This is a genomic window from Candidatus Tectomicrobia bacterium (assembly GCA_016192135.1).
Classification (GTDB): domain Bacteria; phylum UBA8248; class UBA8248; order UBA8248; family UBA8248; genus 2-12-FULL-69-37.
The window spans coordinates 1-52,595 of sequence record JACPUR010000018.1 but is presented as its reverse complement, the minus strand read 5'-3'; the positions used below and the strand labels follow the sequence as shown (position 1 = coordinate 52,595).

General features: G+C 68.6%; 65 protein-coding genes, 1 tRNA gene and 1 pseudogene. 20 read left to right on the top strand and 47 right to left on the bottom strand.

Annotated features, from left to right (window positions below):
* Nucleotides 1-94: 94 nt before the first annotated feature.
* Nucleotides 95-169 (bottom strand) — tRNA-Val (locus HYZ11_08475).
* A 159-nt stretch (nt 170-328) separates the two neighbouring features.
* Here HYZ11_08475 and HYZ11_08470 point away from each other — a divergent pair.
* Both HYZ11_08470 and HYZ11_08465 read left to right on the top strand, forming a co-directional pair.
* Nucleotides 329-556 (top strand): hypothetical protein, encoded by a 228-nt coding sequence (locus HYZ11_08470; protein MBI3127621.1) that lies wholly within the window; start codon nt 329-331, stop codon nt 554-556.
* A gap of 22 nt (nt 557-578) precedes the next feature.
* Complete coding sequence (locus tag HYZ11_08465; protein MBI3127620.1) at nt 579-971, top strand: hypothetical protein; 393 nt, start codon at nt 579-581, stop codon at nt 969-971.
* 296 nt (nt 972-1,267) lie between these two features.
* Here the strand turns inward: HYZ11_08465 and HYZ11_08460 are convergent, their stop codons facing one another.
* Nucleotides 1,268-1,834 (bottom strand): DsbA family protein, encoded by a 567-nt coding sequence (locus HYZ11_08460; protein MBI3127619.1) that lies wholly within the window; start codon nt 1,832-1,834, stop codon nt 1,268-1,270.
* Nucleotides 1,835-1,987: 153 nt separating this feature from the next.
* Nucleotides 1,988-3,424, bottom strand: a complete 1,437-nt coding sequence (locus HYZ11_08455) for a homoserine O-acetyltransferase (GenBank protein ID MBI3127618.1) — start codon at nt 3,422-3,424, stop codon at nt 1,988-1,990.
* A 465-nt stretch (nt 3,425-3,889) separates the two neighbouring features.
* Between HYZ11_08455 and HYZ11_08450 the strand changes: the two genes are divergently transcribed.
* Genes HYZ11_08450 through HYZ11_08440 form a run of 3 tightly spaced genes read left to right on the top strand, consistent with a single transcriptional unit; the run spans nt 3,890 to nt 8,243 of the window.
* The gene (locus HYZ11_08450) at nt 3,890-4,660 is read left to right on the top strand and encodes a DUF3891 family protein (protein MBI3127617.1); all 771 of its coding nucleotides are present in this window, start codon (nt 3,890-3,892) and stop codon (nt 4,658-4,660) included.
* Between the two features lie 29 nt (nt 4,661-4,689).
* Nucleotides 4,690-6,870: a squalene synthase HpnC gene (gene hpnC, locus HYZ11_08445; protein ID MBI3127616.1), complete on the top strand. Its 2,181-nt coding sequence runs from the start codon at nt 4,690-4,692 to the stop codon at nt 6,868-6,870.
* Entirely contained in the window at nt 6,867-8,243 is a 1,377-nt protein-coding gene (locus HYZ11_08440; protein ID MBI3127615.1) for an FAD-dependent oxidoreductase, read from the top strand. Before hpnC ends, HYZ11_08440 begins: the two co-directional genes overlap by 4 nt.
* Here the strand turns inward: HYZ11_08440 and HYZ11_08435 are convergent.
* Nucleotides 8,240-8,545, bottom strand: a complete 306-nt coding sequence (locus HYZ11_08435) for a hypothetical protein (GenBank protein ID MBI3127614.1) — start codon at nt 8,543-8,545, stop codon at nt 8,240-8,242. The two genes, HYZ11_08440 and HYZ11_08435, sit on opposite strands and share 4 nt — an antisense overlap.
* Nucleotides 8,546-8,964: 419 nt before the next feature.
* Between HYZ11_08435 and HYZ11_08430 the strand changes: the two genes are divergently transcribed.
* Entirely contained in the window at nt 8,965-9,807 is an 843-nt protein-coding gene (locus HYZ11_08430) for a hypothetical protein (protein ID MBI3127613.1), read from the top strand.
* Between the two features lie 41 nt (nt 9,808-9,848).
* Nucleotides 9,849-10,142 carry a hypothetical protein gene (locus HYZ11_08425; GenBank protein ID MBI3127612.1) on the top strand — a complete coding sequence of 98 codons (294 nt, stop codon included), beginning with the start codon at nt 9,849-9,851 and terminating at the stop codon, nt 10,140-10,142.
* A gap of 345 nt (nt 10,143-10,487) precedes the next feature.
* On the opposite strand, the gene ilvD is transcribed toward HYZ11_08425, so the two are convergent.
* Nucleotides 10,488-12,176 carry a dihydroxy-acid dehydratase gene (gene ilvD / locus HYZ11_08420; GenBank protein MBI3127611.1) on the bottom strand — a complete coding sequence of 563 codons (1,689 nt, stop codon included), beginning with the start codon at nt 12,174-12,176 and terminating at the stop codon, nt 10,488-10,490.
* A 47-nt stretch (nt 12,177-12,223) separates the two neighbouring features.
* Nucleotides 12,224-12,997 carry a hypothetical protein gene (locus HYZ11_08415; GenBank protein MBI3127610.1) on the bottom strand — a complete coding sequence of 258 codons (774 nt, stop codon included), beginning with the start codon at nt 12,995-12,997 and terminating at the stop codon, nt 12,224-12,226.
* 282 nt (nt 12,998-13,279) lie between these two features.
* Here HYZ11_08415 and HYZ11_08410 point away from each other — a divergent pair, with 282 nt between their 5' ends.
* The 6 genes from HYZ11_08410 to HYZ11_08385 all read left to right on the top strand — a co-directional run bounded on the left by HYZ11_08410 (nt 13,280) and on the right by HYZ11_08385 (nt 19,115).
* On the top strand, nt 13,280-14,044 hold the full coding sequence (locus HYZ11_08410; protein ID MBI3127609.1) for a Sir2 family NAD-dependent protein deacetylase: 765 nt from the start codon (nt 13,280-13,282) through the stop codon (nt 14,042-14,044).
* Between the two features lie 111 nt (nt 14,045-14,155).
* Nucleotides 14,156-15,091 carry an acetamidase/formamidase family protein gene (locus HYZ11_08405; GenBank protein MBI3127608.1) on the top strand — a complete coding sequence of 312 codons (936 nt, stop codon included), beginning with the start codon at nt 14,156-14,158 and terminating at the stop codon, nt 15,089-15,091.
* A 171-nt stretch (nt 15,092-15,262) separates the two neighbouring features.
* A complete protein-coding gene (locus tag HYZ11_08400) occupies nt 15,263-16,198 on the top strand; it encodes an acetamidase/formamidase family protein (GenBank protein MBI3127607.1) in 936 nt (311 codons plus the stop codon).
* 10 nt (nt 16,199-16,208) lie between these two features.
* On the top strand, nt 16,209-17,144 hold the full coding sequence (locus HYZ11_08395; protein ID MBI3127606.1) for an acetamidase/formamidase family protein: 936 nt from the start codon (nt 16,209-16,211) through the stop codon (nt 17,142-17,144).
* Between the two features lie 228 nt (nt 17,145-17,372).
* On the top strand, nt 17,373-18,497 hold the full coding sequence (locus HYZ11_08390; protein MBI3127605.1) for a Gfo/Idh/MocA family oxidoreductase: 1,125 nt from the start codon (nt 17,373-17,375) through the stop codon (nt 18,495-18,497).
* Between the two features lie 210 nt (nt 18,498-18,707).
* Nucleotides 18,708-19,115 carry a cupin domain-containing protein gene (locus HYZ11_08385; protein MBI3127604.1) on the top strand — a complete coding sequence of 136 codons (408 nt, stop codon included), beginning with the start codon at nt 18,708-18,710 and terminating at the stop codon, nt 19,113-19,115.
* 38 nt (nt 19,116-19,153) lie between these two features.
* Here the strand turns inward: HYZ11_08385 and HYZ11_08380 are convergent, their stop codons facing one another.
* From HYZ11_08380 to HYZ11_08340, 9 genes are all read right to left on the bottom strand, one after another.
* On the bottom strand, nt 19,154-19,417 hold the full coding sequence (locus HYZ11_08380) for a hypothetical protein (protein ID MBI3127603.1): 264 nt from the start codon (nt 19,415-19,417) through the stop codon (nt 19,154-19,156).
* Nucleotides 19,414-20,238, bottom strand: coding sequence for a Fic family protein (locus HYZ11_08375; GenBank protein ID MBI3127602.1), 825 nt, complete (start codon nt 20,236-20,238; stop codon nt 19,414-19,416). Before HYZ11_08375 ends, HYZ11_08380 begins: the two co-directional genes overlap by 4 nt.
* 203 nt (nt 20,239-20,441) lie before the next feature.
* The gene (locus HYZ11_08370; protein ID MBI3127601.1) at nt 20,442-20,687 is read right to left on the bottom strand and encodes a DUF2283 domain-containing protein; all 246 of its coding nucleotides are present in this window, start codon (nt 20,685-20,687) and stop codon (nt 20,442-20,444) included.
* Nucleotides 20,688-20,704: 17 nt separating this feature from the next.
* On the bottom strand, nt 20,705-20,926 hold the full coding sequence (locus tag HYZ11_08365; GenBank protein ID MBI3127600.1) for a helix-turn-helix domain-containing protein: 222 nt from the start codon (nt 20,924-20,926) through the stop codon (nt 20,705-20,707).
* Nucleotides 20,927-20,991: 65 nt separating this feature from the next.
* On the bottom strand, nt 20,992-21,309 hold the full coding sequence (locus tag HYZ11_08360) for a type II toxin-antitoxin system RelE/ParE family toxin (GenBank protein MBI3127599.1): 318 nt from the start codon (nt 21,307-21,309) through the stop codon (nt 20,992-20,994).
* A gap of 166 nt (nt 21,310-21,475) precedes the next feature.
* Nucleotides 21,476-21,877, bottom strand: a complete 402-nt coding sequence (locus tag HYZ11_08355) for a CbiX/SirB N-terminal domain-containing protein (protein ID MBI3127598.1) — start codon at nt 21,875-21,877, stop codon at nt 21,476-21,478.
* Between the two features lie 38 nt (nt 21,878-21,915).
* Nucleotides 21,916-23,736, bottom strand: a complete 1,821-nt coding sequence (locus tag HYZ11_08350; protein ID MBI3127597.1) for a nitrite/sulfite reductase — start codon at nt 23,734-23,736, stop codon at nt 21,916-21,918.
* Entirely contained in the window at nt 23,733-24,614 is an 882-nt protein-coding gene (gene cobA / locus HYZ11_08345; protein ID MBI3127596.1) for a uroporphyrinogen-III C-methyltransferase, read from the bottom strand. Before cobA ends, HYZ11_08350 begins: the two co-directional genes overlap by 4 nt.
* Nucleotides 24,615-24,616: 2 nt before the next feature.
* Entirely contained in the window at nt 24,617-25,441 is an 825-nt protein-coding gene (locus HYZ11_08340; GenBank protein MBI3127595.1) for a uroporphyrinogen-III synthase, read from the bottom strand.
* A 306-nt stretch (nt 25,442-25,747) separates the two neighbouring features.
* On the opposite strand from HYZ11_08340, the pseudogene HYZ11_08335 reads away from it, so the two are divergent.
* Both HYZ11_08335 and HYZ11_08330 read left to right on the top strand, forming a co-directional pair.
* A pseudogene (locus HYZ11_08335) lies at nt 25,748-26,365 on the top strand (DsbA family protein).
* A 42-nt stretch (nt 26,366-26,407) separates the two neighbouring features.
* Entirely contained in the window at nt 26,408-26,764 is a 357-nt protein-coding gene (locus HYZ11_08330) for a DUF971 domain-containing protein (GenBank protein ID MBI3127594.1), read from the top strand.
* Between the two features lie 84 nt (nt 26,765-26,848).
* Here HYZ11_08330 and HYZ11_08325 read toward each other — a convergent pair whose 3' ends face one another.
* From HYZ11_08325 to HYZ11_08295, 7 genes are all read right to left on the bottom strand, one after another.
* Nucleotides 26,849-28,003: a site-specific integrase gene (locus tag HYZ11_08325; protein ID MBI3127593.1), complete on the bottom strand. Its 1,155-nt coding sequence runs from the start codon at nt 28,001-28,003 to the stop codon at nt 26,849-26,851.
* A gap of 12 nt (nt 28,004-28,015) precedes the next feature.
* On the bottom strand, nt 28,016-28,372 hold the full coding sequence (locus HYZ11_08320; GenBank protein ID MBI3127592.1) for a hypothetical protein: 357 nt from the start codon (nt 28,370-28,372) through the stop codon (nt 28,016-28,018).
* Nucleotides 28,373-28,407: 35 nt separating this feature from the next.
* A complete protein-coding gene (locus HYZ11_08315) occupies nt 28,408-28,683 on the bottom strand; it encodes a helix-turn-helix domain-containing protein (GenBank protein MBI3127591.1) in 276 nt (91 codons plus the stop codon).
* Nucleotides 28,665-28,943 (bottom strand): hypothetical protein, encoded by a 279-nt coding sequence (locus HYZ11_08310; GenBank protein MBI3127590.1) that lies wholly within the window; start codon nt 28,941-28,943, stop codon nt 28,665-28,667. Before HYZ11_08310 ends, HYZ11_08315 begins: the two co-directional genes overlap by 19 nt.
* Before the next feature lie 118 nt (nt 28,944-29,061).
* Complete coding sequence (locus HYZ11_08305) at nt 29,062-29,253, bottom strand: hypothetical protein (GenBank protein MBI3127589.1); 192 nt, start codon at nt 29,251-29,253, stop codon at nt 29,062-29,064.
* Entirely contained in the window at nt 29,246-29,629 is a 384-nt protein-coding gene (locus HYZ11_08300) for a hypothetical protein (protein MBI3127588.1), read from the bottom strand. Before HYZ11_08300 ends, HYZ11_08305 begins: the two co-directional genes overlap by 8 nt.
* Before the next feature lie 311 nt (nt 29,630-29,940).
* Complete coding sequence (locus HYZ11_08295) at nt 29,941-30,210, bottom strand: hypothetical protein (protein MBI3127587.1); 270 nt, start codon at nt 30,208-30,210, stop codon at nt 29,941-29,943.
* A 462-nt stretch (nt 30,211-30,672) separates the two neighbouring features.
* On the opposite strand from HYZ11_08295, the gene HYZ11_08290 reads away from it, so the two are divergent.
* Entirely contained in the window at nt 30,673-30,930 is a 258-nt protein-coding gene (locus tag HYZ11_08290) for a hypothetical protein (GenBank protein MBI3127586.1), read from the top strand.
* On the opposite strand, the gene HYZ11_08285 is transcribed toward HYZ11_08290, so the two are convergent.
* The 17 genes from HYZ11_08285 to HYZ11_08205 all read right to left on the bottom strand — a co-directional run bounded on the left by HYZ11_08285 (nt 30,908) and on the right by HYZ11_08205 (nt 43,450).
* Nucleotides 30,908-31,084, bottom strand: a complete 177-nt coding sequence (locus tag HYZ11_08285) for a hypothetical protein (protein MBI3127585.1) — start codon at nt 31,082-31,084, stop codon at nt 30,908-30,910. The genes HYZ11_08290 and HYZ11_08285 overlap by 23 nt on opposite strands.
* Nucleotides 31,081-31,347 (bottom strand): hypothetical protein, encoded by a 267-nt coding sequence (locus HYZ11_08280; protein MBI3127584.1) that lies wholly within the window; start codon nt 31,345-31,347, stop codon nt 31,081-31,083. Before HYZ11_08280 ends, HYZ11_08285 begins: the two co-directional genes overlap by 4 nt.
* On the bottom strand, nt 31,316-31,690 hold the full coding sequence (locus HYZ11_08275) for a sigma-70 family RNA polymerase sigma factor (protein ID MBI3127583.1): 375 nt from the start codon (nt 31,688-31,690) through the stop codon (nt 31,316-31,318). Before HYZ11_08275 ends, HYZ11_08280 begins: the two co-directional genes overlap by 32 nt.
* Nucleotides 31,677-31,850 (bottom strand): hypothetical protein, encoded by a 174-nt coding sequence (locus HYZ11_08270; GenBank protein ID MBI3127582.1) that lies wholly within the window; start codon nt 31,848-31,850, stop codon nt 31,677-31,679. The genes HYZ11_08275 and HYZ11_08270 overlap by 14 nt, the downstream gene beginning before the upstream one ends.
* 126 nt (nt 31,851-31,976) lie before the next feature.
* Complete coding sequence (locus HYZ11_08265) at nt 31,977-32,342, bottom strand: hypothetical protein (protein MBI3127581.1); 366 nt, start codon at nt 32,340-32,342, stop codon at nt 31,977-31,979.
* Nucleotides 32,339-32,599, bottom strand: a complete 261-nt coding sequence (locus HYZ11_08260; GenBank protein ID MBI3127580.1) for a hypothetical protein — start codon at nt 32,597-32,599, stop codon at nt 32,339-32,341. Before HYZ11_08260 ends, HYZ11_08265 begins: the two co-directional genes overlap by 4 nt.
* A gap of 302 nt (nt 32,600-32,901) precedes the next feature.
* A complete protein-coding gene (locus tag HYZ11_08255) occupies nt 32,902-33,633 on the bottom strand; it encodes a hypothetical protein (GenBank protein ID MBI3127579.1) in 732 nt (243 codons plus the stop codon).
* A 10-nt stretch (nt 33,634-33,643) separates the two neighbouring features.
* Nucleotides 33,644-34,162: an HK97 gp10 family phage protein gene (locus HYZ11_08250; protein ID MBI3127578.1), complete on the bottom strand. Its 519-nt coding sequence runs from the start codon at nt 34,160-34,162 to the stop codon at nt 33,644-33,646.
* Nucleotides 34,163-34,446: 284 nt separating this feature from the next.
* Complete coding sequence (locus tag HYZ11_08245; protein MBI3127577.1) at nt 34,447-34,803, bottom strand: hypothetical protein; 357 nt, start codon at nt 34,801-34,803, stop codon at nt 34,447-34,449.
* Between the two features lie 33 nt (nt 34,804-34,836).
* Nucleotides 34,837-35,118 (bottom strand): hypothetical protein, encoded by a 282-nt coding sequence (locus HYZ11_08240; GenBank protein MBI3127576.1) that lies wholly within the window; start codon nt 35,116-35,118, stop codon nt 34,837-34,839.
* A 31-nt stretch (nt 35,119-35,149) separates the two neighbouring features.
* Entirely contained in the window at nt 35,150-35,548 is a 399-nt protein-coding gene (locus tag HYZ11_08235) for a hypothetical protein (GenBank protein MBI3127575.1), read from the bottom strand.
* Between the two features lie 18 nt (nt 35,549-35,566).
* Complete coding sequence (locus tag HYZ11_08230; GenBank protein MBI3127574.1) at nt 35,567-38,488, bottom strand: hypothetical protein; 2,922 nt, start codon at nt 38,486-38,488, stop codon at nt 35,567-35,569.
* A 187-nt stretch (nt 38,489-38,675) separates the two neighbouring features.
* The gene (locus HYZ11_08225) at nt 38,676-40,295 is read right to left on the bottom strand and encodes a hypothetical protein (GenBank protein MBI3127573.1); all 1,620 of its coding nucleotides are present in this window, start codon (nt 40,293-40,295) and stop codon (nt 38,676-38,678) included.
* A gap of 91 nt (nt 40,296-40,386) precedes the next feature.
* Nucleotides 40,387-40,665, bottom strand: a complete 279-nt coding sequence (locus tag HYZ11_08220; protein ID MBI3127572.1) for a helix-turn-helix domain-containing protein — start codon at nt 40,663-40,665, stop codon at nt 40,387-40,389.
* On the bottom strand, nt 40,662-41,009 hold the full coding sequence (locus HYZ11_08215) for a hypothetical protein (GenBank protein MBI3127571.1): 348 nt from the start codon (nt 41,007-41,009) through the stop codon (nt 40,662-40,664). Before HYZ11_08215 ends, HYZ11_08220 begins: the two co-directional genes overlap by 4 nt.
* A gap of 643 nt (nt 41,010-41,652) precedes the next feature.
* Entirely contained in the window at nt 41,653-41,883 is a 231-nt protein-coding gene (locus HYZ11_08210; protein ID MBI3127570.1) for a helix-turn-helix domain-containing protein, read from the bottom strand.
* Nucleotides 41,884-43,087: 1,204 nt separating this feature from the next.
* Nucleotides 43,088-43,450 carry a sulfite exporter TauE/SafE family protein gene (locus HYZ11_08205; protein ID MBI3127569.1) on the bottom strand — a complete coding sequence of 121 codons (363 nt, stop codon included), beginning with the start codon at nt 43,448-43,450 and terminating at the stop codon, nt 43,088-43,090.
* A 239-nt stretch (nt 43,451-43,689) separates the two neighbouring features.
* On the opposite strand from HYZ11_08205, the gene HYZ11_08200 reads away from it, so the two are divergent.
* The 4 genes from HYZ11_08200 to HYZ11_08185 all read left to right on the top strand — a co-directional run bounded on the left by HYZ11_08200 (nt 43,690) and on the right by HYZ11_08185 (nt 45,848).
* Entirely contained in the window at nt 43,690-44,076 is a 387-nt protein-coding gene (locus HYZ11_08200; protein ID MBI3127568.1) for a RidA family protein, read from the top strand.
* Between the two features lie 62 nt (nt 44,077-44,138).
* Nucleotides 44,139-44,510, top strand: coding sequence for a cupin domain-containing protein (locus tag HYZ11_08195; protein ID MBI3127567.1), 372 nt, complete (start codon nt 44,139-44,141; stop codon nt 44,508-44,510).
* A 74-nt stretch (nt 44,511-44,584) separates the two neighbouring features.
* A complete protein-coding gene (locus HYZ11_08190; GenBank protein MBI3127566.1) occupies nt 44,585-45,154 on the top strand; it encodes a peroxiredoxin in 570 nt (189 codons plus the stop codon).
* A 433-nt stretch (nt 45,155-45,587) separates the two neighbouring features.
* Nucleotides 45,588-45,848 (top strand): hypothetical protein, encoded by a 261-nt coding sequence (locus tag HYZ11_08185; GenBank protein MBI3127565.1) that lies wholly within the window; start codon nt 45,588-45,590, stop codon nt 45,846-45,848.
* A gap of 3 nt (nt 45,849-45,851) precedes the next feature.
* On the opposite strand, the gene HYZ11_08180 is transcribed toward HYZ11_08185, so the two are convergent.
* The 8 genes from HYZ11_08180 to HYZ11_08145 form a co-directional block, all read right to left on the bottom strand.
* Nucleotides 45,852-46,502, bottom strand: coding sequence for a hypothetical protein (locus HYZ11_08180; GenBank protein ID MBI3127564.1), 651 nt, complete (start codon nt 46,500-46,502; stop codon nt 45,852-45,854).
* Nucleotides 46,503-46,657: 155 nt separating this feature from the next.
* A complete protein-coding gene (locus HYZ11_08175) occupies nt 46,658-47,074 on the bottom strand; it encodes a gamma-glutamylcyclotransferase (GenBank protein MBI3127563.1) in 417 nt (138 codons plus the stop codon).
* A 49-nt stretch (nt 47,075-47,123) separates the two neighbouring features.
* Nucleotides 47,124-47,531, bottom strand: a complete 408-nt coding sequence (locus HYZ11_08170; GenBank protein ID MBI3127562.1) for a cupin domain-containing protein — start codon at nt 47,529-47,531, stop codon at nt 47,124-47,126.
* Nucleotides 47,524-47,973 carry a GatB/YqeY domain-containing protein gene (locus HYZ11_08165; GenBank protein ID MBI3127561.1) on the bottom strand — a complete coding sequence of 150 codons (450 nt, stop codon included), beginning with the start codon at nt 47,971-47,973 and terminating at the stop codon, nt 47,524-47,526. Before HYZ11_08165 ends, HYZ11_08170 begins: the two co-directional genes overlap by 8 nt.
* Before the next feature lie 60 nt (nt 47,974-48,033).
* Nucleotides 48,034-48,429, bottom strand: coding sequence for a RidA family protein (locus HYZ11_08160; protein MBI3127560.1), 396 nt, complete (start codon nt 48,427-48,429; stop codon nt 48,034-48,036).
* 43 nt (nt 48,430-48,472) lie between these two features.
* A complete protein-coding gene (locus HYZ11_08155; protein ID MBI3127559.1) occupies nt 48,473-49,819 on the bottom strand; it encodes an insulinase family protein in 1,347 nt (448 codons plus the stop codon).
* Nucleotides 49,820-49,822: 3 nt separating this feature from the next.
* Nucleotides 49,823-51,232, bottom strand: coding sequence for an insulinase family protein (locus HYZ11_08150; GenBank protein MBI3127558.1), 1,410 nt, complete (start codon nt 51,230-51,232; stop codon nt 49,823-49,825).
* Nucleotides 51,233-51,438: 206 nt separating this feature from the next.
* Nucleotides 51,439-52,595 (bottom strand): hypothetical protein (locus HYZ11_08145; protein ID MBI3127557.1); only part of this gene is annotated, 1,157 nt, incomplete at its 5' end.

Genomic DNA, 52,595 nt, shown 5'->3' with positions numbered 1-52,595 from the left:
CCCCTCAAACACGCGCCGCGCGCAAAACGCTCCTCGAATCCGGGGGCCGGCCGGGGGAGGCGTGGATTTCCGGATGCCGCGAGGGAGGAAGGCGTGGTGGGCCGTGCTGGATTCGAACCAGCGACTTCCACCGTGTGAGGATGGCACTCTTCCGCTGAGTTAACGGCCCAAGCTCCAAGCGCTTTATCATAACGCCCGGCGGGGTTCAAGCCGGGAAGGGGGGGGCGGGGCCTGGGTTTACGGGGGAACGGCCTTTCGTTATATTGCCCCCGCTCCCGGGGCGGTTCATCCGCCCGTTCATGGCCTTTCGCGGAGGAAGAAGCGCGACATGCCCGAGTTGACGCACAACGGGGTGAGATACATCCTGGAGCCCCGCCGGCACGACCTGTACGGCCCCGGCGGGGACCTCTACATGACCGAGCCGGACGGGAGCCGGCCGCCCGAGCCCATCGCCTTCATCCCCGGCAAGGACGCGGACACCGCGGCCCTGTTCGCCCAGCAGTGGCTCAAGGTCGCCTTCCCGGCCGAGGCTCCGGCCAAGGCGAAGAAGAAATAGCCTCTCCGCCCCGGACGCGCGCTTGACGCATCCCGAGACCGTCTCCACCCCCCGGGCGCCGGCACCCACGGGGCCCTTCGCCCAGGCCCGCCGGGCCGGGAACCTCCTCTTCATCGCCGGGCAGCGGGGCATCGTCCCGGCCACCGGGGAACTCACCGAACCACGCATCGAGGCCCGCGCGCGGCAGGCGCTCGAGAATCTCAAGGCCATCGCCGAGGCGGCCGGGGCCTCGATGGCCGGCTTCCTCACCACCACGGTCTACGTCACCGACATGAAGGCCCACCGGCCGGCCGTGAACCGCCTGTTCGAGGAATATTTCGGGAAGGATCTTCCCGCCCGCACCATCGTCGAGGTCCGCGCCCTCAACCAGGACGACATCGTCGAGATCGAGGCGGTGGTGCTGATTCCTGGATAGCGGTTCGCCAATCTCAAGGCGCATTTGAATTTTCTCCTCCCTTCCGGGAGGGGGTAGGGGGAGGGAGATGCCCCTGGCGGTGCTCCCCCACTGTGCAACCTGCCACATGGGTGACAGATCAGACCGGGCACATGGGTGGCACTTTACTCCACCGGTTCTTGGGTCCTCCCCGGAGGGGGAGGGAGAAGAGATTCCATTCCCGATAGGCAAAGCGGTGTCCGCCGCGCCATTGCGTCCGTAGATCACGAAAAAAAGGGCCCCGTCTCCGGGGCCCCTTTGGTTTCTAACGCCGCGGCTCAGGCGCTCTGCTTCTGCTTCTCCAGGAGCTCCCGCTTGAGGCGGGCCACCTCCTGGCGCACCTCCTCGATCACGTCCTGCCCCCAGAAGATCTTCCCCCGCACGGCGAAGGAGGGGATGCCGAAGATGCCGAGGCTCTTCCCCTGGGCGCGCTGGCTGTGCAGGAGGGCGAGGTAGCGCTGCCCGGCCACCACCTTCTTGATCTCCGCCCCGTCCAGCCCGACCTCCTCGCCCAGCTTGGCGAGAACGTCCGGGCTCTCCAGGTCCAGATCCTCCACCCAGCGCGCCTTGTACACCCGGTCGCGGAACTCGCGGAGCTTCCCCCGCTCCCGGGCGTAGTAGGTGGCGAGGTGGGCGCTGGTGGTGCGGAGGTTCTTCCCGGCGGGGCCGATGGGCACCCCGTACTTCTGCGCCAGGGGCTTGTGGACCTTCTCGTAGTTCTCGAGCCGCTTTTCGGGGGTATAGGGCGCGAACGGGGCGCCGGGGGGCCGCCCTTCCCAGCTCACCCACTCCACCTTCACGTCGGGATCCTTCTCCAGGATCGGGGAGCCACCCACGGTGGCCACGTAGCAGTAGGGTCAGGTGAAGTCGGAGTACTTGACGACGATGATGGGTTCTTCCAGCTGGCTCATCCGCTCCTCCTCGAAGGGGCTCCAAAGGCGGGCAGGGGCCTTCCCGCCGCCGGGTGGGGCCGCCGCGCGCCTGTCCGGATTCCCGGTTTATACCACCTCGGCCCGGTCGTGGTCGATGGGGTCGATGCCCCCCGGGTCCACCCAGATGCCGCGCTCGCGCATGTAGGCGGCCGCCCGGGCGATGTCCGCCTCCGAGCCGTCGATCTCGCAGACCTGCCAGCCGGACTCGGTACTCACGTCCCCCTGGATGATGTTGATGGCGATGGGGAACTTCCGCCCCAGCTCCCAGAGGACGGGCTTGCGCACCTCGTCCCTCGGGAAGGTGAAGACGAACCGGCGGGTCCCGGCGGGGACGGGGAGGGCGCCCAGGCCGACGGGGCCGCCCCGCTCCACGCGGCGGAGGAAGTCGCCGACGATGCGGGTGAGCTGATCGTACTGCACCAGAAAGGCGTCGTGCCCGTAGGTGGACTCCACCGTGTGGAGCTCGACCTCGCGCCCCAGGCGCTGCAGCGCCTCGGCGATCTGGATGCTGCACTGGGGCGGGTAGAGCCAGTCCGAGATGAAGCACACGAGCATGCACTTCGTCCGGAGGCGCTCCAGCGAGGCCTCCAGGCTCGGCCAGCCCGCGGCGGAGTCGTAGAGGTCCATCATGCGCGAGAGGTAGATGTAGGAGTTGGCGTCGAAGCGGTCGACGAACTTCCCCCCCTGGTGCTCCAGGTAGCTCTCCACCTCGAAGCGCGCGTTCACGTCCTCGAGGAGCCGCCCCTCGTCCCGCACCCGCCGGCCGAACTTGTGCCCCATGATGACGCCGCTCAGGTAGGTGATGTGGCCGATCATGCGCGCCACGCTCAGGCCTTGCTTGGGTCCCGCGCCGGGGGGGTAGTCGCCGCCCATCCAGTTGTTGTCGGCCATGATGGCCGAGCGGCCGATCTTGTCCCAGGCGATCCCCATCGGGGTGAGCCGCGCCGCCCCCGCCACGGGGATGATGGAGTCGCAGAAGGCGCTGTAGCGCAGCCCCCACTCCAGGGTCTGCATCCCCGCGAGGGAGCCCCCCACCACCGTCCGCAGCCGCTTCACCCCCAGCGCGTCCAGGAGGAGCTTCTGGAGGCGGACGGTGTCCTCCACCGTCACGACCGGAAAACGCATCCCGAAGGGCCGGCCCGTGGCCGGGTCGGTGGAGGCGGGGCCGGTGGTGCCCGAGCAGCCGCCCAGGTTGTTCGTGCAGACGACGAAGTACCGGGCCGTGTCGAGGGCCTTGCCCGGGCCGATCATGGGGTCCCACCAGCCGGGGCGGGGATCGTCCGGGGCGTGGCAGCCGGCCGCGTGGGCGTCGCCCGTCAGGGCATGGATGATCAGGACGGCGTTGTCGCCCGCGGCGTTCAGGCGGCCGTAGGTCTCATAGGCTACGGTCACCTCGCCGAGCGTCCGCCCCGACTCGGTGCGGAAGGGCCCGGGGAGCGTATAGCGCTTCGTCTCCACCAGGCCGACGGAGCCCGGCTGGAGATGGGGGGCGGGCGTGCTCATGCGCGTGGTCTTCCTCTCGCGGGGCAGGCGAGCTTCGCAAAGTTCGGCTTCTAGCACAGGGGTCCGGCAGGGACAAGGCCCGGGGGGAGGGAGGGGCTCGGGCCGGCCTCTACGCGAACGGACGACAGAGGGTGATTTTCGTAGGGGCGGTTCGCGAACCGCCCCTACGCCGGCCTGACCTGCACCGGCTCGGCAGGGGAGCGGCCTTCGGCCGCGCCGCCCGTCCTCCACCGCGGCGGCGTTCCCGGGCCCCGCGGCCGTGGAGGAGGGTTGTTGCTGGTGCGGGAATGGATCCGCGCCGGGCGCCTTGTCCCCGCCGGGGGCCCTTGCTAAAGTGGCCCGGCGCCGGCTCCAGGGGCGCGTGAACCTCCATCCGTCGGTTTTTCTTCCCGGCCCGGCCCGGGTATCCCTTGGCACCCTCCATCCCGTCGCCCCGGCCCCGGCCGCGGCGAGCGAGGCGGCTCCATGATCATCCGGCCCGTGCGCGAAGGCGTGCAGCTCATCCATCAGCACGATCACGCGCGCGCGGCGGGCACCCTGGTCCGCCGCTGGCAGGGCACCCCCTCCCTCCCCGCCCTTCCAACGGCCCTGCTCGACTCCCTGTTTTTCGCCGCCGACAACCACGACGTCGGCTGGTGCCGCCTCGACAGCGCCCCCCGCATCGACCTGGCGACGGGCCTGCCCCAGAGCTTCTTCGCCGCGACGGCGGAGGAGGCGGTCTCCACCTGGACCGAGGGCATCCGTTTCTGCGAGGCGCACAGCCCCTTTTCGGGCTACCTCGTGAGCCTCCATTTCACCTCGCTGGCGGAGGCGGCGCTCCCCGGCGCGCCCGAGGAGGACCTGGCCCTGCTGGACCGCTTCGCCGAGGAGGAGCGCGAGCGCCGGAAGGCGTTGCTCAGGGAAAGCAGCCCCCAAGAGGCCTCCCTGAAGGACGAGGCGGCACGGCTCCTCCGGGTGTGTGATACCCTTTCCCTGATCGCGTGCCGGGCGCCCGAGATATCGCCCCCCCCGGGGGAGGTCCAGTTCCTGACGCGGGGCGGGATGAAGATCTGCCTGACCCGCGAGGGAGCCCTGGAGATCGCCCCCTGGCCGTTCCAGGCCGCGGCGATGCAGCTCTTGTTCCCGGGCTTCACCCTTCCTCCGGCCCGCTACGAGAGCCAGATCGAGCTGGACGAGGCGCTCCGCCAGGCCGAGCCGGCCATATTCGAAACCCGGCTGGCGCCGCTGGCTGAATAGGCGGAAGGTTCAACCCTTTTGGGAATCCGATGAAGATCGAACCCGAAGCCCTCGAAGTGGTCGCGGCCGTCGTCCGCAGGGGGGAGGAGATCCTCATCTGCCGGCGCCCCGAGGGGAAACACCTGGCGGGCCTCTGGGAGTTCCCGGGCGGGAAGGTCGAGAACGGCGAGTCCCCCGAAGAGGCCCTGGCGCGGGAGCTGCGCGAGGAACTGGAGGTGGAGGTCGAGGTGGGCTCCCTGCGCTGGGAGACCCGCCACGCCTACCCGGACCGGACGGTCCACCTCCGCTTCTACGACTGCGCGTGGAAGGCGGGCGAGGGAAAGGACCACGGCGTGGCCGGCCATGCCTGGGTCCGCCCGGCCCGGCTCGGCCAGTTCGAGTTCCTCCCGGCGGACGCCCCGCTCATCCAGGCGCTGCGCGAGGAAGGCGCCCGCGGGGATGGGGCGGCCAACGGGAGCGCCTCCTTCGCCGGGAAGGCGCGGCGGGCGGAGGCCGGGGGAGAGGAGCGGGCGGAGGCCTTCCGGCGCTGCATGGAGCAGGCGGCCTTCCACTACGAGAACTTCCCCGTCGCCTCCTGGCTCCTTCCCGTCCGGATGCGCCCGCACGTCGCGGCGGTCTACGCCTTCGCCCGGGCCGCCGACGACATCGCCGACGGCGCCGCCCCCGCCGGGGAGCGTCTCGCGCTCCTGGAGGAGATGGAGCGGAGGCTCGAGGCGGCGGCCGAGGGGAAGGGGGAGGGCCTCTTCGCCGCCCTCGCCGAAACCCTCCGGGCGGGCCGCCTCTCCCTCCGGCCCTTCCGCGATCTTCTCTCGGCCTTCCGGCAGGACGTGGAGGTCGCGCGCTACCCGGACTACGCCTCCCTCCTCGACTACTGCCGCCGCTCCGCCGATCCGGTGGGGCGGATCATCCTGGAGATGTGGGGGCTCAAGGACGACGAGACGCTCCGCGCCTCGGACGCCGTCTGCACCGCCCTCCAGCTCGCCAACCATCTGCAGGACGTGAAGGCCGATTACCTCCGGGGCGTCGTCTATCTCCCCCAGGAGGACCTCCGGGCCTTCGGCGTGGACGAGGAGGAGCTGGGCGGGGAGTCGGCGGGCCCGGCCCTCCGGGCGCTCATGGTCTTCGAGGCGGGGCGGGTCCGCGCCCTGCTGATCCGGGGGCTCCCCCCGCTCGCCAGGGTTCGGGGGCGGCTGGGCCGGGAGCTCCGGGCCATCTGGCGGGGCGGGGCGGCGGCGCTCGACGCCATCGAGCGGGCCTCCTTCGATGTGCTGCGCGGGGCGCCCCGCCTCGGCCCCGGGGACAGGGCGGCCTGCCTCGCGGCGGCCTTCCTGCCCGCGGGCCGCCTGGCCCGCCGCGCGGACGCCGCCCGGCAGGAGCGGGCCGAGGCGCGCCACTGCCGCTGGGTGGTGCGGCGGAGCCGCTCGAACTTCCGCCTCGCCTTCTTCGCCCTGCCGCGCGACCGCCGCCGCGCCCTGAACGCCATCTACGCCTTCTGCCGGGTGGTGGACGACATCGCCGATTCGCCGGGGGCGCCCGAGGCGAAGCGCCGCCGCCTCGCCTGCTGGCAGGAGGACCTCGCGCGCTTCCACGAGGGGGGGCGCCGCCACCCCATCCTCCGGGAGCTCGCCCGCGCCGACGCCGCCTTCGGCATCCCCCTCCGCCACCTGCGCGCGGTGTGCGAGGGGGTGGAGATGGACCTCGAAGGAAGGCCCTTCGCGGACTTCGCGGCCCTGGAGGCCTATTGCGAGAAGGTGGCCTCGGCGGTGGGGCTGGCCTGCCTGGGCGTCTTCGGGGTGCGCACCGGGGCGGCGGAGCGCTACGCCCGCGCCCTGGGGGTCGCCCTCCAGCTTACCAACATCCTGCGCGACGTGTGGCGGGACGCCCAGGCGGGGCGGCTCTACCTCCCGCGGGAGGACCTGGAGCGCTTCGGGGTGGACGCCGGCGCCTTCCGCCGCGGGGATTACGACGAGCGCGTCGTGGCGCTCCTCCGCTTCCAGGCGGATCGCGCCCGCGCGTTCTACCGGGAGGCGGACGGGCATCTTCCCGCCGACGCGAAGGACAAGCTCTTCCCCGCCCGGCTCATGGGCCGCATCTACCGCCGGCTGCTCGAGGAGATGGACGCCGCCGGCTTCCCACCGGCTCCCTGGCGCCCGCCCCTCTCGACCGCGTCCAAGCTCCTCGAAGCCTTCCACTGCTACTGGGAACGGTGACTCGGGGCGTTCCTCCCCCGCGCGGGGCCGCCGTCGTCGTGGGCGCCGGGTTCGCCGGCCTCTCGGCGGCCCTCCGCCTGGCGGAGCGCGGCGTCCCGGTGCGGCTGTTCGAGGCGGGCCGGCGCCTGGGCGGCCGGGCATCGAGCTTCCGCGATCCCGGATCCGGCCTCGACCTCGACTGGGGGCCCCACCTCGTCATGGCGGCCAACCCCGCCCTGCGCGCCTTCCTGGGGCGGGCGGGGGCGGAGCTGCGTTTCCCTCCCGCGCTGGACATCCCGTTCCGCGCGGCGGACCGGGGAGGAGTGCGCCTGCCGCGCCTCGCCTTCCCGCCGGAGGGGGGGAGGTTGCGCCAGGCGCTGGCGCTGCTGCGCTGGCGGGGCCCCGGGCTCGGGGCGAGGCTCGAGATCGCGCGCGGCCTCCGCCGGCTCCTCGCGGGAGGCGGGGCGGGAGGCTCCGTCGCCGCCATGCTGGACGGGCTCGGCCAGGGAAGGGAGGCCCGCGCCTGGTTCTGGGAGCCCTTCGCGCGCGCCGTGCTGAACCTCCCGCTGGACGCGGGGAGCGCCGCCCTCTTCGCCCGGGTGGCGCGGGAGGCCTTCCGCGAGGGTCCGGGCGGGGCGTCGCTGGCCGTGCCGCCCTCGCCCCTCGGCGCCTTCTGGGCGGACCGGGCCGGGGCCGCCCTCGAGCGCCTGGGCGGGCGGGTGGACCGGGGGAGGCCGGTGCGGGAAGTCGAGATCGGCGGAGGCTCGGTGCGCGGGGTGAGGCTCATGGACGGGGAATTCGTGGAAGCGGCGGCGGTCGTGGCCGCCGTCCCCCCCCCGGCGCTGGGCCCCCTGCTGCCCGAGGCCTGGCGGGGAGAGCGCCCATTCCGGGACCTCCGGCGCCTGCGGCCCTCACCCATCGCGAGCGCCTACCTGTGGCTGGACGGGCCCTGCCCGGGGCCTGCCTTCGAGGCCCTGGCCGGGGAGCCCTGGCACTGGCTGTTCCGCCCCTACGGGAGCGAAGGCCCGGTCTGCCTTCTGGCCGGGGGAGAGGACTCGGTGGCGGCGCTCCCGCGCGGGGAGGCCGAGGCCTCGGCGCGCGAGGCGGCGGGGAGGCTCCTGCCCGGGCGGCGGGTGGTGCGCGCGAGGGTGGTGCGGGAGCGGGCGGCGACCTGGGCGAACGGCTGGGAGGAGCAGGAATTCCGCCCCGGGCCGGTGACCCCGGCGCGGGGGCTCCTCCTCGCCGGGGACTGGACGGCCACGGGTCTCCCGGCCACGGCGGAGGGGGCGGTGCGGAGCGGAGAGCGGGCGGCCGAGGAGGCCCTGGGCCTCCTCGGCCGTGAAGCGGGCCGGCCCGTCTCCGAGGGCAGAGCCGATTCTGGGCTCGCGCGCTAGTTCGCGCTCTGCTCCTCGTACAATTTCTTGATCGTGCCCGCGAGCGCGTTCTTCCGGCCCCAGGAGGCGTACTTCGCGACGTTCACCGCCTTCTGGATCTCGTCCAGCTTCTTCCCCTGGCGCATCAGGGCCCGGACCTGGCCCCGCAGGTCGTTGAAGTAGGCGTCCAGCGCGTCGATCGCCTTGTGGACGTTCTCCCTGCCCCGGACCACCGGGCCGTGCCCCGGCACGAGCGCCTCGACCTCCCAGGTGCGCAGCGTGGCGAGAATCTTCTGCCAATTGGCGGTGTCCCCGTCGGTCACCGTGGCTGCCGGGGACGCCGAAGACGAACTCGATTCCGGCCTGGGCCAGCGCCCTGGCGGCCACGTCGGCGTAGGTGGGCACGCGTGCCTCCTGCCGGATGGCGGGTAAGGGTTTAACCCGATCTTCCGGATTCGATTTTCCCCGCTTACACACGACAAAACCGCCGCCGCAGCCCCAAACGCGCCCGGGATTCGGGCTGCGTCAATAGGCGGCTTTCTCTCCTCCGCCCGCTTGGATCATGTGAAATCCGCCGGAGGTGGCTCCTGGCGTGAAAAAAGCGGGAGCGGGCGCGGCAAGCCATGAATGAAACTTGTCAATCGCCCCCACCGGGAATGCCAAAAATTTCAACTTGGGAATGGCCGCGGGTGATCTTATCATAGGGAAGGAGTTCCCCGGTCGCCTGGGAAGGGAGGCCCCCATGCCCTTGACCGACGCCCAGCTCGGCGCCCTCTGCCTGCTGCTGGAGGATGAGCGCCCCTCCATCACCGCCGTCCTGGATCGCCAGCTCGCCGGCTTCTCCGAGGAGGACCGGGACCGGCTTCTCCTCCGGCTGCGCGGGGAGGGGCGGGGGCCGGCGGTCCTTCCGCCCGCCCTGGAGGACCACCACCACCGGATGCTGGAGCGCGCTTTCGCCGATTGGGCCGTCGCGGCTCCCGAGGAGGGGGACCTGGAGCGGGGCGTCTTCCTGCTGGCCTCCTACGGCTATCCGCTCGAGGACATGGGACGGTGGGAGGCGGAGCTCGATCGGATGGCGGAGGCGCTGCGGTTGCGGCTGGGGAAGGGGGCGGCGCCGGCGGAGATCGTCGAGAGGACGGCCGAGTACCTGCACGGCGAGCTGCGTTTCGACGGCGACCGGGACAACTATTATGATCCCAAGAACAGCTACATGAACCGCGTGCTCGACCGGCGGCGGGGGATTCCCATCTCCCTCGCGTCCGTCTACCTGATGCTGGGGCGGCGGCTGGACCTCCCCTTCCGGGGGGTGGGGATGCCGGGCCACTTCATCGTCAAGTACGAGGCGCCCGAGGGGCCCATCTTCCTCGACCCCTTCGAGGGGGGCCGCCGGCTCAGCGTGCAGGACTGCGACGCCATCGTGCGCGGGCTGGGGTATCATTTCGACCTGCGCTTCCTGCAGGAGACCCCGCCGCGCCGCATCGTGGAGCGGATGCTCAACAACCTCATCGGCATCTGCCAGCGAGAGGGCAGCGAGGACAGGATCAAGCGCCTCATGCGCTACCGGGAGATCGTGCAACGGGGATGACGCTCCCCCATTCGGCCCTGCGTCCGTCGGAGGAACCATCCATGGCCATGCAATACCGTGACCTATCGGACAAGCTGTCGTTCGGCGGCCAGCCCACGGCGGAGGAGCTGCAGGAGCTGGCCAAGAAGGGCGTGAAGACGATCATCAACGTCCGGGACGCCAACGAGGAGGAGGTGCACCTTCCCCCCGGGCAGGAGAAGGACCTGATCGAGTCCCTCGGAATGAACTACGTCAACATTCCCCTGACGGCTCAGACCATCGCCGAGGAATCCGCCGCCCAGGTGAACCGGGCCATCGCCGATGCCAAGCGGGAAGGGCCCGTGTTCGTCCACTGAAGGGTCCTCGGGCGGGCCGGGGTTTGCTCGCTGATGCACGAGGCCGAGGCGCAGGACTGGACGGCGGAAGAGACGCTCGAGGTGGCCAAGAGGCTCAACTTCGACTGGACCACCAACCCGCTCACCAAGTACTTCGAGAAGTTCCTCGCGGCGAGGCGGAAGAAATAGGCGGGGGCGCGTGGCCGAAGAAAGCAAGCGGGGGAGCCGGAAGGCTCCCCCGTTTCGTTGTGGAGCTAGCGGGTTCGCGCGATTGCAGGGGCGTATTGCAATACGCCCCTACATACCGTCCCTTCCGTCCGTAGGGGGAGGCATGCCTCGCCCCTATGCATTTCAGCGGCAGCTCCCTCACTCGTCCGTGACGCAGCCCTCCGAGGCCGAGGAGACGAGCTTGGCGTACTTGTAGAGGGTGCCGCGCTTGAACTTGAGGGCGGGCGCCTTCCACTTCTTCCGCCGCGCCCGGATCTCGGCGGCGGGCACCTCCAGCGTCAGGGCGCGCTTCCGGGCGTCGATGACGATCTTGTCCCCGTTCTCGATCAGGGCGAGGAGGCCGCCCATCTGGGCCTCCGGGGTGACGTGGCCCACCACGAAGCCGTGGGTGCCGCCCGAGAAGCGCCCGTCGGTGATGAGGGCCAGGTCGTTGCCCAGGCCCGCGCCCATGATGGCGGCGGTGACGGTGAGCATCTCGCGCATGCCGGGGCCGCCCTTGGGCCCCTCGTAGCGGATGACGACCACGTCCCCCTTCTTGATCTTCTTCCGCTCGAGGCCCTTGAGCGCGGCTTCCTCGGAGTCGAAGACGCGCGCCGGGCCCTCGAAGCGCTCCCCCTCCTTGCCGGTGATCTTGGCGACGGCGCCCTCGGTGGCGAGGTTGCCGTAGAGGATCTGCAGGTGGCCGGTCTTCTTGAGGGGCCGGGAGGGCGGGGAGATGATCTTCTGATCGCTCTTGAGGCCGGGGAGGGCCTCGATGTTCTCGCCGAGGGTGCGGCCGGTGACGGTGAGGCAGTCCCCGTGCAGCAGGCCCTCCTTGAGGAGCATCTTGAGCACGGCGGGGAGCCCGCCCACGCCGTGGAGGTCCTCCATCACGTACTTCCCGCTCGGCTTGAGGTCGGCGAGGTAGGGCGTGCGGTTGCTGATGCGCTGGAAGTCGTCCAGGGAGAGCCGCACCCCCACCGACTTGGCGATGGCGATGTAGTGCATGACGGCGTTGGTCGAGCCGCCGAGCGCCATGACGACGGTGATGGCGTTCTCGAAGGCCTTCTTCGTCATGATGTCGCGCGGGCGGATGTCCTTCTCCATCAGGTTGTAGATGGCCTTCCCGGCGCTCAGGCACTCCTTGCGCTTCTCCTTGCTCGTGGCCGGGTTGGTGGAGCTGTAGGGGAGGCTCATGCCCAGGGCCTCGATGGAGGAGGACATGGTGTTGGCCGTGTACATGCCCCCGCAGGCCCCCGCGCCGGGGCAGGAGTGCCGGATGACGTCCTTGAGCTCCTTCTCCCCGATCTGCCCGGCGATGTACTCGCCGTAGGCCTGGAAGGCGGAGACGACGTCGAGCTTCCGCCCGTCCAGGAAGCCCGGGCTGATGGTGCCCCCATAGACCATGAGGCCGGGGCGGTTCAGCCGGCCCATGGCGATGACCGAGCCGGGCATGTTCTTGTCGCAGCCGGGGACGGTGATGACCGCGTCGTACCACTGGGCGGCCACCACCGTCTCGATGGAGTCGGCGATGATGTCGCGCGACTGGAGGGAGTACTTCATGCCCTCGGTCCCCATCGAGATGCCGTCGCTCACCCCGATGGTGTTGAAGCACAGGCCCACCATCTTCTTGCCTTCGTTCACGCTCTCCTTGATGAGCCTGGCCAGGTCGTTCAGGTGGAAGTTGCAGGAGTTGCCCTCCCACCACATGCTCACGATGCCCACCTGGGGCAGCTTCATGTCTTGCTCGTCCAGGCCCGCCCCGTGCAGCATGGCCTGGGAGGCCGCCTGGGAGAGGGGTTCCGTCACCCGGCTGCTGTATTGGTTGAGCCGCACCCGCTGTGCCATTTCCGCCTCCGAATGAGTCCGCTGAGATGTGTCCGGTTCCCCGCGCATCATCGCACGGATGAAGGCGGGGCGGGAAGGCCGCCCGGCGCCCGCGGCGCGGGCTTCGGCGCGAAGGGCCGGGGGGGCGGCGCGGCGCCCGGGGGCCTCGGGCGGCACTGGGTGTAGGGCCCGGGGAGCCGCTTGTCCTCCTGCCCCTTGGGGAGGGAGCAGGGGTCGAGGGGATCGCTCCCGAGGAAGACCTCCAGGCCGTCGGGGTAGCCGTCCCCGTCCGAGTCCGCGCGCAGGGGCGAGGTCTTGTAGAAGAGCGCCTCCTCGCCGTCCCCCAGCAGGTCGCCGTCGGTGTCGAGCTTGAGGGGGTCGGTGCGGTGGCGGCGCACCTCGTCCCCGTCCTGGAGGCCGTCCCCGTCCGTGTCGGCCTTGCCGGGGTGGGTCTTATGGACCCGGACCTCCTCCAGGTCGGTCAGCCCGTCCCCGTCGCTGTCCACGCACTGCTTGTCCCGCAGGGCCTGCTGGGGGAAGCGCAGCGCCCGGCGCGCCCGCGTGATGAGCCGCGTGAGCTGGGTCAGGTCGGAGGCCCGCCTCTCCTCGATTACCTGGTAGACCGCGAAGCGGGCCACGGCGAACTGGACGGGCTGGCAGAGCTCGAGGTCGCCCCGGGCGTCGAGGGCGTCGAACTCCTGGACGAGGAGGTCGAACTCCTTCTGGATGGAGTCGGAGAGCGCCTTCCAGGCCTCGTCGCTGACGGTGGAGCCGGGCGCGCAGCCGGCGAGGAGGGCCCCGAGGAGGCAGGCGGCGAGGGAGAGGCGGGGGAGGGAGGGCATGAGGGGTCCTCGGAAAGCGACAGGCGTAGTTTCCATTGGCCCTTGAGCTCGTCATTCCGAGGGAGCACGGCGACCGAGGAATCTACGCAGGTGGCAACTCACGAAGATTCCTCGCGGAGTTTACCCTGAGCGCAAGCGCAGGGCTCGGAATGACAATCAGAGAAAGTCGCGTCAAATCCGCCACCTTTCCTTGCTTGGCTTCGCGCCAGGGGCTCGCGTACCATATCACCCGCCGCGCGCCCGCTTCCAACGGGGCGCGTCCTTTCCCTAAAGGAGCCCCGGATGGAGACGCGGGCGTTCGAGCTTGCGGCGGGCTGGCTCCGGGAGTCCTCCGCGACGGTCTGCCTGACCGGGGCCGGGATCAGCACCGAGAGCGGCATCCCGGACTTCCGCTCCCGGAACGGCATCTGGAGCCGCTTCGATCCCAAGGACTTCGACATCCGCCGCTGGCTGGGATCGGAGGAGGTCCGCCGCCGCTACTGGGCCGCCGCCCGGGAGGGCTGGCGGCTCGTGAGCGGGGCCGAGCCCTCGCCCGGCCACGGGGCCCTGGCCCGCCTGGACGGGGCGGGCCGCCTCTCCCTCCTCGTCACCCAGAACACGGACGGCCTCCACCAGAAGGCGGGCCACGCGCCCGGACGAATCGTCGAGATGCACGGGACGAGCCACGCCTGCGTGTGCGTGGGCTGCGGGGGGAAGGTGCCGCGCCCGGAGGTGCAGGCCCGGGTCGAGGCGGGGGAGGAGATCCCCCGCTGCCGGGGGTGCGGGGAGCCCCTCAAGCCGGACGCCGTCTTCTTCGGCCAGCCCATCCCCCCCGAGCGCCTGGAGCGGGCGGTGGCGGGGGCGGACGCGGCCGAGGTCTTCCTGGTGGTGGGCTCCTCCCTCGCGGTGCGCCCGGCGGGGGCCCTGCCGGAGCGGGCCCTCCTGCGCGGGGGCCGCCTCATCATCGTGAACGAGGGCCCCACCCGCCTCGACGCCCATGCCCACGCCCTGCTGCGCGGGCGGGCTGGGGATATCCTCCCCACCCTGGCCGGGGCGGCTCTGGGCTGAGGGGCCCCCCGCTTTTTGATCCCTTCCGCCCCGGATGGTAGAGTCCTCTGTCCTGTTTCGGCCCGATACCGATTCCCGCGGCTCCCTTTCCGGTTCCCGAGGAGGCAACCGTTGGCCATCCATGAACTGATCACCCGGCCGGACAACGTGCACTGGGGTTTCTATTCGGCGGCGCTGAAGCCCGTGCTGAGCATCGACCCGGGCGACACCCTCGTCATCCACACCGAGTCGGGCCGCAAGGACCTCCTCCAAAAGATGGCGGGGCGCATCTCCCCCGCGCTCAAGACGATCCTCGAAACCCAGGCCCCGGCGGGAGGGGCCCACATCATGACGGGGCCGGTGGCCATCCGGGGCGCAAGGCCGGGGGACGTGCTCGAGGTGCGCTTCCGGGACATCCAGCCGCGCTACGACTGGGGCTACAACGGCTTCCGCCCCCTGGTGGGCGGGCTGCCCGAGGATTTCCCCTACGTCCACCTCTCCATCGTCGAGGTGGACAAGGGGTCCTGGACGGGGGACTGGGGGGCGGGGGTGAAGGTGCCGCTCTCCCCCTTCTTCGGGAACTTCGGCGTCGCCCCCCCCGCCCAGCTCGGGGTGATCCCCACCTCCCCCCCGGGGGCCTGGGGCGGCAACACCGACAACAAGGAGTTCGGCGCGGGCTCGATCGTCTACCTCCCCGTCTTCAACGAGGAGGCGCTCTTCTCGGCGGGGGACGGCCACGGCTGCCAGGGGGACGGCGAGGCCAACATCAACGGCATCGAGATGGGCCTGACCGGCACCATCGAGTTCATCCTCCGCAAGGACCTGAAGCTCGCCCTCCCGCGCGCCGAGACGGCCACCCACTGGATCCTCATGGGCTTCGACCCCATCCTCGACAACGCGGCCAAGACGGCCCTGCGCGAGACGATCAAGTTTTTGGGCGAGTGGAAGGGCATGAGCCGGGACGACGCCTATACGCTGTGCAGCCTGGCGGTGGACCTGCGGGTGACCCAGATCGTGAACGGCGTGAAGGGCGTCCACGCCATGCTGCCCAAGGCGCTGTTCGAGTAGGGGGACAGGCTGGCTCGATTTTGGTGTCATTCCGAGCGCAGCGAGGAATCTTCGTGAGTGGCCGCACGCGAAGATTCTTCACTCCGCTTCGCTCCGTTCAGAATGACAGGCGGGGTGGTCCTTTGGAAAGGATGAGCCCCTGATCGGTGTAATTCATCTCCAGGAGATCCCATGGCCCGGCACGAGCTGACCGCGACCGCCAAGACGGTGAACTGGGGCTATTACTGTCCGAAGAAAAAGCCGGTTCTCACCGCCGCTTCGGGGGACACGGTGGTCATCCACGCCGAGCCCGGGGTCCGAACGCTGGAGGGCCCCATCGAGAAATTGGCCTCCCCGGAGCTCCGGGACATCGTCGAGAACGGGGAGCGCGACCTGGGCGGGCACATCCTGACCGGGCCGGTCGCCGTCCAGGGAGCCATGCCCGGGGACGTGCTCGAGGTCCGCATCCGGGACGTCCGCCTGCGCTACGACTGGGGCTTCAACGTGGTGCGGCCCCTCCTGGGAGGGCTCCCGGAGGACTTCCCCCACACCCGGCTCGTGATCGTGAAGCTCGACGCCAAGGCCGGGACGGGGGACTGGGGCGCCGGGGTGAAGGTGCCGCTCGCGCCCTTCTTCGGGAACTTCGGCGTCGCGCCCCCTCCCTCGATGGGGCGGGTGCCCTCCATGCCGCCCGGCGTCTGGGGCGGGAACCTCGACAACAAGGAGCTCGGGGCCGGGGCGACGGTCTATTTCCCGGTCTTCGTCGAGGGGGCGCTCTTCGCGGCGGGGGACGGCCACGGCTGCCAGGGGGACGGCGAGAGCTGCCTCTCGGCCATCGAGACGGCCATGACGGGCGAGTTCGAGCTCATCGTGCGCAAGGACATGAAGCTCTCCACCCCCCGCGCCGAGACGGCCGCGCACTGGATATTCATGGGCTTCGATCCCCTGCTCGACAACGCCGCCAAGATGGCGCTCCGGGAGACGATCAGCTTCCTCGGGGAACTCAAGGGGATGAGCCGGGACGACGCCTATACGCTCTGCAGCCTGGCGGTGGACCTGCGGGTGACCCAGATCGTAAACGGGGTCAAGGGCGTCCACGCCATGCTGCCCAAGGCGCTGTTTGGATAGGGGAGACACCATGGCGCGCCACGAACTGATCGCCGGACCCGACACCGTCCACTGGGGCTACTACGACGCCGGGCTCCCGCCCCTCATGACCATCGACTCGGGCGACACCTTGGTCGTGGGCACCGAGTCCGGGCGCAAGGAGCACGTGGAGAAGGTGGGGAGCCGCGCCTCGGAGGCCCTGCGCGCCATCCTGGAGAAGATCCCGCAGGGCCCGGGCCCCCACATGATGACGGGGCCGGTGGCCGTGCGGGGCGCCCGTCCCGGGGACGCGCTGGAGATCCGAATCAAGGACATCCAGCCGCGTTACGACTGGGGCTACAACCAGTTCCACCCCCTGGCCGGAGGCCTGCCGGCCGACTTCCCCTACACCGTCAAGCGCATCGTGGACATCGACCTCGGGCGGCGCACCTGCGGTTGGGGCGCGGGGGTGAACGTGCCGCTCGCCCCCTTCTTCGGGAACATCGGGGTGGCGCCCCTCCCCGCGATGGGGCAGGTCCCCTCCATGCCCCCCGGGGCCTGGGGCGGGAACCTCGACAACAAGGAGCTGGTGGCCGGGACGGTGCTCTATCTCCCGGTCTTCAACGAGGGCGCGCGGCTCTCGGTCGGAGACGGCCACGGCTGCCAGGGGGACGGCGAATGCTGCCTCACGGCGGTCGAGACGGGCCTGATGGGCACCTTCGAGGTCCGCCTCCGCAAGGACCTGAAGCTGAAATCTCCCCGTGCCGAGACGCCCACGCACCACATCCTCATGGGCTTCGACCCCATCCTCGACAACGCGGCCAAGATGGCGCTCCGGGAGACGATCAGCTTCCTCGGGGAGCTCAGGGGCATGGGCCGGGACGACGCCTACACGCTCTGCAGCCTCGCGGTGGACCTGCGGGTGACCCAGATCGTGAACGGGTACAAGGGCGTCCACGCCATGCTGCCCAAGGCGGTGGTGGGGTAGGGGGAGAGGAGAGCGATACCGGGACGGCGAAAGGCCGTCATTCTGAGCCCTGCGCTTGCGCTCAGGGTAAACTCCGCGAAGAATCTGCTTTTGGAATCTGTAGGGGCGGCCCACTGTGGCCGCCCCGGCGGGGGGCAGGCACGGGGGCCTGCCCCTACGGTTCCTCCCGCATGACGGGCTTGACGATTTTCTTTCGGAAGGTCGGAATTCATCGATAGGGAGCATCGGATGAGCGCGCAAAGGAATGGAAAAAAGCCCATCGGCCTGGCCATGGTCGGCTGCGGCAAGGTGGGCCGCATCCGGGGGGAGTTCGCCCGGGACTACCCCGGCGTCGAGTGGCTGGGGCTCTGCGACATCGACGAGAAGGCGGGCCGCAGGCTGGCCGAGGACGTGAAGGCCGACTTCTTCACCAAGGACTACAAGGAGCTCCTCGCCCGGCCCGAGGTGAACGCCTCCATCATCGCCACCGAGGAGAACGAGCACGTCGGCCCCATCCTCGCCTCCGTCGAGCGCGGGCACCAGATGATGATCGAGAAGCCCCTCGCCACGAACGTGAAGGACTCGGCCCGGGTGCTCAAGGCCATCCAGGACGCCGGGATCGACGCCGTGGTGGGCTACACCCAGCGCTTCCGCCGCCGCTTCCTCGTGGCGAAGGAGAGGGTGCGCACCGGCCAGCTGGGCGACGTGACCTCGGTCACCACCCGCGCCTTCATGAACCGCCTCGTCCCCATCGCCACCGTGGCCAAGACCGAGAACCGCTCCGTCCTCACCCCCATGGTGGTCTCGGGCACCCACAGCCTCGACATCTGCATGTGGCTCCTCGAGGGCAAGAAGCCCGTCGAGATCTACGCCCGCTCGGTGGACAAGGCCATCGGCGTCTCCTGCGGCACCAAGGACGCCACCTTCGGCCTCTTCACGTTCGAAGACGGCACCATCTGGAGCATGTCCATCAACTGGGCGCTCCCGGTCGTGTGGCCGGGCTCGGTCTACAGCCTCGAGATCGGCATCGTGGGCACCGAGGGCGTCCTCACCATCGACGACACCCACCGCGACTTGGTGCTCGCCTCCGAGAAGGGCCAGCCCGCGGGCTACAGCCCCGAGGTGAAGCGCAACGTGGACTTCCTGACCAGCTACCCGCCCGGGGACATCGCCCTGGGCCAGCTCTGGGGCCCCATGCGCGAGGAGACGAACGCCTGGTTCGCCCGGGTCCACACCGGCCTCGACACCCCCCACGCCACCGCCGCGGAGGGCCACCGCAACCTCGTCCTCACCAAGGCGATGGACCTCTCGGCCCGGCGCGGCAAGGCGGTGGCCCTGCCCCCCGACGCGGCCACGTTCGAGGATTTGAACTAGGGGGGGAGGTTCAATAGGCGTTGTCTCGGGAGGGGTGGCGCCTTGCTCCCTCTCCCCATGGGAGAGGGTTGGGGTGAGGGTCCGTAGGGGCGAACCTCGTGTTCGCCCCGGGCGGCGCCCTTCCAAGGCGGGCGATGACAAGCATCGCCCCTACGGAAGCGTCAAGGCCCGAATCTGATCCCTGACCCCCGCCGGCAGAGGAGACCCGCGGTGCCCTTCTACGAGATCGCCGGGATGAAGGAGAAGCACAGCAACGTGAACCCCGCCATCACCGCCAAGACCGTGACCGGGGAGTTCATGAAGGCGGGGGTCGTCACCAAGCCCGCCGGGGAGGGCCCCCCGCTCCACATGCACCCGAACGAGGAGCAGTTCACCCTCATCCTGGAAGGCAGACTCCACTACATCCTGGGCGGCGAGGAGAAGATCGTCGGGCCCGGCGACCTCATCCACATCCCCCGCTTCACCCACCACCGCAGCCGCGCCCTCGAGGGCGGGGCCACCTTCTTCACCGTCAAGTTCCCCGCCGGGGACGGCAACCTCGACCAGGACTACAACCTCGCCGCGGGGGCCGAGGAGGCCGAGAAGCGGTATCCGGGGGGGGAAGGGGTAGGGGATTGAGAAAATGTAGGGGCGGGTTTCAAACCCGCCCCTGCTGGCTAAGCGGCATCCGTCTTGCGCGCCTTTCGCTTGGGGCGCGCGGTCAGGCGGCGGGTCGAATCGGACACCTGAAGCAGCGACCGCAGGGCGTCGTTGACAGCGGCGGAATCGCGGAATTTCTCCGCCGCGTCCGGTTCCAGCACGGCCACGTTCGCCCCTTCCCGCAGCAGGCGGCGGTGGTACTTCCCGCGCACCGCCTTGGCGTAGTCGAACGCGTACTCGGCCCGCAGGTCGTCCGCCCGGGCGCGGCCTTTACGCTTCATGACGCCTCCTTTCCCGCGCGGTCGCTCGGCGCTCCGTCCGCTGGGAGCCGATGTTGGACCGCGTCGTCCATTTTTATTTTTACGTAACGAAGGAGATCATCATAATTTCCTTGGCTGGCTTGACGTAAGGCGCGGAAATAGGCGGCGTCACGCCTTGGAAGCATGACTCTAATGCCCAGATGTTCTTCCGTGTGGACTGCTAAAAGTACGCGAGCGAGAAGTCCATTGCCGTCAAAAAATGGATGTACCTGTAGTAATCCGATATGGAAACGCAAAATGTGATCGAGGCGTTCCTTGGGCGGCAAAGCAGATGCCACCATAACTGCCTGTGCCCAAGCTTCTAGTACCGCGGCAAGTTGCTGCCGTACCTGATCTGGCTCAGGCACAGATGCGAGGCCGTCAGTTTCTAGCGACGATCCACCAACCCTTACGAGGATGTCACGAAATTGCCCTGCGTAGTCAAGTTCTCGTCCCAGTAGCAAGCTATGAAGCTCTTTGAGTGTACGTTCGTCCAGCGAAAAATTACTTGCAAGCAGGCCTCGCGCCAGATCGACATGATCGCGCCGCACCGTCTCGCCCGAATCGAGAGCAGTCGTTACTTGACGACGAAGAATGGAGACGTCGCGCTCCAGTCTTTCGGTAGACCCTACCGCTTGTAGGGAAGTAGCTGCCGCGAAGCCTAGGACTTCACCGTGTTCGGCAAGACGTTGAAGAAGTGCAGCCTCCGCCTGGAGTGACTCACGGCGCTGTTTGCGATAGACGACGTAGGCAACAACAGCAGATGAGGTGACTCCCATCAGGAAAGCTAATAGTAATTCCATGTGTTCGGCTCCCACGACAGAACCTTTATCGTTTTTTCATTGTTTCATGTTGTGTAGAAAAAAGAAAAGGCCGCCCGTGCGGCCAAGTTACTAAGGGAAAAGACGTCATTCTGAACGGAGCGCAATGGAGTGAAGAATCTACGCGCGTAGCGAGGCGCGAAGATTTCTCGCTGCGCTCGGAATGACACTGGGTGGAACCCTTTTCAGCCCCCGTCCTTTCCCGGCAGCCGGAGGTCGGCCGCGACGGGGAGCTCGAAGGCGTCCTTGCGCAGGAGCCGCGTCGAGAAGAAGAGGATTTCGAGGTTCTCGACCTCGCCCGCCTCGGGGTTGAGGCGCGCGACGATCTCGTCCCCCAGCTCCTCCGACTCCTGCGCCGCGTATGGGGAGTGCTTGTCGATGTGGAGGATGTCGGCGTCGCGGTCGTATGTGAACTTCAGGCTCGCCGCCATTCGACCTCTCCGCCAGCCTACGCGCTCAGCGCCCGCTCGACCGCCTTGGGGTTCTCCGCCGCCACCTTGAGGAGGGCGCGGGCCGGGCCCTCGGGCTGGCGGCGGCCCTGCTCCCAGTTCTGGAGCGTCGCGACGCTCACCCCGATCATCAGGGCGAACTCAGCCTGGGATTTCTTGAGCCCGGTCCGGATGGCCTTCACGTCGGCGGGCCGGAAGGAGAAGGTGCGCCCGGCCTTCATCTTGCCGCGCCGGATTTTCCCCGCCTGCTTGACGCTCTTGACCAGTTGGTTGAACTCCTGGGTCCTCACTTGAACTCCTCCCGCACCAGGCGGCTCAGGATTTTTAGTTGAGCGGGCGTCAGGTCTTCCTGGTCGCGCTTCGAGTAGGCGAGGAGCATGTAAATCGTCTCCTCCCCTTTGTGCCAGAAATAGATGACGCGAGCCCCGCCCCGCTTTCCTTCGTCCCGCGCGCCCCACCGGATCTTCCGGAGCCCGCCGCCGCCCCGGATGAGGGCGCCCTGCTCGGGCCTGAATAGCAAGGCCAATTGGAGCCGACGGTAATCCTCGTCGTCCATGAGATCGAGGATGATCTTCGTGAAGACCGGCGTCTCGATGAAGCGCATGTGTCAGCATACGCCATTGGCGGATAGGCCGCAAGGCCCAAAAGAAAAGGCCGCTCGCGCGGCCCGTGGTGGTTATGCAGGGGCGGGTTTGAAACCCGCCCCTAGGGATGAATGGCAGGCTTGGGCCGGGGCGTATGCCACACGCCCCTACGGCGTGAAATGGCCCCTACCTCTTGGCGTGGACCCCCTCCATCGCCTCCCGCAGCCGCTCCTCGGCGATCTCGGCGAGCTTGGGGTGGTAGCCGAGGTGAGGCCCCAGGGTGATCTCGAGGCCGGGGTGGCGGGCCTGGCCCTCGGCCATGAGGCGGGGGAGGTCCTGGGCGACGTGGTTCCCGAGATGCAGGAAGTAGGGGAGGAGGATGATGCGCTCCGCCCCCCGCCGGGCGCAGAGGTCGATGCCCTCGGGGATGGAGGGATGGTTGATCTCCAGGAAGGCGGAGGCGACGATCCACCCCGGGTGCTGGGCCCGGAGGTCGGCCTCGACCCGGTGCATGGCCTCGTTCGCCCCCTCGGCCTTGCTCCCGTGGCCCAGGAGGAGGACGGCGAGCCTGGGCTCGGATGGGTTCATCCGGCGTTCTCCCGGCGGCGCTGCGATATCCCGCTCAATTACGCCATGCACTCGCCTTCTCCACGCTCGAGCTTGTAGACCGCGTCCCGGCTCCAGTCCACGAAGAGATCGGGCGCGTCGTTGAAGGTGCCGGGCTGGTTCAGGTCCTTGAGCGCCTCCTCGAAGGGCGCGGCGCCCGCCCGGCGGTAGAAGGCGCCGAACTCCTCTTCCTCCCGCCGGCTCCCGGTGTAGGTGTCCAGGATGCGCGCCAGGGCCTCGGGCACCCGCTTGGCGGGGATGCGGACGCGCAGCCGGTCCCCAATCTTCGTGCGCCCCCCCGTCCCCATGTACTGGCCGCCCAGGAAGACCTCGTAGGCGGGGAGCTGCTTGCCCTCGGACTTCAAGGTGCCGCCGTGGAAGCCGATGTCGGCGATGTGGTGCTGGCCGCAGGAGTTGGGGCACCCGCTCATCTTGATGTGGAGCCTGCGGACGAGGGGGTCGCGGCTCGCCTCGAGCGTCCCGAGCGCCTCGCGGAGCGCCTTGCCGAGCCCCATCGAGGAGGTGATGCCCAGCTTGCAGGAATCCGTGCCCGGGCAGGAGACGACGTCGGCGATGGTGCCGGCCCCGGCCTCGGCCAGCCCGATCTCGCGGAGGCCGCGCCAGAGGGCGGGGAGGTCCGCCTCGCGCACCCAGCGCAGGACGATGTTCTGCTGGAAGCTCGTGCGGGCGCGCCCGCGCGCGTGGCGGCGCGAGAGCCCGGCCAGGGCGAAGAACTGATCCGCCGTGATGTCCCCGAGGGGGAGCTGGATCTCGGCGGCGAAGTAGCCGGCCTGGCGCTGGGCCCTCACGCTGGCCGCGCGCCACGCCTCGAAGCCGGCGCGCTCGGCCGCCGAGAGATCGGCGCCGCCGTTCCCGTTCGACTTCGACATCGGGAGCAGGGGCGGGACGTCGGCCTCCTCGTCGTCCTCCCAGAGGTAGGGCGCGGGGTCGATGGGCTTCTGGGCCCACTCCTGGCGCAGCTCCTCCTCCACCCGCTCGCGCAGGCCGTCGATGCCGATCCAGTCCACCAGGAACTTGAGCCGCGCCTTGAACTTGCTCTTGCGCAGCTCCTGGGTGGCGTTGAACACCCGGAGGATGGCCTCGCTCACCCGCAGGTAGTCCGAGACGGGGACGAAGGAGTAGAGCTCCTGCGCCACCTTGGGCATGGTGGCGAGCCCGCCCCCCACGAGCATCCGGAATCCCTGGACCTCCTTGCCGTCCTGGGAATGGACGACGGGGATGAAGCCGATGTCGTGGATGCCGGCGATGACGCAGTCCGAGGCGCAGCTCGAGAAGGCCACCTTGAACTTGCGCGGGAGCGACTGGATGAGGGGCTTCCGCACGAAATAGCGGGCGAAGGCCCCGGCGTAGGGGGTGGTGTCGAAGACCTGGTCCGGGCACACCCCCGCGAAGGGGCAGCCCGTCACGTTCCGCACGGTGTTGCCGCAGGCCTCGCGGGTGGTGAGACCGCTTTCGCCGAGCAGGCGCATGACCTCCGTCGCTTGGTCCAGCGGGACGAAGTGGAACTGCACGTTTTCCCGCGTGGTGACGTGGCCCTTCCCGAGCGGGGCATAGTCGCGGGCGACGCGGCCGAGGGCGTCGAGCTGGTCCGCCGTCAGGCCGCCGAAGGGAATCTTGACCCGGACCATCTGGGCATCGGCCTGGCGCTGGCCGTAGATGCCGCGGCGCAGGCGGTACTGGGTGAACTCCGAATCCTTGATCTCCCCCTTGCGGAAGCGGGTGGCCTCGGTCTCGAAGTCGTCGAACTCCTCGGGGAGGACGGGGATGACCCCCAGCTTCTTCGTCTCGGCGGGCGCGGCGGGCGTGTTCACGGGATTCATGGCGTCCTCACGTGGGTTTCGGGCCGCGCCACGGAGGCGCGGCCGGCAGCGGTTTCGGGATCGGGGACGGGCCGGCACCAGGGCATATCGGCGGCGGCCTCGGGCTGGAACCAGGCGAGGGAATCGGCCAGGGCGGCCACCTCCCCCACCACCACCACGGCGGGCGAGGCCACCTCCTCGCGCTCGGCGAGGCGGGCCGCCTCCCCGAGGCGGCAGCGGAGGGTGCGCTGGCGGGGGGTCGAGCCGTTCTCGACGATGGCCACGGGCGTCGCGGCCGCCATGCCATTCGAGAGGAGGCTCCGGGCGATGCGGCCCACGGCGCGCGCCCCCATCAGGAAGACGAGGGTGCCCTTGGCGCGGGCCAGGTGGGCGTAGTCCACCTGGCCCGATTCCTTGGCCGGGTCCTCGTGGGCGGTGACGAAAGTGACCGAGGCGGCGAGCCCCCGGTGGGTGACCGGGATGCCCGCGAAGGCCGGGGCCGCGACGGCGGAGGTGACGCCCGGCACGACCTCATAGGGAATCCCCGCGGCGGCCAGGGCTTCGGCCTCCTCGCCCCCGCGGCCGAAGACGAAGGGGTCGCCCCCCTTCAGGCGCACCACGTCGAGCCCCTCCCGGGCCAGCGAGACGAGGAGATCGTTGATCTCCTCCTGGCGGAGGGCGTGGCACCCCGGCGACTTCCCCGCGTAGATCACGCGGCAGTCATCGGAGCAGAGATCGAGGATTTCCGGGGAGAGAAGGCGATCGTGCACCACCGCCCCCGCCTGGCCGATGAGCCGGGCGGCGCGGAGGGTGAGCAGGTCGGGGTCCCCCGGGCCCGCGCCGACGATGGCGACTTTCCCGAGGGAGGGCTCCGGGGAGAAGGAGAGGTCTCTGGGCATGTTCAGCTTGGCCTCGCTGGGGCGGCGCTCAGGGCGCCGGCGGCCTGGTGGAGGAGATCGCCCATCCGCTGGGTGGGCGACTCGACGCCCGGCTCCACGCCGTGCTCCCGGAGCGCGGCGGAGGTGACCGGGCCGATGGACGCGGTGAGGATCTTCCTTCCCAGCGCCTCGGCGAGCGCCTCGGCGCAGCCGGCGTCGTCCGCCGCGAGGAAGAGGTTGTGGACGGCGGGAGGGCTGGTGAACGTGGCGGCGTCGGGCCGGCCGGCGGCCAGATCCTCGATGAGGGACTGGAGGGCGGCCGGGTCCTCGGGGGGCAAGAAGCGATAGGGCGAGCCGTGCAGCAGGCGGCCCCCGCGCGCCTCGACGTATTCGCCCAGGCCCCGGGGCAGGGCGCCGGGGGTCTGGACCCAGACGCGGCGGCCGTCCAAGTCCCTGCCCGCGAGGGCTTCGATCACGCCCTCGGTGGTGCCGGGCTCGGCTTCCGCGTCGGGGGGGCGGCCGATCTCGCGCAGGGCGCGGAGGGCTTTCCGGCCCCGGGAGAGGACCCAGGCCTTCCGCAGGGCGTCCAGGAAGGCTTCCTTTCGGCCCAGCCGATCCGAGGCGGCGGCCACGGCCCTCGCGCCCACCCCGGTGTAGAAGACGGCGGCGTCCACTCCCTCCAGCACCAGGCGGGCGAGGCGCCCGGCCTCTTCCTTCGCCTCCTCGAACCGCAGGTTGACGGTCGGGACGAGGCGGGGCTCCCCGCCCAGGCGGCGGACCATCTCGGCCATCTCCGCGCCGCGGCGCTGGCCGGTGATGACCACGGTCTTCCCTGCGAGGATGCCCATGTCCGCTCCGGGGCTAGGATGGGCCGCTGCAACCGATTGATATAGAATGAATTTAGATGATTCCGCTCAATTAAAACTAACTCGCTTTTAAATACTGGTAAAATATGCCAGCCTTTCGGGCATTTGTCAATATAGGCAGGTGATATTAACGAAAAATTACATGAGTGATTCTGTAACCTTTGCGGCCTTTACCTTAGCTTGGGGCAAAAATCCCCCTGTGCCATAATGGAAGGGCATCCAGGGCGGGCCATCCCCCGAAAGGAGCGCGCGATGAACGTGACCATGTGGAACTGCTACGTTTGACCCTACGCCTACCGGGCCACGGAGTGGCTCACCCGTCTTGAGAGGAAGCGCAAGGACCTGAAGGTGACCTACAAGGCGTTCGTCCTCGAGCAGATGAACTTCGCCGAGGCGCGCGGCCCCGAGTGGAAGGCGTGGGAGGACAAGACCTTCCCCAGCCGCGACATCCCCTCCCACGAGGCGGCCAAGTGCGCCGGGCTCCAGGGGGAGGACGCGTTCGCCCGCTACCACCTGGCCCTCCACCGCGCCAAGCACGTGGACAAGAAGGACATCACGAACCAGCTCATCCTCCGCGACATCGCCGCCGAGGTGGGTCTCGACGTGGCCCGCTGGGAGGAGGACATGAAGAGCGGGGCGGCCATCCCGCTCATCGCCCAGGACCACGAGGAGGCGGCGGCCGAGGGCGTCTTCGGCGTCCCCACCCTCTACTTCGGCGGCGGGAAGCCGGCCTTCGTGAAGCTCGAGGCGGGGGACTGGGAGGGGAAGGACGACGAGGGCCTCTTCGACGCCGTCCGCGCCACCTCGGCCGAGCGGCCCTACCTCCTCGAGATCAAGACCCCCGTCTCGGCCCGGCTGGCCGAGGAGTCCCGGAAGAAGTACGCCAAGTACACCGGGCAGAAGTAGGCCGCCGCCAAGAGCAGACTGCGGGAAGGAAGGTGGCAGGAAATGCCCGAGGAATACCCTAAGCCCGTCGATCTGACGGTGGACAAGGCCGGCCGCGAGTTCCGGGTCGAGTGGGCCGGCGGGCGGAAGTCCGTCTTCGGCTTCGACTACCTGATGGCCATGTGCCCCTGCGCCAACTGCCGCGAGAAGCGCGCCGAGCGCGAGCGCAACCCGCTCGCGGTCATCACCGGGCCCACCGGCCCCGCCCAGCTCGACGACGCCCAGATGGTGGGCCGCTACGCCATCCAGTTCTCCTGGCGGGGCGGCTGCAAGATGGGCATCTACTCCTTCGACTACTTGTACGAGATCGACCCCGCCCGCGCCCGCGAATCCCTAGAGGCCGAGGAGAAATCCCGATGAAGGACGAACGCGCCCCCCAGGCCGGCCCCGCCGCCTGCCCCACCTGAGCGAGCAGCCTCCTTCTCCTTTCGGTCTGGAAGGGGATCAGGTGGCTAGGGACGGCACTTTTTCGAGGTTGGTTGCGTCTGGGTCGCGTTCGGTTGTTTCGGTAGGGGTGTCCAGGCGGTCCACGACTCGCCCGCCTGGCTGGGGCAGCCATTTACCGTAGGTGTCGAGGGTCATCTTTGCGGAGGCATGTCCCAGCAGCTTTGAGACGGCCAGGACGGGGACGCCCTTGCTCAGAAGAACGGATGCGACGGTGTGCCGGATCTGGTGCTGGGGCCGGTAGCGGACCCCAGCCCTCTTGAGGGCCTTCTCGTAGACCTCCCGGCCTTTCGCGTAGTCAACTGGTCGGCCGGCGGCATCGGCGAACACCCACCCTGGCGTCCTGCCCGTTTCTCTGGCCGCTTTCAATTGGGCCTCGAGGTGATCTGTCAAGACAACGCCGAGCTCCTGGCTCAAGTCAATGGTGCGTTCTTCTCCCGTTTTGGGTGGTCCCTGGCGGCGCTTGCTGTAGGTGCGCCGGATCGTGATCGCCCGGGCTCGGAAATCGATGTCCTCCCACTTGAGCCCGGCGATCTCGCCCACCCGGGCGCCGGTACGGAGGGCCGTGAAGTAGAAGGGGTGCCACTCTGGGAAGTGCTCCAAGAGGGCGGCCAGGAATCTGTCCGCCTCATCTTCGGTGAAGGGGTCGGCCCCTTTTGATTTCTCCCCCTTATTGATTCCCCTTCCCAGGTTCCGGGCTGGGTTCTTCTTGATGAGCTCGTCCTCTTCCGCTGAACTCAGGATGCGGCGCAGCGGGCCCAGTATTGTAAGGGCGCTCTTGCTCTTGTGGCCCGCCATCAGCTCTACCAAGAGTTCGCGGACATGGCGCTTCTCAACCTTGTCGAGAGGCATTTCCCCGATCTTCGGGTAGATGTGGTTTTTGAGATGGCGCCGGTAATTGTCGAGGGTACTCGGCCTCAGAATAACCTCGCCGTACTTCTCCACCCAGCCCTGAGCGTACTCCTTGAAGGTCGGGATCTGATCGGGTCCTCCCGATGGCAACTGCCCCAGGGCAAGCTGAGCCTCGGTGATGCGCTTCACCTCTTGGGCGGCCTTCTTGTCGCCCACTTTTTTCGACCATCTCTTGCGCTTGTGGTTGACGTAGACCCACCAGACACCGGAGCCGGGGGGCCGTTCGCGGAGCTTTACTCCCATAGAATCCTCCTCTCAGGCGGCCGAAAGCATCTTGGCAACTCGTTGGGCCTCCGAGGCCACCGCTGCCAGGGCATTCACTTCCTGCTCGCTCAGAGTCCCCTTCCTTTCCGCGAGGCGGCCCCGGATGTCCATTTGTAGCCGGTGATTTGCGGTGGGGTCGCTGCTCGACAGCCCCGCAAGCACCATGACCGGCCCGAGCATCTGGGCCACAATTCGAAACTGCTCCGCCTCGCTCTCTTCATTCACGGCGGCCAAGTATGTTTCCTCGGCGGAGCGCCGCAGCTCATCCGCCATTTCTCTTCTCGCCAGGACCTCGAAGTAGAGCCGATCGAAGTGGGACTTGGCCTCGATTTCACTGGGGCTCTCCACCAGAAAAGCTTCCGCCCATCTGCCTCTTGGATTTTTCACCTGTTCTTTCTCCTCTGCCGGCGGGCCCGGGGGATGCCGTACACGTCGGCGATGGCGGCCCCCGCGGCCCTCCGAATCAACTGCGTCCTCGTTGGCGGCTGCGCGGTCTCCTGATCCCTGAGCCAGGCCTCGATCGCCGACGGGCGGAACCGGTAGTGGCGTCCCAGCCGGATCGCGGGGATGCGGCGCAGCTTCGCCTGTTCCCGGACCCACTCGGGCCGGCGTTGGATCCTCTCGGCGACCTCCGCCGTAGTCAGGAGGCGCTCAGGCATGCAACACTCTCCACTTCCCGGAACATGGCGAGAACGACATCGGCCTCGCCTTCCGAAATCTCCGACTGACACGCCTTGAAGAGACACAGATTCAGGAGCTTTTGGTCGCCGGACTGGAGGGCGGCCCACTCGGCCAGCTTGAGCAGGGCCAGCACGCTACCGAGGCCGTTGCAGGGGCCGGCCAGGGTCTTGTCGAGCTTCTTCCTCGGGACGCGGCCGGCGAAAAAGCCCGTGACGGCATCCACGACGGGATCGACCACTACTCTGTTTCCACACGAGTCAACCTGGACGCTCATGTGTGCTCTCCTCTTCCGCCGGACCGCATGATGGAATCGGCCGGGAACCGCGCCGGCGGCGCCGCGGCTCCGTGCCGGGGGCTCATCGCCCGCGTTTTCCGGCCAGGAATTTCCGAATCGCCTCCTCGAGCACATCCCGCATGGAGACCCCCCGCCGCACGCACTCGAGGCGGAAGCGGCGGTGGAGCTCCTCGGGGATTCGAATGGCAAGCTGCTTCTCGGCCACGGGGCCTTCCTCTCGTTCGGGCGGGGTGTCGGCAAGCGTCTCAGGCATGGATCTGCTCCTTCGGCGGCTCAGGTGCGGCGATCTCGGGGATTTCGACCCCGAGCCCCGACTCGAGCCATTCCGCCACGTCGCGGCGGTGGCACCAGTGGGAGGGCCAGACGATGGGGGGCCTCTCCCAGCACAGCAGGATGGGTTCATGGGGTTGGGCCAGGGCGCAGAGCTCGTCCCAGACCTGGTGGGGATCGAGCTTCGAGAGCACGTCCCGGGCGTAGGCCAGCCGGAACGGCTCGGGCTCCATCCGCATCATCGCGGCGGATACCTGCAGGGGGCGGTACTTCGGGAGGCCGCCCTGGCCTCGCGGCGCCCATCGGGCGATCGAGATGCGCCCGGGGCCGTCGTAGGAGAAGAAGCTCGCGGTTTTCATGTCCCCTCTGGGGGCGGGGAAGTGTGATGCTATGAATATAGCATTATAGCATCAGGAGTGCACGAAATATTTTTGTGGGGAACTCGGATGTAGTGGTAAGTAGCCGGCACGTTGCGCGAAGCGGGGGTCAGGACCCTCACGGAACGCCCCGAATTACGAACGCGCGCGTTTACAGGAGCGAGGTTGCGGGGAGGGGGTGAGGGTAGGGAGGGGGTTGGGGAGATCGGGGCGCTGAGGGGCGGATTTCGAGGGGAAGCGCAACCGGGGCGCAGGGGAGGATGGAAAGCCCCCAGAATCGGGGGCTGGATTCCTTACCTGAGAGAAGGCCGGACGCCCTGGAGCCGGTTTCCCTTGAGGTCGAAGAGCTCCAGCCCGCCGCCGGGCTGCACCTTCCCGTAGCCCTGGCGCCGGCTCTTCGCGTCGTAGAGGTCCACCCGGCCCGTCTCCGGCTCGATCACGGCATGGCCGGTCCGGCGGGAGTCCTTGTCGAAGAGGTCTACCCGGCGGGGCTCCTGGGCCTCCGCGGCAAACGCCTGGGGCGCCAGGGCGAGGATCGCGAGGATCAGAGCTATCGGCACCATAGCCGCGCCCCCCCCTCAAAGACCGATTCACGAGGATTCTTTAGGAAGGGGTCCGGCCGCCCGTCGTCCACGATGTAGTAGAAAGCATTTCGTGGCGTTGTCCGGCCATCCTTGGAGATGAGGCTGCCCTTGGGCCGCCAGGCCACCCCTATGACGCTGCCCACCGGAGGGATGCTCCGGCCAGCCTGCATCAGACGCCGGATTCCCTCGGAATCGTGCCACACTTGGCGCCCAACACATTTGCAATATTGGCTCGCCGTGCTCTGCCATTGCGGATCTTCGCAGGCGTTGACCCAGGCGCCGAAAGCGCCAACGGGGAAGAGAATTAAGACCATACCTAGAATCAGGGCGCGCATGACATCATCCTCCAGGGTTGTGTCCGAGCCTATTTCCGAAGGCTCGTTTCCTGGTACTATCCGATAATTCAATGCGCCGGTCCAACCCCATCAGCGGAGGTCCGCCATGAATGGCCCGGGTGGCATCTGGGGGCTCGTCATCTTTCTCCTTGCCCTGGGTTTCCTTCTGTTCCTGGTCCTGCGGGAGTTCTGGTGCTGGTTCTACAAATACAACCGGATGGTGAGCTCAATGGAGCGCTCGGAGGAGATCCTCGCGGCTATCCTCAAGAGTCAGCGCCGCATCGAAAAGGCCCTGGAGGGACGGGCAGCGCCGGAGCCGGGTGCGCCTCCTGGACCCGCTGTCAGGGTCCGCTCGAGCGCCTAAGGAGCTTGAGCCGGGCGATCATCTCGTCGGCGAGCGTCTTTTGCTGGGCCACCTCTGGGTTCTCCGATGGCAGTTTTTCGAGTCGCTGGCGGAAGTCCTCCCATTCGGACAGGGGCGCCATGGGGAGGGGCCCGTCGATCAGGTAGTAGCTCATCGGGCCCGCCGCGCCACGACCCGGGGCGGATCGGGGCGGGTGGGGGCGGCCTCCGCTGTGGCCGTCCCCTCCCGCAGGAGCCGATCGAGAGTTGAGGCCCGGATCTGGGGCATGCTCCCAGGGACGGGTCTCCACACGGGCAGCTTGCCCGCCCGGCCCCAGTTCTTCACCGTGTCGATGGGCCGGCCCAGGTAGGCCGCGATCTCCTTCCAGCCCACCAGCCAGCGGTCATCAGGCCCGGTGGCGGCCCCATCGCTCACCATTCGGAATGAGCCCCCTGATTTCCATCTCGTACCGCAGCGAGCGCCGGGCCCGCTGGATGGTGCCCTCAATCCCGGCCTCGGTCTTCTTGAGCTCCTCCGCGATCTGGCGGGCCTCCAGGTCGAAGCCGTAAAACATGAAAAGCACCTTCTGGGTGTAGTCCGTCTCCTGCTCGACGAGCTGCGCGACGTCGCACATCTTGACGAGGTGCTCGTCCCGCGGGCCCGGCCGGGAGCGGTGGAGAAGCGCGTCAGGGTCGAAGCGGAGAGCGGAGGGCGCCCCCGCCCGGAGGCGCTCGGCGTAGTACCAGGCGAGGGCGTGGGTCAGGCTCTTAAAGACTGCCACGGAGCCCGACCGCCCTTGATGCGAGGATGAGGCCGAAGAGGGCGAGCAGCCAGGCGGGGTGGAGCGGGGGCAGGGAGAGGAAGGGAGCGGCGAGGTTCCAGGCCCAGGCGAAGCCAGCCGCGACGGGGGCGAGGATGAAGAGCACGATGGTGAGGAGCAACCACTCCGCGGCTGCCTCGCCAAGATCGCGTCCGAAGAGAGCGGGAGCGGACCGTGCATCTTGCATGCCTTCCGGGCGGGAGGCTTTTTGCTCTATAGTCAAGCGCGATCCCCTCTGTCAAGAAAATTAGAGCAGCGCGCGCGGGATGGCGTAGAAAACCTTGTCGCCAGCCCCCAGGGCTTGAGCGAACCCCCGGCCCTGGTTCCGCGTGCAGCCGAAGGCGGTGGTGACTGCCCGGGCGAAGGCGGCGGCACGCTTTCCGTTCCGCAACTCGAGGCGCTCGGTCAGCGATTCCTGGAACCCCGGCACGGTGATGAGCCACGACGCCCAATCTTTTAGGGCCAAACCACCATTGCGGAGGTTGACCAGCGGGACCGGATCGCCCTTGGCCGCGGCCAAGGCCGCCTCGGTGAACGCGAGCTGGGCGGGTGTCGGCTCGAATGGGTTTTGACCTTCCGCGCGCGATATATGGGAACTCGCGTCAAAACTCATCGCTTCCTCCTTCGGCTCTTCATCATCTTGGCGGCCCTGGTGAGGAGCTTGGCCACGCCCAGCGCCTCGTCAGCGTCCATCCGCCCGAGCCGGAAGTTGACGAGCCCCTTTGCTGAGTCGAGGACCCTGTTGAGCCCGACGCGGAGACTTCCGTCCTTATAGCGGGCCAGCGCGGCCCGGATGGGATACTTGACGTCCGAGCCCTCGACACGACCGACCTCACACACTTCCTCGCCGAGGTCCCCTACCACCGGCACCCTCTGGGAACTCCGGACGGCCCGCCGCATTCCTCGGGAGAGGACGGCAAGCCTGGGAGACTCCGTGGCCGGCTCATCCGCCAATTCGGGGAGCGTCCCGAGGTCCGGCAGTGGGGCGCGTTCCAGGGCCGCCAATGCGAAGGGGTCGGACGCAACCCGGGCGCGCTCCGCTCCGGAAATTGCCCGTGCCATGGTCAACCCTCCATTTGCAGGAAGAAGCCGGCCCCCCCGGGGTCACCCCAACCCCTCCGCGCCGGCGACCGAGGAAGGGACCGCCGGCGGGCCGGGGGGCCAGCCGATTCTTACGCGACAGGCGCGGGCCTGCGGGTCAGCTCCGCCAGGAAGCGCCCGAGGATGGGCCGCCAGAACGCCGCGTAAGCCGCCTCCGCCTCCCGGACGGCCGCCCTCGCCGCCTCGCGCTCCGTGGACCGGGAAGCGGGATCGTAGGAGGGCTGGCGGGCGGGGCGATCCTCCGGAAGCGACTGCATGGCCACTTTTGCGATGAGGATTCGCTGGATGATGCCGTGAAGGGCTTCATCTTCCATGATGGAGCCGACGATTCGCTCGCCGATCATCGACAGCCCGGCGCTGGGGTCCATATGGATCCCGCCGGCGGACAGGAACCTCTCCTTGAGGAGGCGGTCAAGCTCCATCCGTTGCCGCTCCTGATACATCTCGAGGGCCTCGCGCGGGTCCGTGAGCTGGGAGACCGGGACGACAAGGTGCCCCTCGAACTGCCTCGCCTCCGCCTTGGCCCCGCGACAGGCGGCAGCGATCGGTGGGACCTCTCGACGAATCTGATCGAACAAGCACTCCCGCGAGCACCATGCCCGGAAGGCGGCCTCGAGGGGAGACCCCAACCTCTCGAAGCAGCGCCCGGCGCCGTAGCGCTCCAGGCTCGTCGGATCGATGATGATCTCACCGCTGGCGTCATGGAACCGGCGAGCGCCCAGCTCGGCGAGCCTCTCCTCGCCGACGTCCTCGAGCTCCAGGATCGGGAAGTACAGATCGGGGCGGTCCAGGTCAATTCGCATACTCATCTCCCTAAAAAGTGCGGCCCGTGAGTCCGCTCGATACCTTGCGCGACTCGGTGAGCCAGGCTGTGCGGATGTTCTCCATCAGCTCCTTTTCCATCTCCCGGCGGCCTGCCATCTCAAGCATCGAGATCCGCACCATCCCCGAGGGGGCCTGCCGGGAGTGGCCCATCTCGAGCCAGATCGCATAGTTGACCCCGTTGATGACCTCGATGAAGCGGGGCCGGAGCCAGCCGCCCCCCCACCGGAGATCGCCCTTGGCCAGCCCGTCCTCTACGGCCTTGGGGTCGCCCCCCGGGTTCCCGCTCCCCCCGAGCCGCCGGATGGCGACGTACCAGGCGGCCCGGGAGCGGCCCGTGTCGACCGGGCTCTTCTTGATGATCCGGTCGAGCAGCTTGAGGGCGATGGCGCGGAGGGTCCGGTCCAGTACCTCGCCGCGGGGATCCCCCAGCTTCGCGATCACGCCGTCGACGAACCGGTTGAACTCGGGCAAATTCGCCGTGAGGTTCACTGGCTGCGGCTGTGCCAATTTCTTGCCCCCATTCTAAAACGCGCGCGCTTTTCAGTGCCGCGGCCCCATCGTCACCCGATCCTCGGTAGGCTTCGCGTCCCGCTGTCCCCAGGGGCCTCCCTGGCCCGCCGCCCCTGCCCTTCGGGGGACCGTCCATCGGAGGAAGATGGACGATCCCACAGGGGCGGCGGGGAGGGATTCGGCCCGTCCACCCCCGCCGGGGAGGCCATCCCGGCAGGGGTTTCGGGGTGCGCACCGCGGCATCATTCGCTGGCCTCGATGGCGAAAGTCCGCCGCGCCGACTACCTGATGAGCCCCTCCCGGATCGCGAACTCCCGCTCATCCTCGCGAAGGGGGCCGCCAAATACGGGCAGCGAGATGGCAGCTCGCTTGCGGGCCGAGTCCGCCGGCAGCGTGGCCAGGCGGCGGTCCTCGATGAGGGCCCTTATCGCCGCCTCGTCGGACGCCTCGGAGACCTGTTGGAGGAAGAGGGAGCTGAGAACCGACTGCGGCAGGCCGGACTCCCGGAGGAGCCGGGCGCCGAGCTTCTTGTGCTCGAGCTCGCGGTCAGTTTCCGCAGGTGCGTTCTTCTCCTCGAGGTGACCACCGAAGACGTCCATGCCGAGGACGGCGTTCCGTCGCTCAAGCTCTGTGCTCATCTGTTTCCTCCCGGCGCTTCCGCGCCTCTGTGGTCAGAGAATTTCTGTCGCCACCTTGCCATCGGCGAAGGTCAACGAAACCGATCTGCCCTTGCCAAGGGCTTCCTCGGTCAGAGCGTCCACGGCCGCTGCCATGGCCTGCTGAAAGGAACCAAAGTTGATGCCCTCGGAGCCCTTCGGCGCCGGGGTCAATTTCACGTCCGTCAGGTCATTGGGGCCGAAATTCAGCCGCAACCCCGCGTGCTTCACCAGGGTGTCCTGGGAAATGGTGCGCAGCGCGAGGTGCAAGCGCTTTCTGCAGGTCTTCGGATCCATTCTCCGATCCCCTCTTTGTGTGAGAAATGACTCAGCCCTTGTTTTCCTTGTCCGTAGGCGCCTTGCCTGCGCTGGAGTCGCGCCCGGCGAACTCCTCCGCCTCCGCCATCTTCCGGACTGCCGTCCATGCAGCCTCAATGATCTCGAGGCCCTCTCGAATCTGCTGGGCCTCGCCGGGCTCCAACTTGGATGCGGCCCGCTGAAACTGGCTGAGGACGCAGGCCTGGCCGATCTTGATGAACACCGCGACATCCCAGAGGGTGCGCGGTGCATGGAGCTGCAGGTCCGCCTGGATTCCCAGAATCTCGGCGGAGATGCCGTCCCGCTCTTCCTTGGACCGCTTCCCGAATGGCCGGGCCCGTAACTTGGTCTCGACCGCGACCATTTGTTCCCACAGCTCTGCGATTTCAGGTGTCACATTCTTTGCCATCGTCAACCTCCACAATCTCTACCTCTGGACGGGCGCGAGGGTCCTCCGGTCGAGCCGCGAGAGCTCGCTCCGCATCTCCCTTCCGACGGCCCGCGCGACGGCCTCAGGGTCGGATAGGTTCTGCCCGCTCACGTTCACCGTGACGTTGTAGGTGGCGGATCCGCCACCGGCCACATGGTCTCCACCCGGAGGACGCACGGAGACGCGCTCGCCCGGGCTGGCGAGGAAGGCGATGAGCTGGGAGTCGGGCCCGCCCACCCCGCCGACGTCGAAGAAGCCGCCGCGCTTGAAGCCGGGGAACTTGGCCCGCAGCAGGTCGTTGAGCCGCCCCGACGCCATGAAGGCGCCGAAGAGGTCCATGTTGTCCGATCCGGCGAAGGCGAAGTACTCGTTCGCGATCTGGTTGAGCCTGGCCTGGTCCGGGGCGATCCCCTTGGCGATCAGGAGGTTCGCCGCGGCCTGCTGGATCTGGCCGGTGATGGCCCCGCTCATGTTGGTGCCCTTGAAGGGGTCGTCCTTCCCCCCGAAGAGCTTGCTGAGGCCGAATCCGCCGGCCAGGCCGAGCCCGCCGGCGAGGAGGGCGCCCCCGACCCCGCCGGTGAAGAGGCCGAGGATGCTGGAGCCGGTCTTGAGGAAGTCGAACCCGCCCCCGCCCTGCCCCCCGCCGAAGCCCAGCATCTGGCCGAGCCCGCCCAGCACGCCCCCGAAGGTGGCGACCTGGCTGCCCCCCCCGCCCCCCGTCTTGCCGGCCGTCCCGAACAGGAACTGGAAGGCGGTGTTGGTGACGAGCTGGGCGCTCATGTCGGCGAACGCCCGGATCATGGAGTTGGCGAACTGCTGGGGGAGCTTCTCGAGCGCTTTGAAGTCCCCGGTGAGGGCGGAGAAGAAGCCGTCGCTCAGGAAGCGGCGGCTCGCGTCGAAGGCGGAGATGATGAAGCCCTTCGAGATCGAGGCGAAGTCCGAGGTCCGCTGGCGCAGCTCAATGAGGCCCTGGCTGAACCCGTCGAAGAAGCCCCGGGAGAGCCGGAGCTTCTCGGCCTCGGCCGCGGCGGTGGCCGTGCGCTCGTCCAAGGTGGCGGCGAGGACCGCCTCAAACTTCTTCCGGACCTGGACCTCGGCCTGTGCGGTCGTGTCCCCGTAGGCCGCGGCGATGTCGGCCTGGGCGTCCCGGATCACCTGCTTCTCGCGGGCGGCGAAGAGCCGGGCCGTGCTCTCGGAGGCACCGTACTCGGCCTCGATGGCCTCCCGCCGCTTCTGGCGCTCCCGGCGGACCCACTCGGTGTAGCCTCCGTCGATGAGGCGGATCTCGTGATCCGCCTTTTTCGCCCCCTCGGTGACGAACTCGAGGAGGTCCTCCCCCATCTTCATCCGGGCGTCGGTCTCGGCCTGGAACTGCTTCATGGCGTCGTCCCGGATCTTCTCCTCCTCCTGACGCTGCTTCTTCGCGAAGTCGGTGAGGCGGGCCGTCTCGTACTGCTTGAGGAGCCCCTTCGAGACCCCCTGCTTCCCGAGATCGGCCAGCTCCTTCTGGAGCCCGAGCCGGAAGGTGGCCTCCTCGTCCCCCCGCAGGCCGGCGATGGTGGCCGTGACTTTGCGCTCGACGGCCTCCCGCTGGGCCGCGGCGAGCCGGCGGGCGTCGATCTCGGTGACGTTCTTTGACTTGAGTTCCCCGACCTGCTTCTCGAGCTCGACCTTGTAGATGGCGGTGCCGTCCCCCGCGAGGGCGTTGATCTGGGCCTGGACCTCAGAAGCGATCCGGAGCTTCTTCCGCTCGAAGGCGGCCCGCTCTCCCAGCAGCTTGTCGAGCTGGGACCGGTCCGCGGCGGTGACGTCCTGCTCATCCAGGATGTCGGGCATGTCCCGGACGGCTTTCTTGAACTCGAGCGTGAGCTTCCCCGCCCCGACGCCGGCACGGGCCATGACCTGGATCATCTCGTTGGTGCCCTTGACGCCCTTCTCCCTCATGATCGTGGTGAACTCTTCGAGGGTGGCGCCCCCCGCAACGAGGGTCTTGCCCCAGGTGTCGATGGCTGACTCGTTCGCCTCCCATACGGCCCGGGAGGCGGCCTGGATGCCGGTCCACTTCGTGACGAATCCGACGACGTCGCCGAGCCAGGTAGCCATCTCCTTTCCGATGGCCACTGACCGCTTCAACCATTCGATAAAGTCGGTCTTGATCAGCTCCTGGTTTTCCTTGACCCATTGCGACGTCGCCTTCACGGCCGGGATGATGGTCTCGTTGACGAGCTCCTTGAGGGTGGGAAGGAGCGCGTCCCCGATCCCGCGCTTGAGCTCGAACATGGCGTCCTCGAGCATGGAGAGGACGCCCCCCCAGGTCGAGGCCAGCTTGTCGCTCATCCCCGCGATGCCGTGGGTGGGGTTCGTGACGAGATCGATGAGATCCCGGCGGAACTCCTCGATCGAGATCTCGGTGATGTCCTTCATCTCGCCCCGCATGTCGCGGAAGGCGCGGATGACGTTGAGGACGCCCCGCTCCCGCAGAATGTCGGCGGCGCCGGCGCCCTGGGCCATGGCCCGCCCGAAGCTCTGGGAGGCCAGGGTCATGTCGACCCCCATGAAGGCGGCGAGATCCGCCATGCCCTCGGAGAGGTCCTCCGCCTTGAAGCCGGTCCCCGTCAGGAAGGCCTGGAGCTGGACCCCGCTCTGGATGACCTGCTCGAGCGAGAAGGGGACCTTGGCGGCCACGGACTGGAACTTGTCGAAGGCGGCGGAGGCGGCCTCGGTGCTCCCCAGCATGACGCTGAGGCGGAGCTGGAGGGCCTCGACGCTGCCCGCGGTCTCGACGGCCCCCCTGGCGAAGTCGGCGACCTTACCGATGAGGGCGGAGAGGCCCTGGGCCCCCAGCATCCCGAGCATGGTGGTGACGACGTTTCCGATGGCTGAGGCCATGCCCTTGAAGAGGGAGGTGATCGGCGACATGGCCGAACTCATGCCACGGAAGCTTTCGGCCGCGACCCCTTTGAGCCGCGCGAGCTGAGCGACGGCCGGGGAGATGTCCGCCCCGACTTGGAATTTCAATTGTGTGCTCACTCGGGCATTCCTTCCTCAAAAGGTTCATGGCCCTGATTCCGGCCCTTTTCGCACCGCCTTGCCGCGGGGGTTGCCATCAGCTCCTCCCTTTCACTGCCTCCTCGAGCTCGAGCTCGACCTCCCAGCGGGCCGCCGATCCGATCCCGAGATCGTTGAGGGTGCGGACGGGCCCCGCGAAGACCGCCAGGACGAGGTCGGCCCCGGCCCCGTCCCGGTCCTGGGCGAAGAAGAAGGGCTTGAGCCGGGCCCCCACCGAGTCGAAGCAGTCTGCGTGGACCTCGAGGAGCGAGTTCCGGTCGGCGTCGGAGAGCCGGAGCCGGAGCGAGACGGGCCGGGTCACGTTCCCCAGCACCTCGTGATCGGCCCCCGAGACGAGGGTGCGCACCGAGGTGATCGGATCGTGGCTCCGCGTCTCCTCCTGGGGGGCCGCCGTCGAGAGCTCCGTCTCGGTCCCCACGAAGAACTCATGGATCTGGTGGTAGACGTCGGTGTTGCCACCATCTTGAATCACCAAGCGGACGGAGCGGGCCGTGCGGGTCCCGGTGGTGCGGTGCAGGATGGTCCCCGTCTCCCACGTGAGGGTCTCGGTGAAGGAGGCGGCGGTGATCGCGTAGGGGACGGTCCGCTCCGCGTCGTCGATGGTCGTGACCACCTTGTCCACGGTGGGGACGACCGAGATCCGGACGTAGTAGAACTCCGGGACGTCGTCGTTCGCGGCCCCGGCCGGGAAGCTGCCCCCGGCCGCCCAGTCGCCCGGCAGGTCGAAGGTGACGGTCCCGTCCTGCTGGCAGGTGTCCCCCCCCGAGGCGGTCCCGTCGGTCAGGTTCGAGACGGCGGTCCACGCGGAGCCGTTCCAGTACTGGACGACGAGCTGCATCGCTCCGGAGCCGGTGAAGACGGCCGCGGCCGCGATCCCGGCAACGGTGATCGTGGTGAAGGCGGCCCGTCGGCCGATGAAGTCGTAGAAGGTGGAGGCGCCCTGTGGGGAGAAGCCCAGGTTTGCCCCATCCTCGTTGAGCCCCTGGCGGGTTTTGTCGTCGTAGCTGGTTCCGTCGGCCCGCACCTTCATGATTTGAAAATCATCCAGGAAGGGCTCGGGGTCCGTCCCGGTGTAGCCCTTGAGAGTGAGGACGGCCGCGCTGGTCAGGTTGTGGTCGTGCAGGATGATCGCGTCGAAGGTCTGGGACGCCCCCCAGTCGAGGCTCACGTACGCGCTTTGGGCCGCCGTCGCCCCCGCCAGGCCGCTCCTCCACTTCGTGTTGGGGTCCCGGGAGAAGAGCCGGCCCTTTCCCCACGGGTGGACGAGCCGGAACCGCCACTCGTCCTTCGACGCGAAGTCGGCCCCGCTGCCCGCTGTCCACCAGACCGAGACCCCGTCGGAGAGGGCGACCGCGGATACCGAGGTGGTGACGCCGGAGGCTTGCCATGTCGAGTCCGAGGCTCGGCGCCAGCGGAACTTGGCCTGGCCCACCTCGGTCCCGCCGCTCACGTCGTTGACCTGGACGATGTACTCCTCGATCTCGTAGCCGCGCAGGGTCCTCATGGAGGAGCCCTGGGCGTCGACGGAGAAGCTCATGACGGCGGAGCCCGAGCCCGTCTTGGTGACGAAGCCGGCGATGGGCTCGCGCTGGCACGAGACCCGGACCGTGGTGTCGTCTCCGACGGGGGTCGCGTAGAAAAACGCGGGGAGGCCCATCAGGCGCCCTCCCTTTCGATGGGGAAGTGGATCCCGCCCTTGGACCGGACTTTTTCGCGTTTCCCCACCGCCTGGGTTGCGAAAATTGCTTTCATCGCCCCGCCTTCCCCGCGCCGGCGAGACCCTTCCCGATGCGGCCCAGGAGCTCCGCTGCCGCCGCGCGAGCGGCGGGGCTGATCTCCTCCTCGGGGCTCTGGCCGGCGAGCCAGGCCTCGAGAGCCTCCATGCGGATCCGAACCACCTTGTTGACCCTCGCGCAGGGCAAGCCATCCTCGATCCAGCGGAAGATGGTCCGCCGGCTGACGTCGGCGAAACGGGCCGCCGTGGAGGGGCTCATGAAGGCGGGCCACTCGGGCCGGGAGGCCGTCATGAGGCAACTCGCTGGGCGAGTAACCCGATCAGAGCATCGCAGACCTGGCGTTGAAATCCGACCCCGTGGGCGACCCCGAGCTTCGTCAGGTGGGCTCTACGCTCCTCGCGCTCCAGCTCGAGGAGCTTCTCCGCGGCCGCCCGGATCTCAGCCTCCCGAGCCTGGGGCCGATTCGCCCGATTTAGCTCCGGCCGGAGTTCGAGGATGGCGTCCACGACGGCGACCCGGAAGGTGCGGCCACGCTCTCTTTCGACCGACGTGAGGCGAGCATTTCTCGCTTCTCGCTCCATCGAGGCGAGCTCGAAGGCGAGTGCCCTGACCTCGGCCATGCGGGTCGTGGTCATCGGGCCACCTCCGCGCCATTCTCGGCGAGCAGTTCTGCCGGCTCAAAACCATGGAGAGCGGCCAACTTGCGGGCCGCCGTCGGGCGCGCGAAGGGCGGGGTGGCTTGGACCTCAGCGCGGACTTCGGCGAATGTTTTTTGTTCAGATTTTTTTGGCTCTTCAGCCGGAGCCGCGCCCCCACGGGGCGCAGCGGCTCCCGGCCCTGAAAGATCTTTCTGTTCGGGGTTATGAACCCTGTAGCCCTGGAGGCTACCATTTCCTAGCCCCTGGAGCTTTGCCGCCAAGCCCCCATGGCTACCATTTACTAGCTCTAGGGGTTGTAGTAGCTCTGAGGGTTGGGGTAGCTCTGAGGGTTGGATTTTCCAGGGCAGAACAAAGCCGCGGCCGCCTCTGGTGCGGTGACCCAATCCCCTCTCCTCGAGCCAACGTACGGCGCGGGCAAAGGTCGCCGAATCCGCCTTGTCCTCGGGGTCAAGCCCGACAGTTCGCATGACCCCAGCGCGCCAGCCAAAGACCTCCCCCGACTCGAAATCGCGACCCACGCAAGCTGCGAGCAAGACTCGCCACCGGAGCCCGCGATCCGAGGTGCTGAGCGCCTCTCGCAGCTCGGGCGTGTTGGGGAGGTTGCCGTAGCGGGGAGGCATTACCTGGCCCCTTCGCCAACCGCTGCCGGCTGGACGTCGGCATGTGCTTCGACTTGGCGCATCGCCTCAAGCTGTGAATCAATGAACCTACGAACTTCGCCCTCGGGCGTGCGCCACTGCACGCCCACCCGGACGAAAGCCGGGAGACCAACGCCGCCAAGTTTCAGGCGGCGGTAGATCGTCCCTGGGGCAACACCCAAAAGCTTCGCTACCTCTTCAACGCTTAACATCCTCTCCATTTCCGCCCCCATCGTTGATGAACGACTATCACCGCCCATCAACGTAAGGGAGGGCATGCTCGAATATCGAGGTCATAAAAGTGCAGTTATGCGAGGTGGTGAGGTAAAAGAGGGGTCTTTATGTGATGGTAGGTCGCTGATGCTTTCGGTAGGTCCGGCCCACCCATTCACGGGTGGGGGCCTTAGGGAATAGCTCGGGGGCGAAGTAGGCCAGGATTTCCGAGGCCGCAATGTAGGCTTCCCCCGTCTTGAATCCACTCGCTTTCAGGGATTCGACAACGCCGACAACGAGGCTCCCAAGCCGTCCTGCCGTGCGGATCGTCCCTCCTCGGACGCGGAGGGTTGCTCCCCGGGATCCATCGATCATTCGGTTGACCGACTTCCAGGCTATTTCTACCCCGGCATGAGACGATGCCCCGGCCCGGAGGCCGCGCAGCGATTTCTGCAACCCCAAGTTGGCGATGTCCGAAAGGACTTCCCGAACGCTCAGGAGCACCGCATCAAAGGGCTCGCATGGGACAGTGGCATCTGGGTCTGAGGGCAGAGGCTCCCCTCTTACCCGTTCGGCTATTTCACGGATGGGGTCGGGCCAATTGTAGGGATGCAGACGGTCGGGTATTGGGTCGCCCCCATTCATCTCGTGAAGGACCCGAAAATACTGCTGCAGAACCTGGGGACCGATGGGTTTCCGGAGGTCGAATGTGAGGCGGGGCCGTTGTGGGGTTTTCATCGTCCGCGGCTCCTCGCGGGCTCCGGAAGGGTGATGGCGGGGGGAAGTTGGCACTCGCCAGCCTCCCCCCGCACCAATTGCTCATGTTCCGCTTTGTTGCGCCGGGGTTGCCTCTAAGCGACATCCCAGGTCAAACGATGCTATCACACATTGCCTCGTCTCATTGATTTTCCTGTCTTTTTCCTCCCTCGTGAGTCGTGCCCCAATCCGGTCTGGAAGGGGATCAGGTGGGCGGGGAGAAGTTTGATGGGGCTGGTTCGGAGGTGAAGGAGCGGATTTTGTAGGGCGAGGCACGCCCCGCCCCTACGGACGAATACGCCGAGGTTGCCGTAGGGGCGTATTGCAATACGCCCCTACAGGCGGACAGGGCAGAGGATTGCCGCCGGTGGCAGCCGGCGCCCAAGAATTGCCAGCGATACGAATCTGTAGGGGCACACGGCCGTGCGCCCCTACGTACCTCGCCCGTCATCGCCCCAGCAGCATCCTCGCCCCCAAAACGATCACCAGGGCGCCGATGATGCGCTTGAGGGTGAGGGCGGGCAGGTTGCGCAGGAAATAGGCTCCGAGCACCCCGCCCCCGATGCCTCCCAGCCCCATCATGAGCGCGTAGTTCCAGTGCACCAGCCCGTGGCGGGTGTTCTCCAGGGTGGCCGCCCCGTTCGCGAAGATTCCGGTCACGATCGAGAGGGCCACGGCCTGCCGGGCGGTGAGGGTGGGCAGCATCATGAGGACGGGAATGTTGATGACCCCCCAGCCCAGGCCGATCGAGGAATTGAGCGTCCCGGCGGTGAACCCCAGCAGCAGCAGTATCCAGGCGTAAAAGTCCATTCATCCTCCCCGGCCGCGCCGGCCCCCCTTGCGCGAAGACGTGTGAAAAACGGTAAAATGCGGGCATAGACAGGATTTTTTTAATCCCCCCATCGGGCCTCTGTCGGGTCCGCATGGACCCGACCCTCCCCCCAAAGGGGGGGCGGAGCTTCCTTCCCCCCTCAGGGGGGGAGGTCTTGGGGGGGTGGTTCAAAGTAGAATAAATCCTGCGCGTCCCGAATCCAAGGAGGAGTACCCAGATGCCCAAGATCCAGCTTCAGCCCGCCAGCGTGCGCGTCCCCCCTTACCCTTATGTGCCGGGGACGAAGCGCGGGCCCTTCGTCTTCACGGCGGGCCAGGTGGCGGTGGACCGGGACAACAACGTCATCGGCGAGGGGGACGTGCGTGCCCAGACCCGGCAGGTCTTGAAGAACGTCGAGGCCGTGCTCCGGGAGGGGGGCGCCACCCTGGCCGACGTGATGAAGACCACGGTCTTCCTCCGGGACATCGGGGACTTCGCCGCCATGAACGAGGTCTACGCTGAGGTCTTCGGCAAGGACAAGCCGGGCCGCACCACCGTCGAGGCCAAGCTCGCCTCGCCCAAGTTCCTGGTCGAGATCGAGGCGGTCGCGGTCATCCGGGATTGAGGAGGAAGCCCGTCCGGGCGGGCCGTCTTCCGGCGCGGAAAATTTATATGGGGAGGCCCTGCATGGACGCTCAAGCCAAGTATGCGATCAACCTCGATGTCCGTTTCGGCCCCCTGGAGCGCTTCGACGTCCAGGCGCTCGCCGACGCCTGCAAGGACCCCTGGTACAACCAGACGCTCTGCCGGGTCAACGACAGCGTGGTGCGCCTGGGCGTCATGCAGGGGGAGTTCCACTGGCACAAGCACGATGAGGAGGACGAGTTCTTCTACGTCGTCGAGGGCCGGTTCGTGATCGATCTGGAGGGCCGGACGGTGGAGCTCGCGCCGCGGCAGGGGTTCACCGTGCCGCGCGGGGTCATGCACCGCACGCGGGCCCCCGAGCGGAGCGTGATCCTGATGGTCGAGCCGGCAGGGGTGGTGCCGACAGGGAGCTGAGCGGGGAGAGCGGCCCCCGGGGCCGGGCCCGTTTCCCCCAGGAAACCGGAATCCCGACTCATGGGAGAAAACCCATGTCCGGAACCGAGGACCTATATAAGCTCCCGGACAATCTCCCCGTTCCGGTGGACGATGGTGCGTGCGATCATCTGCCGGGGATGAGGCTGCCCGCGGTCCAGCTTCCCTCGACGGGGGGCGGGAGGGTGGACCTGAGCGCCCTGCCCGGCCGGACGGTTGTCTATTGCTACCCGCGCACGGGGGATCCCGCAAAGAAACGCTCCGTGGGGTGGAACGAGATTCCGGGCGCGCGGGGGTGCACGCCGCAGTCCTGTGCGTTCCGGGATCACTTCGAGGAGATCAAAACGCTCGGCGCGGGGGTGCTCGGCCTGAGCGCCCAGCCGGCGGACCAGCAGCGCGAGGCGCGGGACCGGCTCCACCTGCCCTTTGAGCTTTTAAGCGATGCGGAACTCGCCTTCGCCGGGGCGCTCCGGCTGCCCGTCTTCGAGTTCGGGGGGATGACGCTGCTCAAGCGCCTGACGCTCATCCTCCGGGACGGCGGGATAGAAAAGGTCTTCTATCCCGTCTTTCCGCCCGACAGGAACGCCGGAGAGGTCATCGCCTGGCTCTCCGGGAACAAAATCTGATTGCGGCCCGCCCTTCCCGCCGGGAAAGTCACTTGCCTGTCATGCCATCTTTTTCCCCGGTGCATGAAGGTGCGCGAAATTGCGCGAAAATGGGGTAAGTGGCCTTCCGGGCGGAGGACGTATATTCGCCCCGGGGGGCGCGTCCGTAGGGGCGATGCTTGTCATCGCCCCCCCTGAAAGGACGGGCGAACACGAGGTTCGCCCCTACGGGAAAAATCCCGTCGGGGGGGAGAAAGGGCTGGTGCCCGTCGCGGAAATTGAGGGATATTGAGGGAAATTAAGGGGAAAAGCGCATGAAAAACGCCCGTCACGGGAACTGATGGGCGCAAGTTCAAGGAGGGGGGAAATAACGCTTAGTAACGGTTATTGACGGAAAAAGCCCATCAAAAGACGGGTCGGCGTGGTCTGACCAGGAAGCCCGGGGGAGGGCGCGATGGCGAACCCGCAGTTCCGCTGTCCGCACTGCAACGCGCTGCTGACCAAGAGCGAGGCAGATCAGGTGCTCGGGGAGGCGGCGGGCTTCGTCGTCTTCGGCCCCTCGGCCGTGGCGTGCCCGTCCTGCGGGGGGAGCATCGACCGGAAGGGCATCATCTCGGGCCAGTACGACGAGAAGCGGAGCGTCCTCTCCGATCTCGCGGCGGTGGCCATCCTGATCGGCCTGGCCGTCCTTTTCATCTGGTGGCTGAACGGGTGACGCCTATTCGAGGTCGATCTTCTGCCGCCAGGTCTTCCCCGCGTGGGAGGCCTCGACCTCGATGTCCTTGAGCAGCGTGAAGTAGATGCGGAGCTTGGCCAGGTCGTCCGCCGAGACCTGGAAGCGCCCGCCCCCGCCGAGCGCGTACTCGCGCCGCTCCCCGCTACGGATGACGAAGAGGCCGAGCCGCTCCCCCGCGCGCGGGGGCTCGCCCGCCCCGCAGGGCTCGCGGCGGACGATCTCCCAGGGGCCCTCGATGGTGCGGCCGGTGAGCTGGCGGCCGGTGAAGCTCTCGCCGGTGCAGCTCGAGCGGTTGACGACGTTGCGGCCCGTGGTGAGGTTGGCGATCTCGCCGAACTTCTGGACGCCGCACCCCACCCCGCTGACGGCGGCGAGGGCGGCCGACTCCCGCCGCACCTCCACCTCCTGGTAGATGCGCCGCTCCTGCACGGGGCAGAGGCGCACCGTCTCGAGGGCCATCGCGCCCGCCCCGGGGCCCCGGTGGAGGAGGCGGTGGCCCTGGCCCTCGGCCGGGAGCTCGCGGCGGTCCACCCGCAGCACGTCCCCCTTGGCGATCTCGGTCGAGGCGCACCCGCCGAGCGCGGCGGGGGCGAGCGCGATCCAAGCGGTCAGGATGAGGAGGCGGGACGTCATGGCGGAGGTTCCTTTACAGGTGGCAGAGGGTATCCTATTCCCGGCACGGACGGAGGGCAAGGCATATGTAGGGCGGCCCCCCGTGGCCGCCCTTGGCCGAGGGACAGGCGTCGAATTTGGGGCCTCCGCGCGACGCGTCGCGCGGGGGCCTGCCCCTACGGAATTCCCGCCTCCCCAAGCGCCGCCTCCAACGCCTCCAGCGGCAGGCCGAAATCCGTGTAGCCCTCCCGCAGCGTCTGGACGTAATCGGGGCGGGGGCGGGCGGGGCGCAGGGGCCCGCGCATCCGGTAGAGCGCCGCGCGCACCTCGCGGCTCCCGCCCGGGGCCGAGAGGTCCTCGACGGGGAGCTCCTCGCGGAGGTAGAGGGCGGGGCAGTCCTCGTAGGCGTCGAGGGCCGCGAGGTCGCCCGGGCCGAGCCGGAAGAGGGCCCCCGGCACGAAGGCGCCCGGGGCGGGGACGACGGTGGCGAAGCCTTGGCCGGGCGGGTGATCGAGGGGCAGGGCGATGCGGAGGGCGTGGCCGCCCAGGCGGGCGGCGCCCAGGGGCTCGCCGCGCGGGCAACGGCGGCGCATGGCCGCGAGGGAGAGGTTGGCCCCGTAGGCGAAGTAGGGGACGCTGGGCTCAAGCGCCGCGGGAGTCGTCCTCGTCCTCGGCCTCCCAGCCGGGCTCCGGCGCGGGCTTCGCCGCCTGGGCGAAGGCGATGAGGAGCCTGGCCGCGCGGCGGCCGACGGTGGCGGCGGCGTGGACGGCCTCGGCGCGGATGGTGATCATCTCGCCCTTCCGGAGGGGGACGAGCTCCTCCTCGACGTTGAACTGCATCCGGCCGTCGAGGACGACGATGGCCTCCTCCTCCTCGTGGGCGTGGTAGGGGATGAAGGCGCCGGGCGGCTGCTCCACCTCGAAGATGCGGTACTCGCGCTCCGAGAGGATGGAGGCGATCTCCTCCACCTCGGGCCCGCAGCCCAGGGCGCTGATCACGTTCTCGATGCGGTAGGCCGGCTTCACGCCTTCGTCCCAGGACTCATCCACCTAGCAGCTCCTTCACCGCCTGGCTGATCCGGCCGCCGGCGGCCCGCCCCGACAGGCGCTTGGAGAGGACGCCCATGACCTTGCCCATGTCCTTCATCGTGGAGGCGCCGGTCTCGGCGATGGCGGTCCGCGCGGCCGCGCGCAGCTCGTCGTCGCTCACCTGCACGGGGAGGTAGGACTGCACGATGACAGCCTCCGCGCGTTCCTTCCGGGCGAGCTCGGGCCGGCCCCCCTTCTCGAACTGCTCGGCCGCCTCCTCCCGCTTCTTGACCATCCCCTGGAGGACTTTGAGGATGTCCTCCTCGCCCGCCTCCACGCCGTGCTCCTTGTCCTTGTTCAGTATCTCGGAGCGGATCATGCGGACGGTGCCGAGGCGAAGCTCGTTCTTCTCCCGCATGGCGGCCTTCATGTCTTCCGCGAGGCGCTCCCGGATTCCCGCCATTGTCCCCTCCGCCGTTCACGTTGGCAAAGCGCGCGTCCCTTGTAAAGTGGGGCGTTTACCCTAGGGCAGGGGCGCGATGGCCTCGATCTCGACCAGGAAGCCGGGGTCGGCGAGGCTCGATATCACCAGGAATGTGTTGCCCGGAGGGGCGCCCTTGAAGAACTCCTGGCGGACCTTGCCGATGGGCCCCCGGTACTCGAGCCTGGTGGTGAACACGGTGGTCTTGGCGACGTCCTCCATCCGCCCGCCCGCCGCCTCCACCACCCGCTGGATGTTCCGCATGACTTGGCGCGTCTGGGCCTCGATGTCGCCCGCCCCCACGAGCTTCCCGGCCTCGTCGAGGGCGACCTGCCCGGCCACGTAGAGGGTGCGGCGGGCGTCCTCGACGATGACGCCGTGGGAGTAGTGGCCGGCCGGCTTGGCCACCCCCTGGGGCTGAATGACGCTGCGCTTCATCCGTCTCCTCCCTGCCGGCCGGGCGCCTCGCGCGGGACCGGGGTCAACGCTTGAGCTTCGCCTCGGCCATGTTCCCCACCACCGCGAGAACGGCCTCGTCCAGTTTGATGTGCTTGCGCGCCGCCTCCTGGACCTGCTCGCGGGTGACGGCGCGGATGAGCTGGGGGTAGCGGTCGGCGTAGCCGGGGTCGAAGCCCAGCCGCTCGACGGAGAGGATGAAGTCCGCGATGCGGCCGGAGGAGGAGAACTGGGTGGCGAAGCTGCCGGTGATGAACGCTTTCGCCTCCTCGAGCTGCTGCTCGGAGATGCCGGATTCCTGCATCCGCCGCACCTCCACGAGGGACTCGTCGATGGCCTGGTTGGCGCTCTCGTTCTTGGTCTGGAGGACGAGCCGCCACAGCCCCGAGTCGGCGTCCGACTCGAACATGCTGTAGACGCCGTAGACGAGGCCCTTCTGCTCGCGCAGGTTGTTCATCAGCCAGCTCTCGAAGCCCCCGCCGCCGAGGATGTAGTTCATCACGCGGGCGGCGTAGAAGTCGGGGTTCTTCCTCGTGAGGGAGCGGTTCCCGAGCACCACGGTGGCCTGGGTGAGGGGGCGGTCGACCTTGACCGCCTTCAGGCCCTTGGGCGCGGGCGGCAGGGGAGGGCTGGGGGCTTCTCCCCCCTTCGCCTCCCAGCCCTGGAAGTGCTGAAGCACGATGTCGCGGGCCCGCTGGAGGGTGATGTCCCCCACGAAGACGAAGATGGCGCCCTTCATGCCGTACCAGTTCCGGTGGAAGGCCTGGATGTCCTCCCGGCGGATCAGGGGGACTGTTTCCGGGCTCCCCTCCACCTGCCTCCCCTCGGCGGTGTTCCCGTACAGCTCCCGCCGGAAGGCCAAGCCGGCCAGGTAGCCGGGCCGGTCCTGCTGCTTGCGCAGCGAGCCGAGGGTCTGGCTCCGGGTCTTCTCGATCTCATCGGGGGGGAACGCCGGCCGCCGCAGGATGTCGGCCAGGAGCCCGGCGCCCTCCTCCAGGTCGCGGGTGAGGACCTTGAGGGAGGCCGTGACGTGGTCCCTCCCGGCGCTCACCCCCGCGCCGCCGCCGAGGGCGTCGTTCAGCTTGGCGATCTCCAGGGCGTTCTTGCCCGCGGCGCCCCGCGCGAGGAGGCTGGCCGTCATCTGGGCCAGCCCCGCCTTGCCGGGGGGCTCGCGGCGGCTCCCCGCGTCGAGCGAGATCTGGACGTTGACCATCGGGAGCTCGGGCGATTCCTTGACCAGCAGCACCGCCCCTCCCGGCAGCTCCTCGCGGTCGTAGCGCAGGGCGGCCCGGGACGCGCCCGGGGCCAGGAGCCCGGCGAGGAGGAGGGCCAGGAAAAAGGCGCGGAAGAGGCGTTCTCTCGTCGCAGGCATGGCTCACCGCCCTCCGTCGGCTGGGCCGTGAGGCAGGCTCGCGGGAGGCCGCCGGGGCTTCCGCTCCAGGGGCAGCGGCACCAGCACCCCCGTCGTCCGCGCCTCGGGGCCGAGGTAGGCCTTCGCCACCCGCACGACATCCTCGGGCTTCACCTTGGCGAGCCCCGGCAGGAAGCTCTCCACCAGCCGCCAGTCGCCCGCCACGGCCGCCCGGCCCAGGAGCATGGCCCGGTAGAAGGGATTGTCCATGGAGAAGACGGTCTGCGCCTCCACGCTGCGCAGGGCGCGGTCCAGCTCCTCCCGGGTGACGCCCTCCTTGATGAGGCGGTCCAGCTCCTCCTGGATGGCGCGCTCGACCTCCTCGGCTTTCTTGCCGGGGACGGGCTGGGCGAAGAGATAGAAGAGGCCCGGGTCCACGGAGATGTAGGTGTAGTCGGCCCCGGCGCTCAGGGCGATCTGGTCCCTGCGCACGAGGCGCTGGTGGAGGCGGCTCGTCTCCCCTCCGCCCAGGACGGCCTCGAGCATGGCGAGGGCGTGGCCGTCCCCGCTCTTCCAGTGGGGGGCGTGATGGGCCATGGAGAGGTAGGGCAGTTCCGCCTCCTTCCGGACGACGACGCGCCGCTCCACCCGCTCGGCGTTCTGCTGGAACGCGGGCCGCCCGGCGGGCTTGCGGGTGGGGACGGGGCCGAAGTGCTTCTCCAGCAGGCGGACGGCCTGCTCCGGCTCGAAATCCCCCACGATGACGGCGATGGCGTTCGCCGGGTCGTAGTAGCGCCGGTAGAACTCCCGCAGGTCGTCCAGCCCGAGGGAGCGGATGTCCCTCTCCCAGCCGATGATGGGGTTGCGGTAGGGATGGGCGGTAAAGGCGGCCGCCTGGACCTGCTCGAAGAGCAGGGAGGTCGGGGAGTCGTCGGTCCGGGTGCGGCGCTCCTCGAGCACCACGTTCTTCTCCGGCTCGAAGTCCTCCTTCCTTAGCTCGAGGTTCACCATGCGGTCGGCCTCGAGCTGCATGACGAGCTCGAGCCGGTCGGCGGGCATCCGCTCGTAGTAGGCGGTGTAGTCGTAGCTGGTGAAGGCGTTGTGGCTGCCGCCGTTCCGCTTGATGAGGTTGCTGAACTCCTTGCCCGAGCGCTCCTTCGTCCCCCGGAACATCATGTGCTCGAGGAGGTGGGCGAGGCCGGTCTTCCCGGCCCGCTCCTCGCGGCTGCCCACCTGGTACCAGACCAGGAAGACCACGGCCGGGGCGCGCTTGTCGGGAAGGAGGAGGGCCCGCATCCCGTTCGGGAGGCGGTGCTCGGTCACCTTCCAGGGCACCCGGAGGAGCGGCGATTCGGCGCCGCCCCCGCCCGCCCACGAGAGGGAGGTGGCGAGAAGGACGGTCCATAGGAGGAGCAGGCCCAGCGCGCGGCGCATCCGGACTCCTTTATCTTCTGGCGGCTTGGAAAATCCCCGGCAACGCGGGAGGCCCCATTCTCCACGGGATAAGGCCCGCAGGCAATTCCGGGAACGGGCCAAGCGGCCGCTGCCCGAAGCGGGCCGGCCCCCGCGCCCGGGGGCGCGGGGGCCGGCTTCATGAAACGGCGGATCGAACCTTCCGGCGGATCGAACCTTCCGGCCGCCTAGTTCGACGGAGGGGCCGGGGGATAGAGACTGCGGACGCAGGCGGCCCGCTCCTGCGGCGGCATCTGTCCGCAGAGCCTTTGGGCCTGGGCACGGATGTTGTTGAGCTGGCCGCGAAGGGAATTCAGCTGGCCTGTCACGGGAGAACCGAGCCCCAGGGCCGAGCGCACGCAATCGTCGCGCTGGGCGGGAGCCACCCGGGGGCAGCTCTCCAAGCGGCTGGCGAGGGAGCGGACGCAGGCCTCGCGCGCCTGGGGGTTGGGCTGGCGGTTGCAGGCCCCTTGCCGCTCGTTGATGCGCTGGCCGCAGAGGCCGCGCTCCGGGGGAGGCAGGAGGCCGCAGGTGGCCGCGACGTTGATGCCGCCGGCGGGCTGGGGCAGGCCCAGGGCCGAGCGCACGCAGTCGTCGCGCTGCGCCGGAGCCACCCGGGGGCAGCTCTCCAGGCGGGTGGCGAGGGAGCGGATACAGGCCTCGCGCGCCTGGGGGTTGGGCTGGCGGTTGCAGGCCCCTTGCCGCTCGTTGATGCGCTGGCTGCAGAGGCCGCGCTCCGGGGGAGGCAGGAGTCCGCAGGTGGCCGCTACGTTGATGGCGGCGGGCCGGGGGAGCCCCAGGCCCGCTCTCACGCAGTCGTCGCGCTGGGCGGGGGCCACCCGGGGGCAGTTGCCGAGGCGGGCGTTGAAGGAATTCAGGCAGGCCTGGCGGGCCTGGGGGTTCGGTTGCCGGTTGCAATTGGCCTGCTGGTCGTTGAAGCGCTGGCCGCAGAGGCCGCGCTCCGGGGGAGGCAAGAGGCCGCAGATGGCCGCTACGTTGATGCCGCCGGCGGGCTGTGGCGGGATTCCCAGGGCCGAGCGCACGCAGTCGTCGCGCCGGTCGGCGGGCTGGACCCTCTGGCAGGAGTTCAGCCGGGCGTTGATTTGGCTGAAGGCGCTGAAGCAGGCCTGGCGCGCCTGGGGGTTGGGCTGGCGGTCGCAGGCGGCCCGGCGTTCGTTGAGGCGCTGGACGCAGAGGCCCCGCTCCTGCGGAGGCAGGAGGTTGCAGGAGGGGTGCCCCGCAACGGGCGGCGGGGGCTGGGGCAATCCCAGGGCCGAGCGCACGCAGTCGTCGCGCCGGTCGGCGGGCTGGACCCTCTGGCAGGAGTTCAGCCGGGCGTTGATTT

Excerpts from the sequence above, each read along its gene's own strand:
- HYZ11_08430 (MBI3127613.1), top strand. The coding sequence starts at position 8,965 with ATGCCCTTGACCGACGCCCAGCTCGGCGCCCTCTGCCTGCTGCTGGAG.
- HYZ11_08455 (MBI3127618.1), bottom strand. The coding sequence starts at position 3,424 with ATGAGCACGCCCGCCCCCCATCTCCAGCCGGGCTCCGTCGGCCTGGTG.
- HYZ11_08175 (MBI3127563.1), bottom strand. The coding sequence starts at position 47,074 with ATGCGCCGCCGTTGCCCGCGCGGCGAGCCCCTGGGCGCCGCCCGCCTG.
- HYZ11_08450 (MBI3127617.1), top strand. The coding sequence starts at position 3,890 with ATGATCATCCGGCCCGTGCGCGAAGGCGTGCAGCTCATCCATCAGCAC.
- cobA (MBI3127596.1), bottom strand. The coding sequence starts at position 24,614 with ATGCCCAGAGACCTCTCCTTCTCCCCGGAGCCCTCCCTCGGGAAAGTC.
- HYZ11_08425 (MBI3127612.1), top strand. The coding sequence starts at position 9,849 with ATGGCCATGCAATACCGTGACCTATCGGACAAGCTGTCGTTCGGCGGC.
- HYZ11_08330 (MBI3127594.1), top strand. The coding sequence starts at position 26,408 with ATGCCCGAGGAATACCCTAAGCCCGTCGATCTGACGGTGGACAAGGCC.
- HYZ11_08410 (MBI3127609.1), top strand. The coding sequence starts at position 13,280 with ATGGAGACGCGGGCGTTCGAGCTTGCGGCGGGCTGGCTCCGGGAGTCC.
- HYZ11_08380 (MBI3127603.1), bottom strand. The coding sequence starts at position 19,417 with ATGAAGCGTAAAGGCCGCGCCCGGGCGGACGACCTGCGGGCCGAGTAC.
- HYZ11_08190 (MBI3127566.1), top strand. The coding sequence starts at position 44,585 with ATGTCCGGAACCGAGGACCTATATAAGCTCCCGGACAATCTCCCCGTT.
- HYZ11_08390 (MBI3127605.1), top strand. The coding sequence starts at position 17,373 with ATGAGCGCGCAAAGGAATGGAAAAAAGCCCATCGGCCTGGCCATGGTC.
- HYZ11_08300 (MBI3127588.1), bottom strand. The coding sequence starts at position 29,629 with ATGAAAACCGCGAGCTTCTTCTCCTACGACGGCCCCGGGCGCATCTCG.
- HYZ11_08295 (MBI3127587.1), bottom strand. The coding sequence starts at position 30,210 with ATGGTGCCGATAGCTCTGATCCTCGCGATCCTCGCCCTGGCGCCCCAG.
- HYZ11_08395 (MBI3127606.1), top strand. The coding sequence starts at position 16,209 with ATGGCGCGCCACGAACTGATCGCCGGACCCGACACCGTCCACTGGGGC.
- HYZ11_08470 (MBI3127621.1), top strand. The coding sequence starts at position 329 with ATGCCCGAGTTGACGCACAACGGGGTGAGATACATCCTGGAGCCCCGC.
- HYZ11_08235 (MBI3127575.1), bottom strand. The coding sequence starts at position 35,548 with ATGGCAAAGAATGTGACACCTGAAATCGCAGAGCTGTGGGAACAAATG.
- HYZ11_08210 (MBI3127570.1), bottom strand. The coding sequence starts at position 41,883 with ATGTTAAGCGTTGAAGAGGTAGCGAAGCTTTTGGGTGTTGCCCCAGGG.
- HYZ11_08365 (MBI3127600.1), bottom strand. The coding sequence starts at position 20,926 with ATGAAGGCCGGGCGCACCTTCTCCTTCCGGCCCGCCGACGTGAAGGCC.
- HYZ11_08160 (MBI3127560.1), bottom strand. The coding sequence starts at position 48,429 with ATGAAGCGCAGCGTCATTCAGCCCCAGGGGGTGGCCAAGCCGGCCGGC.
- HYZ11_08230 (MBI3127574.1), bottom strand. The coding sequence starts at position 38,488 with ATGTCGCCGATCACCTCCCTCTTCAAGGGCATGGCCTCAGCCATCGGA.
- HYZ11_08215 (MBI3127571.1), bottom strand. The coding sequence starts at position 41,009 with ATGACCACGACCCGCATGGCCGAGGTCAGGGCACTCGCCTTCGAGCTC.
- HYZ11_08220 (MBI3127572.1), bottom strand. The coding sequence starts at position 40,665 with ATGACGGCCTCCCGGCCCGAGTGGCCCGCCTTCATGAGCCCCTCCACG.
- HYZ11_08185 (MBI3127565.1), top strand. The coding sequence starts at position 45,588 with ATGGCGAACCCGCAGTTCCGCTGTCCGCACTGCAACGCGCTGCTGACC.
- HYZ11_08225 (MBI3127573.1), bottom strand. The coding sequence starts at position 40,295 with ATGGGCCTCCCCGCGTTTTTCTACGCGACCCCCGTCGGAGACGACACC.
- HYZ11_08255 (MBI3127579.1), bottom strand. The coding sequence starts at position 33,633 with ATGCGAATTGACCTGGACCGCCCCGATCTGTACTTCCCGATCCTGGAG.
- HYZ11_08360 (MBI3127599.1), bottom strand. The coding sequence starts at position 21,309 with ATGCGCTTCATCGAGACGCCGGTCTTCACGAAGATCATCCTCGATCTC.
- HYZ11_08375 (MBI3127602.1), bottom strand. The coding sequence starts at position 20,238 with ATGGAATTACTATTAGCTTTCCTGATGGGAGTCACCTCATCTGCTGTT.
- HYZ11_08370 (MBI3127601.1), bottom strand. The coding sequence starts at position 20,687 with ATGGCGGCGAGCCTGAAGTTCACATACGACCGCGACGCCGACATCCTC.
- HYZ11_08315 (MBI3127591.1), bottom strand. The coding sequence starts at position 28,683 with ATGCCTGAGCGCCTCCTGACTACGGCGGAGGTCGCCGAGAGGATCCAA.
- HYZ11_08205 (MBI3127569.1), bottom strand. The coding sequence starts at position 43,450 with ATGGACTTTTACGCCTGGATACTGCTGCTGCTGGGGTTCACCGCCGGG.
- HYZ11_08290 (MBI3127586.1), top strand. The coding sequence starts at position 30,673 with ATGAATGGCCCGGGTGGCATCTGGGGGCTCGTCATCTTTCTCCTTGCC.
- HYZ11_08280 (MBI3127584.1), bottom strand. The coding sequence starts at position 31,347 with ATGGTGAGCGATGGGGCCGCCACCGGGCCTGATGACCGCTGGCTGGTG.
- HYZ11_08400 (MBI3127607.1), top strand. The coding sequence starts at position 15,263 with ATGGCCCGGCACGAGCTGACCGCGACCGCCAAGACGGTGAACTGGGGC.
- HYZ11_08165 (MBI3127561.1), bottom strand. The coding sequence starts at position 47,973 with ATGGCGGGAATCCGGGAGCGCCTCGCGGAAGACATGAAGGCCGCCATG.
- HYZ11_08200 (MBI3127568.1), top strand. The coding sequence starts at position 43,690 with ATGCCCAAGATCCAGCTTCAGCCCGCCAGCGTGCGCGTCCCCCCTTAC.
- HYZ11_08415 (MBI3127610.1), bottom strand. The coding sequence starts at position 12,997 with ATGCCCTCCCTCCCCCGCCTCTCCCTCGCCGCCTGCCTCCTCGGGGCC.
- HYZ11_08340 (MBI3127595.1), bottom strand. The coding sequence starts at position 25,441 with ATGGGCATCCTCGCAGGGAAGACCGTGGTCATCACCGGCCAGCGCCGC.
- HYZ11_08240 (MBI3127576.1), bottom strand. The coding sequence starts at position 35,118 with ATGGATCCGAAGACCTGCAGAAAGCGCTTGCACCTCGCGCTGCGCACC.
- HYZ11_08245 (MBI3127577.1), bottom strand. The coding sequence starts at position 34,803 with ATGAGCACAGAGCTTGAGCGACGGAACGCCGTCCTCGGCATGGACGTC.
- hpnC (MBI3127616.1), top strand. The coding sequence starts at position 4,690 with ATGAAGATCGAACCCGAAGCCCTCGAAGTGGTCGCGGCCGTCGTCCGC.
- HYZ11_08350 (MBI3127597.1), bottom strand. The coding sequence starts at position 23,736 with ATGAATCCCGTGAACACGCCCGCCGCGCCCGCCGAGACGAAGAAGCTG.
- HYZ11_08155 (MBI3127559.1), bottom strand. The coding sequence starts at position 49,819 with ATGCCTGCGACGAGAGAACGCCTCTTCCGCGCCTTTTTCCTGGCCCTC.
- HYZ11_08180 (MBI3127564.1), bottom strand. The coding sequence starts at position 46,502 with ATGACGTCCCGCCTCCTCATCCTGACCGCTTGGATCGCGCTCGCCCCC.
- HYZ11_08325 (MBI3127593.1), bottom strand. The coding sequence starts at position 28,003 with ATGGGAGTAAAGCTCCGCGAACGGCCCCCCGGCTCCGGTGTCTGGTGG.
- HYZ11_08355 (MBI3127598.1), bottom strand. The coding sequence starts at position 21,877 with ATGAACCCATCCGAGCCCAGGCTCGCCGTCCTCCTCCTGGGCCACGGG.
- ilvD (MBI3127611.1), bottom strand. The coding sequence starts at position 12,176 with ATGGCACAGCGGGTGCGGCTCAACCAATACAGCAGCCGGGTGACGGAA.
- HYZ11_08150 (MBI3127558.1), bottom strand. The coding sequence starts at position 51,232 with ATGCGCCGCGCGCTGGGCCTGCTCCTCCTATGGACCGTCCTTCTCGCC.
- HYZ11_08285 (MBI3127585.1), bottom strand. The coding sequence starts at position 31,084 with ATGAGCTACTACCTGATCGACGGGCCCCTCCCCATGGCGCCCCTGTCC.
- HYZ11_08195 (MBI3127567.1), top strand. The coding sequence starts at position 44,139 with ATGGACGCTCAAGCCAAGTATGCGATCAACCTCGATGTCCGTTTCGGC.
- HYZ11_08305 (MBI3127589.1), bottom strand. The coding sequence starts at position 29,253 with ATGCCTGAGACGCTTGCCGACACCCCGCCCGAACGAGAGGAAGGCCCC.
- HYZ11_08265 (MBI3127581.1), bottom strand. The coding sequence starts at position 32,342 with ATGAGTTTTGACGCGAGTTCCCATATATCGCGCGCGGAAGGTCAAAAC.